At 59.2% G+C, this 57,671-nt stretch carries 48 protein-coding genes and 1 riboswitch (2 of these 49 running past the window's edge); of the genes, 13 read left to right on the top strand and 35 right to left on the bottom strand.

Translation table 11 applies throughout. The features are described 5' to 3' along the window. Both QPJ95_RS11560 and QPJ95_RS11555 read right to left on the bottom strand, forming a co-directional pair. Positions 1–1,083 carry the 5' portion of an alpha/beta fold hydrolase gene (locus QPJ95_RS11560; RefSeq protein ID WP_286018269.1) on the bottom strand. The gene continues 369 nt to the left of window position 1, outside the view, so 1,083 of the gene's 1,452 nt are visible here — the first part of the coding sequence; the start codon lies at positions 1,081–1,083; the stop codon falls past the left edge of the window. A gap of 558 nt (positions 1,084–1,641) precedes the next feature. Further along, positions 1,642–2,073, bottom strand: coding sequence for an HIT family protein (locus tag QPJ95_RS11555; RefSeq protein WP_270919488.1), 432 nt, complete (start codon positions 2,071–2,073; stop codon positions 1,642–1,644). A 299-nt stretch (positions 2,074–2,372) separates the two neighbouring features. Here QPJ95_RS11555 and ctaD point away from each other — a divergent pair, with 299 nt between their 5' ends. Beyond that, positions 2,373–4,046 (top strand): cytochrome c oxidase subunit I, encoded by a 1,674-nt coding sequence (gene ctaD, locus QPJ95_RS11550; RefSeq protein ID WP_270919487.1) that lies wholly within the window; start codon positions 2,373–2,375, stop codon positions 4,044–4,046. Positions 4,047–4,148: 102 nt separating this feature from the next. On the opposite strand, the gene QPJ95_RS11545 is transcribed toward ctaD, so the two are convergent. The 7 genes from QPJ95_RS11545 to QPJ95_RS11515 all read right to left on the bottom strand — a co-directional run bounded on the left by QPJ95_RS11545 (position 4,149) and on the right by QPJ95_RS11515 (position 12,741). After that, positions 4,149–5,813 carry a transcriptional regulator gene (locus tag QPJ95_RS11545; protein ID WP_270919486.1) on the bottom strand — a complete coding sequence of 555 codons (1,665 nt, stop codon included), beginning with the start codon at positions 5,811–5,813 and terminating at the stop codon, positions 4,149–4,151. A gap of 317 nt (positions 5,814–6,130) precedes the next feature. After that, positions 6,131–7,291 carry an ABC transporter substrate-binding protein gene (locus QPJ95_RS11540; RefSeq protein WP_270919485.1) on the bottom strand — a complete coding sequence of 387 codons (1,161 nt, stop codon included), beginning with the start codon at positions 7,289–7,291 and terminating at the stop codon, positions 6,131–6,133. A gap of 46 nt (positions 7,292–7,337) precedes the next feature. Continuing rightward, positions 7,338–9,224: an AMP-dependent synthetase/ligase gene (locus tag QPJ95_RS11535; RefSeq protein WP_270919484.1), complete on the bottom strand. Its 1,887-nt coding sequence runs from the start codon at positions 9,222–9,224 to the stop codon at positions 7,338–7,340. 14 nt (positions 9,225–9,238) lie between these two features. Beyond that, positions 9,239–10,012 carry an ABC transporter ATP-binding protein gene (locus QPJ95_RS11530; RefSeq protein WP_270919483.1) on the bottom strand — a complete coding sequence of 258 codons (774 nt, stop codon included), beginning with the start codon at positions 10,010–10,012 and terminating at the stop codon, positions 9,239–9,241. After that, positions 10,012–10,779 carry an ABC transporter ATP-binding protein gene (locus QPJ95_RS11525; protein ID WP_270919482.1) on the bottom strand — a complete coding sequence of 256 codons (768 nt, stop codon included), beginning with the start codon at positions 10,777–10,779 and terminating at the stop codon, positions 10,012–10,014. The genes QPJ95_RS11530 and QPJ95_RS11525 overlap by 1 nt, the downstream gene beginning before the upstream one ends. Further along, positions 10,776–11,861, bottom strand: a complete 1,086-nt coding sequence (locus QPJ95_RS11520) for a branched-chain amino acid ABC transporter permease (protein WP_270919481.1) — start codon at positions 11,859–11,861, stop codon at positions 10,776–10,778. Before QPJ95_RS11520 ends, QPJ95_RS11525 begins: the two co-directional genes overlap by 4 nt. A 4-nt stretch (positions 11,862–11,865) precedes the next feature. After that, on the bottom strand, positions 11,866–12,741 hold the full coding sequence (locus QPJ95_RS11515) for a branched-chain amino acid ABC transporter permease (protein ID WP_270919480.1): 876 nt from the start codon (positions 12,739–12,741) through the stop codon (positions 11,866–11,868). 461 nt (positions 12,742–13,202) lie between these two features. On the opposite strand from QPJ95_RS11515, the gene QPJ95_RS11510 reads away from it, so the two are divergent. Next, on the top strand, positions 13,203–14,033 hold the full coding sequence (locus tag QPJ95_RS11510) for a BKACE family enzyme (RefSeq protein ID WP_270919479.1): 831 nt from the start codon (positions 13,203–13,205) through the stop codon (positions 14,031–14,033). A 117-nt stretch (positions 14,034–14,150) separates the two neighbouring features. On the opposite strand, the gene cueR is transcribed toward QPJ95_RS11510, so the two are convergent. Together cueR and QPJ95_RS11500 are read right to left on the bottom strand one after the other, a co-directional pair. After that, entirely contained in the window at positions 14,151–14,552 is a 402-nt protein-coding gene (gene cueR, locus QPJ95_RS11505; RefSeq protein ID WP_270919478.1) for a Cu(I)-responsive transcriptional regulator, read from the bottom strand. Positions 14,553–14,561: 9 nt separating this feature from the next. Further along, entirely contained in the window at positions 14,562–17,063 is a 2,502-nt protein-coding gene (locus QPJ95_RS11500; protein WP_270919496.1) for a heavy metal translocating P-type ATPase, read from the bottom strand. Positions 17,064–17,445: 382 nt separating this feature from the next. Here QPJ95_RS11500 and QPJ95_RS11495 point away from each other — a divergent pair, with 382 nt between their 5' ends. From QPJ95_RS11495 to QPJ95_RS11480, 4 genes are all read left to right on the top strand, one after another. Beyond that, complete coding sequence (locus tag QPJ95_RS11495) at positions 17,446–18,558, top strand: S-(hydroxymethyl)glutathione dehydrogenase/class III alcohol dehydrogenase (RefSeq protein ID WP_270919495.1); 1,113 nt, start codon at positions 17,446–17,448, stop codon at positions 18,556–18,558. 105 nt (positions 18,559–18,663) lie between these two features. Beyond that, on the top strand, positions 18,664–19,035 hold the full coding sequence (locus QPJ95_RS11490) for an ArsR/SmtB family transcription factor (protein ID WP_270919477.1): 372 nt from the start codon (positions 18,664–18,666) through the stop codon (positions 19,033–19,035). Further along, the gene (locus QPJ95_RS11485) at positions 19,028–19,522 is read left to right on the top strand and encodes an SRPBCC family protein (protein WP_270919476.1); all 495 of its coding nucleotides are present in this window, start codon (positions 19,028–19,030) and stop codon (positions 19,520–19,522) included. Before QPJ95_RS11490 ends, QPJ95_RS11485 begins: the two co-directional genes overlap by 8 nt. Before the next feature lie 133 nt (positions 19,523–19,655). Further along, positions 19,656–20,318 carry a GntR family transcriptional regulator gene (locus QPJ95_RS11480; RefSeq protein WP_270919475.1) on the top strand — a complete coding sequence of 221 codons (663 nt, stop codon included), beginning with the start codon at positions 19,656–19,658 and terminating at the stop codon, positions 20,316–20,318. 13 nt (positions 20,319–20,331) lie between these two features. On the opposite strand, the gene QPJ95_RS11475 is transcribed toward QPJ95_RS11480, so the two are convergent. The 6 genes from QPJ95_RS11475 to QPJ95_RS11450 all read right to left on the bottom strand — a co-directional run bounded on the left by QPJ95_RS11475 (position 20,332) and on the right by QPJ95_RS11450 (position 26,917). Beyond that, a complete protein-coding gene (locus QPJ95_RS11475; protein WP_270919474.1) occupies positions 20,332–21,285 on the bottom strand; it encodes a dipeptide ABC transporter ATP-binding protein in 954 nt (317 codons plus the stop codon). Beyond that, a complete protein-coding gene (locus QPJ95_RS11470; RefSeq protein WP_270919473.1) occupies positions 21,282–22,259 on the bottom strand; it encodes an ABC transporter ATP-binding protein in 978 nt (325 codons plus the stop codon). The genes QPJ95_RS11475 and QPJ95_RS11470 overlap by 4 nt, the downstream gene beginning before the upstream one ends. A 4-nt stretch (positions 22,260–22,263) precedes the next feature. Beyond that, entirely contained in the window at positions 22,264–23,160 is an 897-nt protein-coding gene (locus tag QPJ95_RS11465) for an ABC transporter permease subunit (protein WP_270919472.1), read from the bottom strand. Further along, positions 23,160–24,167, bottom strand: coding sequence for an ABC transporter permease subunit (locus QPJ95_RS11460; RefSeq protein ID WP_270919471.1), 1,008 nt, complete (start codon positions 24,165–24,167; stop codon positions 23,160–23,162). The genes QPJ95_RS11465 and QPJ95_RS11460 overlap by 1 nt, the downstream gene beginning before the upstream one ends. After that, positions 24,167–25,261 (bottom strand): M24 family metallopeptidase, encoded by a 1,095-nt coding sequence (locus tag QPJ95_RS11455; RefSeq protein WP_270919470.1) that lies wholly within the window; start codon positions 25,259–25,261, stop codon positions 24,167–24,169. The genes QPJ95_RS11460 and QPJ95_RS11455 overlap by 1 nt, the downstream gene beginning before the upstream one ends. A 72-nt stretch (positions 25,262–25,333) precedes the next feature. Then, entirely contained in the window at positions 25,334–26,917 is a 1,584-nt protein-coding gene (locus QPJ95_RS11450) for an ABC transporter substrate-binding protein (RefSeq protein ID WP_270919469.1), read from the bottom strand. Between the two features lie 390 nt (positions 26,918–27,307). Here QPJ95_RS11450 and QPJ95_RS11445 point away from each other — a divergent pair, with 390 nt between their 5' ends. After that, complete coding sequence (locus QPJ95_RS11445; protein ID WP_270919468.1) at positions 27,308–27,574, top strand: metal-sensing transcriptional repressor; 267 nt, start codon at positions 27,308–27,310, stop codon at positions 27,572–27,574. A 3-nt stretch (positions 27,575–27,577) separates the two neighbouring features. Beyond that, positions 27,578–28,816, top strand: a complete 1,239-nt coding sequence (locus tag QPJ95_RS11440; protein ID WP_270919467.1) for an MFS transporter — start codon at positions 27,578–27,580, stop codon at positions 28,814–28,816. 143 nt (positions 28,817–28,959) lie between these two features. Here QPJ95_RS11440 and QPJ95_RS11435 read toward each other — a convergent pair whose 3' ends face one another. Genes QPJ95_RS11435 through QPJ95_RS11425 form a run of 3 tightly spaced genes read right to left on the bottom strand, consistent with a single transcriptional unit; the run spans position 28,960 to position 33,748 of the window. Beyond that, positions 28,960–30,468 (bottom strand): SpoVR family protein, encoded by a 1,509-nt coding sequence (locus QPJ95_RS11435; RefSeq protein ID WP_270919466.1) that lies wholly within the window; start codon positions 30,466–30,468, stop codon positions 28,960–28,962. Further along, complete coding sequence (locus tag QPJ95_RS11430; RefSeq protein ID WP_270919465.1) at positions 30,455–31,792, bottom strand: YeaH/YhbH family protein; 1,338 nt, start codon at positions 31,790–31,792, stop codon at positions 30,455–30,457. The genes QPJ95_RS11435 and QPJ95_RS11430 overlap by 14 nt, the downstream gene beginning before the upstream one ends. 21 nt (positions 31,793–31,813) lie before the next feature. Beyond that, complete coding sequence (locus QPJ95_RS11425; RefSeq protein ID WP_270919464.1) at positions 31,814–33,748, bottom strand: PrkA family serine protein kinase; 1,935 nt, start codon at positions 33,746–33,748, stop codon at positions 31,814–31,816. A gap of 734 nt (positions 33,749–34,482) precedes the next feature. Between QPJ95_RS11425 and QPJ95_RS11420 the strand changes: the two genes are divergently transcribed. From QPJ95_RS11420 to QPJ95_RS11405, 4 genes are all read left to right on the top strand, one after another. After that, positions 34,483–36,741 carry an Ig-like domain-containing protein gene (locus tag QPJ95_RS11420; RefSeq protein ID WP_270919463.1) on the top strand — a complete coding sequence of 753 codons (2,259 nt, stop codon included), beginning with the start codon at positions 34,483–34,485 and terminating at the stop codon, positions 36,739–36,741. 83 nt (positions 36,742–36,824) lie between these two features. Further along, on the top strand, positions 36,825–38,129 hold the full coding sequence (locus tag QPJ95_RS11415; RefSeq protein ID WP_270919462.1) for a TolC family protein: 1,305 nt from the start codon (positions 36,825–36,827) through the stop codon (positions 38,127–38,129). A gap of 128 nt (positions 38,130–38,257) precedes the next feature. Further along, entirely contained in the window at positions 38,258–40,453 is a 2,196-nt protein-coding gene (locus tag QPJ95_RS11410; protein WP_270919494.1) for an ATP-binding cassette domain-containing protein, read from the top strand. Next, positions 40,450–41,619, top strand: coding sequence for an HlyD family type I secretion periplasmic adaptor subunit (locus QPJ95_RS11405; RefSeq protein ID WP_270919461.1), 1,170 nt, complete (start codon positions 40,450–40,452; stop codon positions 41,617–41,619). The genes QPJ95_RS11410 and QPJ95_RS11405 overlap by 4 nt, the downstream gene beginning before the upstream one ends. 113 nt (positions 41,620–41,732) lie before the next feature. Here QPJ95_RS11405 and QPJ95_RS11400 read toward each other — a convergent pair whose 3' ends face one another. Then, complete coding sequence (locus tag QPJ95_RS11400; RefSeq protein ID WP_270919460.1) at positions 41,733–42,446, bottom strand: trypsin-like serine peptidase; 714 nt, start codon at positions 42,444–42,446, stop codon at positions 41,733–41,735. Between the two features lie 651 nt (positions 42,447–43,097). Here QPJ95_RS11400 and QPJ95_RS11395 point away from each other — a divergent pair. Next, entirely contained in the window at positions 43,098–44,846 is a 1,749-nt protein-coding gene (locus tag QPJ95_RS11395) for an adenylate/guanylate cyclase domain-containing protein (RefSeq protein ID WP_270919459.1), read from the top strand. Positions 44,847–44,962: 116 nt separating this feature from the next. On the opposite strand, the gene trpB is transcribed toward QPJ95_RS11395, so the two are convergent. The 14 genes from trpB to lnt form a co-directional block, all read right to left on the bottom strand. Continuing rightward, the gene (gene trpB / locus QPJ95_RS11390) at positions 44,963–46,216 is read right to left on the bottom strand and encodes a tryptophan synthase subunit beta (protein ID WP_270919458.1); all 1,254 of its coding nucleotides are present in this window, start codon (positions 46,214–46,216) and stop codon (positions 44,963–44,965) included. A 284-nt stretch (positions 46,217–46,500) separates the two neighbouring features. Further along, the gene (locus tag QPJ95_RS11385) at positions 46,501–47,088 is read right to left on the bottom strand and encodes a hypothetical protein (RefSeq protein ID WP_270919457.1); all 588 of its coding nucleotides are present in this window, start codon (positions 47,086–47,088) and stop codon (positions 46,501–46,503) included. Positions 47,089–47,203: 115 nt separating this feature from the next. Next, entirely contained in the window at positions 47,204–47,851 is a 648-nt protein-coding gene (locus QPJ95_RS11380; RefSeq protein ID WP_270919456.1) for a phosphoribosylanthranilate isomerase, read from the bottom strand. Positions 47,852–47,862: 11 nt separating this feature from the next. Further along, positions 47,863–48,213, bottom strand: a complete 351-nt coding sequence (locus tag QPJ95_RS11375; protein ID WP_270919455.1) for a LapA family protein — start codon at positions 48,211–48,213, stop codon at positions 47,863–47,865. A gap of 4 nt (positions 48,214–48,217) precedes the next feature. Then, positions 48,218–48,499 carry an integration host factor subunit beta gene (gene ihfB / locus QPJ95_RS11370; RefSeq protein WP_270919454.1) on the bottom strand — a complete coding sequence of 94 codons (282 nt, stop codon included), beginning with the start codon at positions 48,497–48,499 and terminating at the stop codon, positions 48,218–48,220. A 346-nt stretch (positions 48,500–48,845) separates the two neighbouring features. Beyond that, positions 48,846–50,525 carry a 30S ribosomal protein S1 gene (gene rpsA, locus QPJ95_RS11365; protein WP_270919453.1) on the bottom strand — a complete coding sequence of 560 codons (1,680 nt, stop codon included), beginning with the start codon at positions 50,523–50,525 and terminating at the stop codon, positions 48,846–48,848. A gap of 257 nt (positions 50,526–50,782) precedes the next feature. Further along, positions 50,783–51,394 carry a (d)CMP kinase gene (locus tag QPJ95_RS11360; protein WP_270919452.1) on the bottom strand — a complete coding sequence of 204 codons (612 nt, stop codon included), beginning with the start codon at positions 51,392–51,394 and terminating at the stop codon, positions 50,783–50,785. Then, positions 51,391–51,912 carry a hypothetical protein gene (locus tag QPJ95_RS11355; protein ID WP_270919451.1) on the bottom strand — a complete coding sequence of 174 codons (522 nt, stop codon included), beginning with the start codon at positions 51,910–51,912 and terminating at the stop codon, positions 51,391–51,393. Before QPJ95_RS11355 ends, QPJ95_RS11360 begins: the two co-directional genes overlap by 4 nt. After that, a complete protein-coding gene (aroA, locus tag QPJ95_RS11350) occupies positions 51,912–53,258 on the bottom strand; it encodes a 3-phosphoshikimate 1-carboxyvinyltransferase (RefSeq protein ID WP_270919450.1) in 1,347 nt (448 codons plus the stop codon). Before aroA ends, QPJ95_RS11355 begins: the two co-directional genes overlap by 1 nt. Before the next feature lie 43 nt (positions 53,259–53,301). Further along, on the bottom strand, positions 53,302–54,393 hold the full coding sequence (locus tag QPJ95_RS11345; RefSeq protein WP_270919449.1) for an amidohydrolase family protein: 1,092 nt from the start codon (positions 54,391–54,393) through the stop codon (positions 53,302–53,304). A gap of 49 nt (positions 54,394–54,442) precedes the next feature. Next, complete coding sequence (trmB, locus tag QPJ95_RS11340) at positions 54,443–55,222, bottom strand: tRNA (guanine(46)-N(7))-methyltransferase TrmB (protein WP_390923725.1); 780 nt, start codon at positions 55,220–55,222, stop codon at positions 54,443–54,445. A gap of 87 nt (positions 55,223–55,309) precedes the next feature. After that, on the bottom strand, positions 55,310–55,960 hold the full coding sequence (locus QPJ95_RS11335; protein ID WP_270919448.1) for a COG3904 family protein: 651 nt from the start codon (positions 55,958–55,960) through the stop codon (positions 55,310–55,312). A gap of 152 nt (positions 55,961–56,112) precedes the next feature. Continuing rightward, on the bottom strand, positions 56,113–57,294 hold the full coding sequence (gene metK, locus QPJ95_RS11330) for a methionine adenosyltransferase (protein ID WP_270919447.1): 1,182 nt from the start codon (positions 57,292–57,294) through the stop codon (positions 56,113–56,115). 5 nt (positions 57,295–57,299) lie between these two features. Beyond that, positions 57,300–57,348: riboswitch (SAM-SAH riboswitch) on the bottom strand. Positions 57,349–57,412: 64 nt separating this feature from the next. After that, positions 57,413–57,671, bottom strand: the 3' portion of a protein-coding gene (gene lnt / locus QPJ95_RS11325; RefSeq protein WP_270919446.1) for an apolipoprotein N-acyltransferase. Its footprint extends 1,241 nt past the window's final position; only the last 259 of its 1,500 coding nucleotides appear in the window; its start codon lies beyond the right edge, outside the window; it ends in the stop codon at positions 57,413–57,415.

The raw sequence follows: 57,671 nt of genomic DNA, 5'->3' as shown, positions 1-57,671 counted from the left end.
ATTCCGGCGAACGGATCGCGCCCAGAGCTTGACCGCCAACGGCATCAGTCCCGGGCCATAAGCCGCAGCCGACACAATCATCCTAGAATACCCTGGCAGCGCCGATAATTCTCTCATTTTCCGCACCGGGGTTACCCCCGAGACGATGACAGCCCCGGCCACCCTGTCACGCAGGCGGCGGGCGGCGATATGGGTAAATGCAGCCCCCCCCCGATGCCCCAACAGGATAGGCCGTCGCAGGTTCTCGCGCTCGATCAGGGATTCCAGCTGATCAATGAACACATCAATTCCGCATTCAACCGGCGGCACCGGGCCAGATTGACCGTATCCACATCGCAGCGGTGCATAGACCCGGAACCCACCGGTTCTAAACTGAGACTGAAGCCGCTGCACCCCGGCGATCCCATCCACCAGCCCATGCAGGAAAATGACCGGCTGCCCGGTTTCCGCGCCCAGTTTGAAAAACTGCATGTTGTTGTCAGAAATTTCAATCTCGCCCTCGGCGGGGGCGACCTCGCCCCTGGCGATCCTCACGTCCGAGGAGACTTCGGCGATCAAAAAACAGAACAGCCGAAACATTTCAGCAAGGCCTGGTGCCCCGGACTTGGCCACGATGGTCTGCAATTGCGCATTGAGACTGGCAATTCCGCCAGGGGTCGGGCTGGCCATATCACTCAGAGCTTTACCACCCAGAAGCCCCGCCAGCAGCTGAATTTCCTGCCGGTGCAGAGCAAAGGTCGCCGACAGCATTTCCTCCGCGCGGCTGGACCAGCAAAAATCAAGAGCTTCAATCATCAAACCATAGGTGGCCTGCAAGCCGACGCCGCACTGCACGGTCCGGCACATCAATTTGCGCGACAAATCCGCGGTCGGCAAGATTTCCGGGACCATCTCCCGGTTTTGCTGCTGCCTGAGTTGGGTCAGACTTTGCGCGATCCGGGCCTGCGCCGGGCCATTTAGACCAAGACCCGCCAGCCCGCTAGCGTCCAGCCCGCCATCCTCCGGGCCGCAATTTTCGCTGCCACGCCAGGTGGCTCGCGCCGCCCGACTGGCCCGGCACAGGTTGCCAGAGGCAGTTAACAATACCCAATAATTGTCACTACCCTCAAAAAATTGAACAGGCTCTGGTCGGCCAGACCTGACCCAGAGCTGCTCCAGGATTTCGGCCGCGCGCACAAAATGCGGCTTCAAATCCGGATCGGTTAGACTCGGCGACAGCTGAGACGCTGCCGCAAAAAAAGAAGAAGATCCAACCAGTTCATTGACTGAAGGCCGGGTGAAACGATCACATAACTCAGCTCGAATCACCGTTTCATAGATGGCAGCGATCGTCTGTTCCTGAGACAAAGCCCATATCTGCCGCGCAATGGTCACATCGTTCCCCAATATAGATAAAATCGGCCTCACTGTATAAACCAAACGCGCGCCAAACTTTTCTACGGCAACAACATCTTACAAAAACAACATCGACCAAAACCATAACCGCTCGCAGCCAGTAATCAAACATTTATTGCCATTCGGCAAATTACTCTTCCATTACTTACAGGCTTTCCTAACGTCACCCAAAAAAGGGGAATTGGTATTTAAATTGCACATCCTCTCCACGGACTTACTCAGCCACAGAGGGTGCCCTCACATGCATCACACGTCACCTTGGACCGCCGACAACGCGGCTCGGATTTTTTCTGCGTTTTGCTGGATTTCGACCTGGTCACCCAGCTGTCCCGGCGCCCCAAGGCGGCTGCCCTGGTGACGGGCGAGCAGGTGAAAATGCAGATGGAAAACCTCCTGGCCGCCGGCGGCCTCATTGAACTGCTGCAGGGTAATCCCATCCGCGTCAAAGGCCACCATCAGCGCCCGCGACAGGAGCTGAACCGTCTTCATCACCGCGGCGATCTGCTCGGCGGTCGCATCCAGCATGTTGCGGCAGGGGGTTTTGGGAATGACCAGCACATGGCCTTCGGCGCGCGGCATGATATCCATAAAGGCCAGGGTGTCGTCATCCTCATAGACCCGTGTTGCAGGAATCTCATCGCGCAAAATCTTGCCAAAAATATTGTCCGGATCATACATCTGGTCGTTCCTTACATGGCTGGGGCCCGAGGGCGGCCCCGTTCGGCATTTCAGTATCACACTCTGCCGCCATGCAAACGGCTTCAAGGCGGCGACAGGCGCTAAAAGTGCTTTTCCGGCATACCATTGGCGTCTCAAAGTGCTTTTTCAAGCGACCCTTAGGGGGGGCGCGTCAATTTTTCTTGATCCAGATCAAACTCCACCATTGAAGGCGCCGCTCTGCCACTCTAAAAACCCTATGAATCAAGGTGCCCGGAGTCCGCTCACGGGGCCATTAGCCATACAACAGGAGGCACCAAATGGCAGACGCAGCCATTCATGGTAACGATCATGCTGACGAGCGGGGATTTTTCACCCGCTGGTTCATGAGTACGAACCATAAAGATATCGGCATTCTCTACCTGGTCGTTTCGGCGCTTGTCGGTCTGATCTCTGTCGCGTTCACCGTCTACATGCGGCTTGAACTGATGGAACCCGGCGTTCAGTACATGTGTCTTGAAGGCGCACGTATGTTCGCCGACTCGACCCTGGAATGCACCCCGAACGGGCACCTCTGGAACGTGTTGATCACCTATCACGGCGTTCTGATGATGTTCTTTGTGGTCATTCCCGCCCTGTTTGGTGGTTTTGGCAACTATTTCATGCCGCTGCAAATCGGCGCGCCTGACATGGCCTTTCCACGGCTGAACAACCTCAGCTTCTGGCTTTATGTGGCCGGGACATCGCTGGGTGTGGCCTCGCTGCTCAGCCCTGGCGGCAACGACCAGCTCGGCTCGGGCGTTGGTTGGGTTCTGTACCCACCGCTGTCCACCAACGAAGGCGGATTTTCTCTCGATCTGGCGATCTTCGCCGTGCACGTCTCGGGGGCCTCGTCGATCCTGGGCGCGATCAACATGATCACCACCTTCCTGAACATGCGTGCCCCCGGCATGACCCTGTTCAAGGTGCCACTGTTCAGCTGGTCGATCTTCATCACCGCCTGGTTGATCCTGCTGTCGCTGCCAGTGCTGGCCGGTGCCATCACCATGCTGCTGATGGATCGCAATTTCGGCTTCACCTTCTTTGATGCCGCCGGTGGCGGTGATCCGATCCTGTATCAGCACATCCTGTGGTTCTTTGGTCACCCCGAAGTCTACATCGTGATCCTGCCTGGCTTTGGTATCATCAGCCACGTCATCGCGACCTTCTCTCGCAAGCCGGTGTTTGGCTACCTGCCAATGGTTTGGGCGTTGATCGCAATTGGTGTTCTGGGCTTCGTGGTTTGGGCGCACCATATGTACACTGTCGGTATGTCGCTGAACCAACAGGCCTATTTCATGCTGGCCACCATGGTCATCGCGGTGCCAACCGGCGTCAAGGTGTTCAGTTGGATCGCCACCATGTGGGGCGGCTCGATCGAGTTCAAAGCGCCTATGATGTTCGCCTTTGGCTTCCTGTTCCTGTTCACCGTTGGTGGTGTGACCGGTGTGGTTCTGTCGCAGGCTGCAGTGGATCGTGCTTATCATGATACGTATTATGTCGTAGCGCACTTTCACTATGTGATGTCCCTAGGTGCAGTGTTCGCCATCTTTGCCGGGGTTTACTACTACTTCGGCAAGATGACCGGTCGTCAGTACTCCGAGAAATTCGCGCATCTGCACTTCTGGATGTTCTTCGTCGGCGCCAACGTGACCTTCTTCCCACAGCATTTCCTGGGTCGTCAGGGCATGCCGCGTCGTTACATCGACTATCCTGAGGCCTTTGCCTACTGGAACTATGTATCGTCGTTGGGTGCGTTCCTGTCGTTTGCCTCGTTCCTGCTGTTCTTTGGTATCGTGATCTACGCTCTGCTGCGTGGCGCCCGGATTACCCAGAACAACTACTGGAACGAATACGCCGACACCCTGGAGTGGACCCTGTCGTCGCCTCCACCAGAGCACACCTTTGAAATCCTGCCAAAGCAGGAAGACTGGGACAAAGCTCCGGCGCACTAAAGCGCGGTCGCAGAAAACCAATAGGCCCCGGAGCAGCAGCTTCGGGGCCTTTTTTTTGCCTGCCTGCCTGCCTGCCTGCCTGCCGTGCCGGGTGAGATCAGATCACTCTGGCACCCCTGCCGCCCGCAGGGCGCGGGTCCAGCCACGTCCGCGCAAGGTGATGGCCGCCGGGTGCTCGCTGAGGTAGCGGCTTAGGGTGAAATCCGGTGACACCAGCAGCAGGTCCTGCACCACCTGTCGGGCTTCCTCGCCGCGCCCCGATAGCTCCAGCGCAATTGCCTTGGTTCGCAATGTGGAAGGATAGGCCCGGTTTGCCATCAGCGACCGGTCGGCCAGCGCCAGCGCCCGTGCAAAGTGACCGGCGGACAGCTGTGCGGTTGCCGATACAGAATCGAAGAAATAGCGCTGCGGCCCCAGTGGTGCCAGCCGCCGGGCCGCATCGGTGAATTCCACCGCTTCATCCGGCGCATTCTGAAACGCCCGCATGGCGCCCATCAGCAGCAGCGCCAGGGCTTCGTTCGGGTTGTCCTTTAGCGCCAGATCGTAAGAGGTTTGGGCCAGATCAAAGCGGAACAGAAGATGGCTCGAGATCATCCCTTTCAATGTATGTGCCAGCGAAAATGACGGATCGACATTCAATGCGCTGGCGGCCAGATGGGTTGCCAGCTGAGTGTCCATCTGGCGGTCGTGCGACAGGCCCTTTTGCACCCGCATCACATGCCAGAACCCCATCCAGGTCAGCGCCAACGGATGACCGGGTTCCCGTTGCAGCAGCACCCCCAGCAAATCCTGGGCGGCGTTGAACTGATCCGGCCGCATATCCTGAATCAGCGAAATCGCCGCCATCAGCAACGTATGACTATCCAGGTTTGCCAGCGGTTTGAACTTCACCTGGCGACTAGCTTCGCCAACCGCCGTTTGACTAATCTGCTGCGACACATCCTGCAGGGCATCGCAGTCTCCGACCATCAGCTCTGCCAACGAACCGCTGTATTCACGCGACCACAGGACACGCTCGCGGCGGGCATCCTGCAAATCCACTTTGAGACGGAATTCCTGCCCCGTCACATAGACCAGTCCCGAAACCAGATAGGTGATGCCAGCAATCGAGGCGACCTCGGTCGGGCGAACCGACAGCGGATCAAACTGACGCGAAGCAAGGTAAGAGGTCACCGAAAACGCCTGGCTCCGGGACAGATGCCGCACCAGTTCTTCCGACAACATGGAGCCCAGTGGCGTGGTGCCATGGCTGGGGGCGCGGTAGACAAAGGGCAGCACGGCAATGCGGGGCAGCAGATCGTCCAGCACCGCCCGTCGATAGTCTCGGCCGCCACCAATTTGCGCCCGCCGACGCGGCATGTCAAAGCTGTTGCCCTGCCGCTCCTGCATCAGCCATTCGCGAAACAGCACCTCATGTGGGAGCTCAAAGCCCTCCATGAATTCACCGTTCTCTTGGCCGCCCAGTATTTCGACCCGGTCCAGATCCAACACCACACGTTCCCGGTTGGCAGTCAGCAATTGCGAGGCCTCGCGGCCTAAATGGCGCCGCAGGGTGCTGAGCGCCGTCCGCAGGCTGGCTTTTGCCTGCTCAGGTTGAGCTAGGTTCCACAAGGTGTTTTCCAAAAAAGCCCGGGTTCGAATGCCCCCGTCGGCTTTTGACAACAGGGCCATCAGGGCCTGGTGTTTGGCGCCTAGAGGTATATTCCCCCCACTGGCGACATAGACGCCAAAGGCGCCAAAATGGCTAACTTTCAGTAGCGTAGTCATTAAAACACTCCCCAAACAACGGGATACAAAGAAAAAGTAGGTAAAAAGATGTATTATTTATTAGTAAATAAGAAACTCATAAAAAAATCAATACGTATAACGCACACAAAGCGGCTCCCCATTCTCCTTTGACGTGTGTTGTCGTCAAATTTCAACGCCTTAGCTTATATGGTCACGTTGGAAAAAAAACATGTGGATTTTATGTGCGACACAACCATAGGGATGCCTTGCCATTCATTCTATAGTAGGTTTCAGGCAATGCGCGAGCAAAGGTCGGGCCGCCAGACCCGATCTTTGCAATGGACCGCAACAGGCCGCTATTGGCGGCTCAACTCTCTCCAGCCGCCATTCTCAACAACCGAAATCACGATGTCATCGGCACCGCGGTGATCGTCTGCCGCATAGGTAATCTGAGTGTCGGTGAGCGCATCAAAATAGCTCAGGCTTTCCATGCCACCAAGAAAGGCATCATGGGTCAGATCCGGGCCCGCCGCATCAAGGGCCCGGACCAATGTGTCGGCGGCGGTATAGCCAAGCATGGCAAAGCCACTGGCTGGCTTGCCAAATTCAGCGGCGTAGTCGGCGATGAACTTAGCCGCCACCGCGTCGTCGGCGCGGGCCGCCAGATCCACCCAGCCCGCCGAGGCATAAAGCCCTTCGGTCACACCTCCCGGCACCGCAGCAACCACCCCCAGAAACCCTGCCGAACTGTTTAGGAACTTGACATCGCTCCAGCCCAGCTTCTTTGCGGTCCCGGCCACGGTAATGCCCTGACGCACGCCCAATGCCAGCGTGACAACATCACAGCCCGCCGCCTTGAGCTTGGTCAGTGAGCCAACAAAATCCAGCTCGTCCGGTTTATGGGTTGTCTCAGCCGCAAAGCTCAACCCCAGGGTGGCGCTGATGTCCTTGGTGCTGTCGGAGATCTCCTTGCCAAAATCCGACGGGATATACATCGAGCAGATCTCTTTTGCATCAAACTCGGCGGCCAGATACCGGACCCCGGCCTGCACCTGATCCCAATAGCTTGAGAATCCGGTGAATTTATTGCTGATGGGTTCTTGCAGCATCTGCACCGAGGCCGAAAGCGGGCTGATATTGGGGATCCCCTTTGGGTCCAGCAGTTTAAAGCCGGCGGTATTCATCGGGGTGCCCAGCGACAGCAGCATGGCAAAGACCTTGTCGCGGTTCAGCAGTTTGTTATAGCCCTGCATCGCACGGGGGATCTGATAGCCGTTGTCTTCGACCACAAAGCGGATCTGGCGGCCATGCACGCCGCCTGCGGCGTTGACCTGGGCAAACCGCAGATTGGCGCCATTGACGGCCGGCACGCCGACGGCAGCAAAAACCCCGCTCAGATCGTTGACCGAGCCGATCACCACCTCGGTGTCACTGACCCCCTGGGTCTGGGCCTGGGCCGCCAGGCCGCCGCCAACAGCCAATGCTGCTGCGGCCAATATGGATGTCATTTTAGTCATTCAAAACCCTCCCGGTGATATCGTCGTCATGCGAATGATCCGCATCTCAATACATCTGGTCTATCAATGCCTTATGCTTTTTCACCATCAGGTCGCGCTTTAGCTTCATGGTGGCGGTCAACTCGTCGTCCTCGGCTGTCAGCAGCAGGTTTATCAGGCGGAATTGCTTGATCTGCTCGACCCGGGCACATGCGCTGTTCACCACCGCCACCTCAGCCCCGATCAGGTCCACCACCTGTGCAGCCGCGCAGAGCGAGGCAAAGTCGCTAAACGGTATCTTATGATCCTGGGCGAATTTTTCCACATTTTCCTGATCAATCATAATCAGGCATGTCAGGTATTTGCGCCGATCGCCAATCACCACCGCGTCCGAGATATAGGGGCTGAACTTCAGCCTGCTCTCGATTTCCACCGGAGTGATATTCTTGCCGCCTGCGGTGATGATGATGTCCTTGATCCGGCCGGTGATGGTCAGATAACCGTCGTCGTCCAGCTGCCCGACATCGCCGGTGCGCAGCCAGCCATCGCGGGTTATGGTCTCGGCGGTTTTGTCAGGGTTGCGCCAGTAGCCCTGAAAATTATTCAGCCCATGGGTCTGGATTTCGCCGTCGTCTGCGATCCGCACTGTGACACCGGGCACCGGCAGGCCAACGGTGCCAACCCGGTTAGCCTCGACTAAATTGGCCGCGGTGAGGCCGGCGTTTTCGGTCATGCCGTAGCCCTCCAGCAGTCGCAGCCCAATCGACCAGTACCATTTCAGCAATTCCGGCGAGATCGGCGCCGCACCCGTGCCGCCCCGCCGCATTCGGTCCATCCCCAGCATCCGCCGCAGATTGCGCAGCACCGCGACATCCCACAGCGCGTAACGCAGCGCCACCAGGGCGGGAACCGGTCGCTGCTGCATCAGGTAATCGCTGCGCGCCGCCCCCGCACCTAATGCCCGCGCAAAGGCCCAGCGCCCCAGCGGCGTGGCCTCTTGGGCCATCACCAGCACCTTGGAATAGATCTTCTCCCAAACCCGCGGCACCGCAAAGAACGTCGATGGGGACACCTCGCGCATATTGTCGAACACGGTTTCCGGGCTTTCGGAAAAATTCACCGTGCTGCGCGCCGCCAGTGGCAGATAGACCGACACATTGCGTTCCAGAACATGGCACAGCGGCAAAAAGCACAGCTGTTCGTCGTCGGCCGTCGTTGCCAGAGCCCGGGCACCGGATTCCATCGTGCCCAGAATATTTTCATGGCTCAGCATCGCGCCCTTGGGCTGGCCTGTGGTGCCCGAGGTATAGATCAACAGCGCGGTGTCACCCGGTTTGGATTTCAGGATCTCATCTTCAAAACTCTGCGGATTTTCCGCCTCATATTTGCGACCGGCCTCATAGAGCTCATCCAGGAACATGCAGCGCGCATGCTGCAGATCGTGCAGCCCGTCCCGCTCAAGGATCACCACGGTTTCCAAGGTCGGCACCTGATGCTGAATTTCCAGATACTTGTCCAGTTGCTCGTCATCTTCGACAATCAGGAACCGGCTGCCGCTGTTGTTCAGCAGATAGGCCAGTTGCGCGGCGGAATCAGTGGTATAGACCCCCGAGGCAATGCCGCCGACGCCCTGTATCCCCATATCCGCATAGAGCCATTCCTTGCGGTCCTCGCTGAGGATAGACACCACTTCGCCGCGCTGCAAGCCCAGCGCCCGCAGCCCCAGCCCCAGCCATTTTGCATGCGCCCAATAGGCGGCCCAGGAATAGGCCTTCCAGATGCCCATATCCTTTTCCCGGTGCGCCACCCTTGTGCCCAGTTCGGCGCAGCGCGCGGCAAACAGTTTGACGATGGTGTCACAGCCATCCACCCGCACCGGCCGCAGACCCGGCGTGGCGTTGTAAGAGACACCATTCAAGGTGACCTGCGGATGCTCAACCGTTTGCATGTTCATCGCCCTTGCCCTCCCTATCGCCAGGTCTTCTTGCGTTTCCAGCGCCGCTCGCCCCGTTGGCCCGCCTGTTGCTGGCCCAGATAGAACGCCTTGATGTCCTCGCTTTCCATCAACCGGTCAGCACTGCCGTCCATCACAATGCGGCCGATCTCCATCACATAGCCAACATCCGCCAACTCCAGTGCAATGCGGGCGTTCTGCTCCACCAGCATCATCGTCACCTGTTCGTCCGCGTTCAGCCGCCGCAGGATGGCAAAGATCTCTTGCACCAATAGCGGCGACAGCCCCAGTGACGGCTCGTCCAGCAACATGATCACGGGCCGCAGCATCAGCCCGCGGCCAATCGCCAGCATCTGCTGCTGCCCCCCCGACAGGGTGCCCGCCTCCTGGCCGCGCCGCGCCGCCAACATGGGGAAATACTCAAACACCATCTCGCGGTCGCGCTGTATCCCGGCCCGGTCATGGCGGGTATAGGCCCCCAGCGTCAGGTTCTCGTCCACCGTCAGCAGCGGAAACACCTCGCGGCCCTCGGGCACATGCACGATGCCCTGTTGCACAATCTTATGGGGTTCTTGCCCCTGAATTTCACTGCCCTTGAACAGCACCTGGCCCTTTTCCGGCTCCATAATGCCCGAAATGGTCTTTAACAGGGTCGATTTCCCGGCCCCATTGGCGCCCAGCACGGTGACGATCTGGCCCGTTTCAACCTTCAGCGACACGCCGCGGATCGCCATGATCGGCCCGTAAAAGCTCTCCAGGTTCCGGATCTCCAGCAGCGCCTGTCCCATCACACTGCCCCCGCGCCCAGGTAAGCCTCGATCACCGCCGGATCGGCCTGCACCTGCGCCGGAGTGCCCTCGGCCAGCTTAGCCCCATCGGCCAGCGCCAGCACCCGGTCACAGACAGAGGACACCAGCCCCATGTCATGTTCCACCATCAGCACGGTAATGCCCATCTGCTTGCGGATGTCGTCAATCCACCAGCGCATGTCCTGGGTTTCCTCGACCGACAGCCCCGAGGCCGGTTCATCCAGCAGCAACATTCGCGGTCCTGACGCCAGCGCACGCCCCAGTTCCACCACCTTGCGTATGCCATAAGGTAGCCCGGCAATCATTTTGTCGCGGTAGGGCTGCAGGTCGAGAAAATCGATCACCTCTTCCACCGCCTCACGGTGGGCGATCTCTTCACGCCGCACTCGGGAGGTGAAAAATAGCTCCTCAACCAGGGAGGTCTTGCGGTGCCGGTGCCGCCCTACCAGCAGGTTCTGCAACACGGTGGCATGCTCAAACAGCTCAATATTCTGAAAGGTTCGGGCGATGCCTAGGTCCGCCACCTGATCCGCCTTGCGCTGCAGCAGATCCTGACCGTCAAAGGTGAAGCTGCCGGAATGCGGCTGGTAGAACCGCGAGATCAGGTTGAAGACAGTGGATTTACCGGCGCCGTTTGGGCCGACGATGGCATAGACCTCGCCCTCGTTGACCGAGAAGCTGAGATCGTTCACCGCCACCACGCCGCCAAATTTCAGCGTCGCATCTTTGATCTGCAGCAGGCTCATCGCAGGCGCTCCGTTTTCAGATAAGATTTCTGGCGGCGGAACATGTCTTTGCGCGCGAACGGGAACAGCTCAAACCAGATGCGGATTTTCAGCCAGCGGCCATAGAGACCCATCGGCTCAAACAGGATGAACAGGATCAGGATCATCCCGAACACCCCGGTCTCCAGCCCCGGAATGGCAACCCCGCCGCCCAGCACCGCGCCCCTCAGGATCGACAGCACCTGCGGCAGAAACGCCACCACCACCGCGCCAAAGAAGGCGCCGTGGATCGACCCCAGCCCACCAATCACGATCATCATCAGCAGGGTGATCGAAATCACCAGCGAAAACGTCTCGTTGTTGAAGGCGCCGGCGTAATAGCCCATCAAAGCCCCGGCCCAGCCGGTGATCATGCAGGACAGCCCAAAGGCCTTGCATTTGGTGCGCAGGATATGCACCCCCATCGCGGTCGCGGAAACCTCGCTGTCGCGCACCGCCGCAAAGGCCCGGCCCAGCGGAGAGCGCAGCAGGTTGCGGTAGAACAGGGTGCAGATGACCGTCACCGCCAGCACCAGATAGTAGAACCGCACCGGCATCGTCCAGCGCTCAACCTGCAGCCCGAATATAGTGATCATTTCGGGGAATTTGCCAGACACGCCACCGGTCCAGGGATCCAGCAGCACGATGATATCATCGGCCAGCACCGACAGCGCAATGGTGGCAATCGCCAGATAGATCCCATGCAGCCGCAGCGCCGGGATGGCGATGATTGCACCGACAATGCCGGTAATCACCCCGGCCAGCGGAAAGGCCAGGATAAACGGCAGCCCCATCTCGATCAGGATGGTGTTGCTGTAACAGCCGATCGCCAGAAAGGCCGCATGGCCCAAACTGACCTGGCCGGTCTGGCCGGTCAGCAACATCAGCCCCAGGCCGGCAATGGCCCAGATCAGCACATTGGTGACCTCACCTATATAGAACTCGTCCAGCAGCAGCGGCAGTGCAAACGCCAGCGCCAGCAGCGCGCCGTAGACCAGCAGCACCCAGCGATCCGGGAACAGGCGGATGTCATCGTTGTAAGAGGTTTTGAACAGGATGCGCATGGGATCAGACCTTCTTGATCCGCACCTGGGCGAACAGCCCGTGTGGCCGCACCACCAGGACAATCAGCAACAGGGCATAGGGTGCGATCTGTGAATACCCCGCCGCGAAATAGCGCGAGGCAAAGGGTTCGATCACCCCGACGATCAGCCCGCCAACCAGCGCACCGGGCAGAGAGCCAAAGCCGCCGATCACCGCCGCCGCAAAGGCCTTGATGCCCAACAGCCCCACATTAGGGTCTATGGCGCCCTTGGAGGCGAACAGAATGCCCGCCACCGCCGCAGTGGCACCGGACAAACCCCAGACCAGCCCCTGCACCCGTTTCACCGGGATGCCCATGTAATAGGCCGCCATCTGGTTCTGACTGGCCGCCTGCATGGCCAGACCCAGCTTAGTGCGCTGAAAGAACTGGTACAGCAACAGCGTCATCAGCACCGTCACCACAATCACCGCCACATCAGCCAGACCCAGCACCACTCCGCCCAGCCGGAGGTCTCCAATCGCCAGCGGGCTTGCCAGTGTCTGTGGTTCATGGCCCCAGATCACCCCGGCGACAAAACGGATTACAAAGCCCAGCGCGATGGTCAGGATCACCACTGCGGTCTGGCTCTGGCCAAACAGATGTCGCAGCACGAAGAAATGCAGCAGATAGCCCAGCACTGCCATGATCATGATCGCCAGCGGCGCCGCCAGCCAGAACGGCAGATGCATGTATTCGGCATTGGTCAGGCCCAGGGTGATAAAGGCCCCCAGCATCATGAAATCACCCTGGGCGAAATTCACCGCCTCGGTTGCCTTGTAGATCAGCACAAATCCAAGCGCGATCAACCCGTAAACACAACCATTTGCCAGGCCGCTCACCAGCAGTTGCAAAACGTCCAAATTGTCCCCCCCGCCCCAAAGAGCGCTGTGTTGTCCGGACGTTGCCGGACGGGTCGCGCCCTATTGGTTTTGGGTCGGGTCTGCCCTGCAAGCACCAACCCAAGGGGCGTCAAAATCAGAGTAGCGAGTCATTTTTTTACCTGTCAACAAAAACGGCTAAACAAAAATACGGTAAAAACGTCGTTGTGCCGCACAAGCATCGGTTGAATCCCCCAATGCGCAAAGCACTATTTCCCCAGCCATCAAGCAAGATCCTTTGCTCTGGCAATGCAAGCTGCGGCCAGCAGATCAGCCGATGCAGGGCCCTGTTGATCCTGATTTCAATCGGGACGAATGGCAGCAGCATTGCAAAAACAGTGATTGCACAGCCTGTGGAACCTCATGCTACAACGGTTTAACGTTTCGATATCCGCCGTCATGGCGGACACGACATTGTGGTTACTGACATCTAGGATCAACTCATGAGTACCCCCTGTATCATCTGCGTCGCCATCACCGGTTCGGTCCCGCGCAAGGAAAACAATCCTGCAGTGCCGGTGACCATTTCCGAACAGATCGAAAGCACCCATGCATCGTTTGAGGCCGGTGCCTCGATCGCCCATTGTCATGTGCGCAATGACGACGAGACCCCGACCTCGGATCCAGAGAAATTTGGCCGCCTGATGGAAGGTCTGCACAAGCATTGTCCCGGCATGATCGTGCAGCTGTCCACCGGCGGCAGATCCGGCGCCGGTAAGGACCGCGGTGGCATGTTGCCGCTGCGCCCCGACATGGCGTCGCTGTCGGTGGGGTCGAACAATTTCCCCACCCGGGTCTATGAAAACGCGCCGGATCTGGTGGATTGGCTGGCCTCGGAGATGCGCACATATGAGGTCAAACCCGAGATCGAGGCTTTTGATCTGTCGCATATCCATCAGGCGGTGAAGATGAGCCGCGACGGGCGCATTGCCGGCCCGCTGTATGTGCAGTTTGTGATGGGGGTGAAAAACGCCATGCCAGTGGACAAGGATGTGTTTGATTACTACGTCAAAACCATGCAGCGACTGGCGCCCGAGGCCCAGTGGTGCGGCGCCGGTGTTGGCGCCGGACAGATCCTGGTCAATGAATGGGCGATTGCCGCCGGCGGTCACACCCGCACCGGGCTGGAAGACAATATGCGTCTGAACCGCGACACGCTGGCACCCTCCAATGCGGCGCTGGTCACCCGGGCGGCTGAGCTATGTGAGAAATATGAGCGCCCGGTCGCCAGCTGGAGCCAGGCGCGCCAGATTCTAGGGCTGCGCCCTGACTGATCCGAACCGCCGCCAGTGATGCATTGGTGGCGACGGTTGGATTGAGTATTTTTAGCAAAAAGAAGCCTGGGCCCACATGGGTTTTAGGGTTGGGCTTCGGGGCTGGGCTTCGGGGCTTTAGCCGATTGCCGCGCTGAGGCCGGACAGGTCGCTCAGGATGGGGCAATCGGGGCGGTTATCGCCGGCGCAGCTTTGCACCAGTTCGCTCAGGGTTGCGTGCATCATCTGCAAATCGCGGATCTTGGCTTCGATCTTGCCCAGGTGATCCTTGGCAAGATCTTTGACATCGGCGCTGGCGCGGCTTTCGTCGTGGTAGAGCGCCATCAGGGTGCGGCAGTCGTCAATGCTAAAGCCCAGCGCCCGGGCCCGGCCCAGAAAGGCCAGCCGGTGCACATCTGAGGCGACAAAGCTGCGATAGCCATTGGTGGAGCGCAGCGGTTTGATCAAGCCGATCTCCTCGTAGTAGCGAATGGTCTTGGCGGGCAGCCCCAAGCGGGCAGAGACGTCTCCGATGTTCATGGCTGGCTCCTATGCTGCGGGATTTGCCACCAGCACCGCATCGGGGGCTGAGGCTGTTTCGGTCAGTGCCGGGCGCAAGCGGCGCAGGCGCAGCGCGTTGCTGAGCACAAAGACGCTGGACAGGGCCATGGCCCCGGCGGCCAGTGCCGGTGAGAGAAGTGGCCCGCCCAGCGGGTACAGAACACCCGCCGCAACCGGTATCAGCAGCACGTTATAGCCAAAGGCCCAGAGCAGGTTCTGGCGGATGTTGCGCATGGTGGCGCGGCTGACCATCAGCGCATTGACCACGCCGCGCAGGTCGCCGGACATCAGCACCACATCGGCCGCCTCGATGGCGACGTCAGTGCCGGTGCCGATGGCAATCCCCACCCCGGCGGTGGCCAGGGCCGGCGCATCATTGATGCCGTCGCCGACAAAAGCCACCGCCCCATGTTCGGATTGCAACTGCTTTAGCACCTCGACCTTTTGCGCCGGGAGGCATTCGGATCTGACCAGGTCGAGCCCCAGATCGGCGGCAATCACAGCTGCGGTCGCGGCATTGTCACCGGTGATCATTGCCACCTTGAGTCCCTGCTGGTGAAAGGCCTGGATTGCGGCGCGTGTCCCCTGTTTGATCGGGTCGGCCACGGCGATCACCGCGGCGATCCGGCCCTCTATTGCCGCATAAAGAGGCGTCTCGCCGCGTTTGGCCAAAGCCGCCCCGACCTCTGCAAGGTCGCCGATCTCGATGCCTTCGCGCCGCATCAGCCGGTCGGCTCCGATCAACAGGCTCTGACCGTCAACCTCAGCCCGCAGCCCATATCCGGGGATCGCCTCGACATTGCTGGCCGCTGCAAGATCCGGGCCAGCCGCCGCCACCAAGGCCCGGGCAATCGGGTGCTCGGACTGGCTCTCGGCTGCTGCCACCAGCGGCAACACAGTGTCGCGGCTGTATCCTTCGGCGCAGGTGAATGTGGTCAGGCTTGGCTGTCCCATGGTCAGTGTGCCGGTTTTGTCCAGTGCCACCAGCCTGATCTGTTGCAATTGCTGCAGCGCATCGCCCTTGCGAAACAGCACCCCCATTTCAGCGGCGCGCCCGGTGCCCACCATGATCGAGGTCGGCGTCGCCAGCCCCATGGCACAGGGGCAGGCAATGATCAGCACCGAGACCCCGGCCACCAGGGCAAAGGACAGCGCCGGATCGGGGCCAAACAGCAACCAGGCCACAATGGTCAGCGCCGCCGCCGCGATCACAGCGGGCACAAACCACAGGGTGATCCGGTCAACCAGACCCTGCACCGGCAGTTTGGCCCCCTGCGCCCGCTCGACCATTTGGATGATCTGCGCCAGCAGGGTATCGCGACCAACCCGGGTTGCCCTATATTCAATGCCACCATTGCCATTCACCGTGCCAGCAGTGACCGGATCGCCTGTAGATTTGGCAACCGGCACCGGCTCGCCCGTGATCATGCTCTCGTCCACGTAAGACTGCCCCGAGGTGATCTCGCCGTCCACTGCGATGCGCTCCCCCGGTAGGGTGCGGATCAGGTCCCCGACGGAAATCTGCTCAATCGCAGTCTCCACCGCTTTGCCGTCGACGATCACCAGCGCACTTTGGGCCTGCAGCCCGACCAGCTTGCGGATTGCCGCGCCGGTGCGCCCCTTGGCGCGCGCCTCGAGCCAGCGGCCCAGCAGGATCAGCACCACAATCACCGCGGCGGCCTCGTAATAGACATTGGCGGCGCCGGCGGGCAGCAGCCCTGGCGCAAATGTCGAGACCAGAGAAAAGCCGTAGGCCGCCGCCGTCCCTATCGCCACCAGCGAGTTCATATCCGGCGCCGCCCGCATGAGCGCCGCGAACCCTTTGACGTAGAACCCCCGCCCCGGCCCGACCAGAACAGCCGTGGTCAGGACAAATTGCAGCAGGTAACTGGTCTGCTGGCCAATCGTCGCCACAATCCAGTGATGCAGCGCCGGGATCATATGACCGCCCATTTCGATCGCGAACACCGGTAGCGTCAGCAATCCGGCAACCAACACCTGCCGCCCAAGCTGCTGAATTTCATCATCCCTGCGCTGATCACCCTGCGCCTGCTCATCTATCTCGTGCTGTCGCACATGCCCCGGATAGCCCGCAGCGGTGACCGCTCTGGCAAGGTCGCCACCGCTGGTGCTGCCGGACAGATAGCGCACTTCGGCGCTTTGGCTGGCCAGATTGACGCTGGCCTCAATCACTCCGGGGACCTCTTGCAAGGCGCGCTCGGCGCGGCCAACACAAGAGGCACAGCTGAGGTTATCAATCCGCAGCGAGACCTGGGCCTCGACAGCCGGATAGCCCGCATCCGCCAGCGCATCTGCCAGCGCATGTGGCGGCAGGTCTGCGGCGCCGGTGACCTGAGCGGTGGCATTGGCCAGATTGACCGAAACCTCCTTCACTCCGGCAACGGCAGACAGCGCGCGTTCGGCCCGAGTGACGCAGCTTGCACAGCTGAGACCGGATAATTTCAGTGTAATCTGAGTGCTGTCGGACATGGGAAACCCTTTGGCTATCATTCAATCCTCCTCCATATGAGGGTTCCAGTCACGGGAAGGTCAAGGGGGCGGTGCCAAGAATCTGCCCAATCCGGCGCAAAACTGTAGCGACCCCGATCTTGCGAGTGACCTGTCGCCGCAAAAAAACCGCTCGCGCCGGTCAAATGCCGCAGTATTCCAGCCAACTGTCGCCCTTGCGGCTCATGCCAGGGCCGGAAAATGTTATGTGCATGGGAGACGAACTTGCACTGACGGAGCCGCTTGGGTAGGTCGTAGAACAGCTATGAAAGGGCACAGCCAGCCGGCCGCCTTTTATTGACATCTTCAAACCGACACCCTGCGTTTCAGCTGGGTACCGCTAACAATAAGGGATATTGAAATGATGAGAACACGCGCCGCCGTTGCCGTTGCAGCGGGTCAGCCCCTGCAGGTCATGGAAGTAAACCTCGAAGGCCCCAAAGCCGGCGAAGTTCTGGTGGAGATCAAGGCCACTGGCCTGTGTCACACCGATGAATTCACCCGCTCGGGCGATGATCCCGAAGGTATCTTTCCCGCCATCCTGGGCCACGAGGGCGCCGGCATCGTGATCGAGATTGGCGAGGGCGTCACCAGCCTGGAAGTTGGCGATCACGTGATCCCGCTTTATACCCCCGAATGTCGCGAATGTGACTACTGCCTGAACCCCAAGACCAACCTGTGCCAGTCGATCCGCTCGACCCAGGGCGCCGGCCTGCTGCCGGATGGCTCCACCCGGTTCTCGATGCTGGATGGCACCCCGATCCATCACTACATGGGCTGTTCGACATTCGCCAACCACACCGTGGTGCCGGAAATCGCCCTGGCCAAGGTCCGCAAGGACGCACCATTTGACAAAATCTGCTACATCGGTTGCGGCGTCACCACCGGCATCGGCGCGGTGATCAACACTGCCAAGGTTGAAATCGGCTCCACCGCCATTGTGTTTGGACTGGGCGGCATTGGCCTGAACGTGGTTCAGGGATTGCGTCTGGCCGGCGCCGATCAGATTGTTGGCGTTGACCTGAACCCCGGCAAGGTTGAGATGGCGACCCATTTTGGCATGACCCATTATGTCAATCCGGCCGATGTCGAGGGCGATCTGGTGGCGCATCTGGTTGAGCTGACCGGCGGCGGTGCCGATTACACCTTTGATGCCACCGGCAACGTCAACGTGATGCGCACCGCACTTGAGGCGTCGCACAAAGGTTGGGGCGAAAGCATCATCATCGGCGTGGCTCCGGCGGGCGCCGAGATCTCGACCCGTCCGTTCCAGCTGGTCACCGGCCGGTCCTGGCGCGGGACTGCTTTTGGTGGCGCCTCCGGTCGCACCGATGTGCCGAAAATCGTTGATTGGTACATGGACGGCAAGATTGAGATCGACCCGATGATCACCCACAAGCTGACGCTGGACCAAATCAACGAGGGCTTTGAGCTGATGCACAAAGGCGAAAGCATCCGCGCCGTAGTGGAATTTTAAAACCACCATCTTCGTGAATTGAAATGTTGAAAACGCAGGCCGCTCTGGCCTGCGTTTTTTTGTGCCCTGTTGACTCACAACCTCCTTCTATATAACCATTTGGTTATGCAGCTATCAAACCCCGCCGTCCCAGTGCAGAACCTGGATGCCATTTTTGCCGCGCTGGCAGACCCCACCCGCCGTGCCATTCTGTCCAGGCTGGCGGCTGGGGACGCCGGAGTGAATGAGCTGGCTGAGCCATTTGAAATCAGCCAGCCTGCGATTTCAAAGCACCTGAAAGTGCTGGAGCGGGCCGGTCTGATCGAACGCGCCATTGATAAGCAGCGCCGGCCGGCCCGCCTAAAGGCCAAGCCGATGGCGGCGGCGGTCAGCTGGCTGGAGGATTTCAAGGAATTTTGGTCATCCAGCTTTAATCAGCTGGATGACCTGCTGGAGACATTGAAACAGGCGGACATAAAGGAGCCTCCAAATGAGTGATTTACCGACCTATATTTTGGAACGAGAATTTGACGCCCCCCGCGAACTGGTCTGGCGCACATGGACCGAAGCCAAACTGCTGTCGCAGTGGTATGGCCCCGGGGTGGAGACACACATTCACCAGCTGGATGTGACCCCCGGCGGGGTTTGGCTGAACGAAATGAAATGGGGCGGCAACTCTAACTACGAGCGGATGGAATACACCGAGGTTGATCCCCCGGCGCGTCTGGTCTGGCTGCACTCGGTGGCAAACGCCGACTGGGAGGCGGCGGAAAATCCGATGATGCCCGATTGGCCCCGGGTGTTGTTGGCCACTGTCACCTTCACCGAAAAAGGCGACAAGACCCTGCTCAAACTGACCTGGCAGCCCCATAATGCCAGCCCGGCCGAACTGGCCTGTTTTGCCGCCGCAATGGCCGGCATGGACAAGGGCTGGGCCTCGGGCATGGACATGTTGGCCAAGATTCTGGCCGAGATGCAGGCCTAGGCCTCATCTGCCTCCAGACACCGGGCCATTTGGCCAGATGCACAAGATTTCGACAGCGGGCGCAGTGTCATTGCATTGCGCCCCATCAAAGCTATAATTGCCGGAGAAAAACCTTCAGCACGGGTCAAATACCTTGAAATTTCAATCCGTTGATATCGGCAAGTCAGCCTCGGCGGCGACCATCATCTTTCGCTCGCTCCGCAAATCCATCATCGAGGGCGAGCTAAGTGACGGCGCGCCATTGCGCCAGGACGAAATCGCCCGCGCCTTCAACACCTCGCGGATCCCGGTGCGCGAAGCCATCACCATGCTGGAGCAGCAGGGTCTGGTCAAAGCGATCCGCTATAAGGGCGCTGTGGTGGCCTGCCTGTCGATGCAGGAAGCCGACGAGATTTTTGACTTTCGCTGCCTGCTGGAACCCGAGGTGATCCGCGCTGCGGTGCCCAAGATGACAGCCGAGATCCTGACCAATGCGCGCGGTTTTCTGGAACAATTCGCCGCCGCCCAGGACCCGATGGATTACGGCGACCTGAACCGCCGGTTCCACTCCGCACTCTATGGCGCCAGCGGCTTGCCCTATCATATTTCAGTCATCGAAAACTCGATGGACCGGATCGACCGTCACCTGCGGGCGCAGCTGGTGATGACCGATGGCATTGAACGCAGCAATCAGGAACATCTGGCCATTCTGAAGGCCTGCGAAAGTGGCGATGCCGAACAGGCAGCCAAGCTCACCTATGCGCATATCCATGATGCCAAAACCTCATTGCAGGAAAAACTGCGATCCGGCGGCTAAGGCGCATTTGACCCTACAGCGGATGGAAGCAGGCGACCTGATGGTCGTCGCCTTCCAGCTGCGGTCGCTGCGCCCGGCAGCCCTCGCGGGCCAGCCAGCAGCGCGGCGCAAAGGCGCAACCCGGCAGATCATCCAGCGGTGACGGCAGCTCCCCCTCCAGCTTGATCCGCTCGCGCTTTGCCTCCGGGTCGGCGCGCGGCGTGGTCGACAGCAGCGCCTTGGAATAGGGGTGGCGGGGATGAGCAAACAGCGCCGCCTTGTCGGCCCGCTCAACCGCGCGGCCCAGATACATCACGATCACATCGTCGGCGAAATGGCGCACCACCGACAGGTCATGGCTGATGAACAGATAGGCCAGCCCCAGCCGGTCCTGCAATTCCACCAGAAGGTTCAGGATCTGGCTCTGGATTGATACGTCCAGCGCCGAAACCGGTTCATCCAGCACCAGAATTTTAGGGCTCAGCATCAGCGCCCGCGCGATGGAGATCCGCTGCCGTTGGCCGCCCGAGAACATATGCGGGTAACGTTCATAATGCTCGGGCCGCAGCCCCACCAGCGCCAGCATCTCCCGCGCCTTGGCATCGCGTTCCGAGGCGGACATCTCGGGGCGGTTGATCACCAGCGGCTCTGTCAGGATGGCGCTGATCCTCTGGCGCGGATTGAGCGAGCCATAGGGGTCCTGAAACACAATCTGCACCGATTTGCGCAAGGACGCCCAGTCGCTGGGCTGTACCTCTTTGCCCTCAATCGTCAGGGTGCCGCCGCTGGGCTGTTCGATCATGGTGACCAGCCGCGCTAGGGTGGACTTGCCACAGCCGGATTCGCCGACGATGGCCAGAGTCTTGCCGGGGTGCAGGTCAAAATCAATGCCGGACAGCGCCCGCAGAATTTTGGGCTTGCTCAAAAAACCCTCTTTGACATCGTAGAACCGTTGCAGGCCACGGGCGGAAACGACGGGCAGGCTCATAGCGCCACCTCCTTGCTGGCGATGGCCGGGAAATGGCAGCGGGCCATGCCGGTCTCAATGCCGCCGGGAACCGGCGGAGTGCTGTGGCAGATGTCTTGGGCAAAGGCACAACGGGGCGCAAACAAGCAGCCCAAAGGTCGGTCGAACTGCCCCGGAACCACCCCCGGAATGGTCGGCAAAAACCGCTCTGTCGCCCGCTCCGGCAGCGCCGCCAGCAGCGCCGCCGTATAGGGGTGAAACGGTGTGCGGAACAGATCCCGAACCATCTGCTCCTCGGCCTTTTGGCCGGCATATTGCACCGAGACCCGCTCAGCCGTTTCCGCCACCACACCCATATCATGGGTGATCAACACCAACCCCATGCCAGTTTCCGCCCGCAGCGACATCAGCAGATCGAGGATCTGCGCCTGAATGGTCACATCCAGCGCCGTTGTCGGCTCGTCCGCGATCAGCAGCTTGGGTTTGCAGGCAATCGCCATGGCGATCATCACCCGCTGGTTCATCCCCCCCGACATCTGGTGCGGAAAGGCCCGCAGCCGGGTTTCCGCCGCCGGGATGCCAACCAGTTCGAACAGCTCGATCGCCCGCTGATGGCGGGTCTTGCGGTCCAGCCCCAGATGCAGTCGCAGCGCCTCTTTGATCTGGAAACCAACGGTGAAACAGGGGTTCAGCGACGACATCGGTTCCTGAAAGATCATCGCCATTTCCTTGCCGATGATATCACGACGTTGCCGGGGCGAGACATGGCGCAGGTCGATGCCCTCAAACATCAGCTCATCCGCGGTGATTTTGGCGTTCCAGGGCAGCAGCCCCATCAGCGCCAGCATCGACACCGATTTGCCCGAGCCGGATTCGCCGACAATGGCAACGATCTCGCCCTTGTCGACACTCAGATCCACCCCGTCCACCGCCCGAAACGCGCCCGAGGCGGTGGCGAAGTCGACTGTCAGATTTCGGATATTCAGCAGGCTCATAAGCTCAGCTCCGCTTTAGTTTCGGATCGAGCGCGTCGCGCAGACCGTCGCCCATCAGGTTAATCGCCAATACGGTCACCAGGATCACCAGACCGGGCAGCGTCACCACCCACCAGGCGCGTAGAATAAACTCGCGCGATTCCGCCAGCATGGTGCCCCATTCCGGGGTGGGCGGCTGCGCCCCCATGCCCAGAAAGCCCAGCGCGGCGGCGTCCAGAATGGCGGTTGAGAACGACAAGGCCCCCTGCACGATGATCGGTGCCAGACAATTGGGCAACACGGTGACAAACATCAACCGCCGCAGCCCAGCCCCGGCAACGCGGGCTGAGGTGACATAGTCCTTTTGCCGCTCGGCCAGCACCGAGGCCCGGGTCAGGCGGACAAAATGCGGCTGGAACACGATGGCAATGGCGATCATCGCATTGGTCAGCGATGGTCCCAGAATGGCCACCAGCACCAGTGCCAGCAGCAGCGACGGAAAGGCCAGGATGATATCCATCACCCGCATGATGATCGAATCCAGCCAGCGCGGTGCAAATCCGGACAGCAGCCCAAGGATAATGCCGCTTGAGGCGGAAATACTGACCACCACGATGCCGACAAAGAACGAATAGCGCGAGCCGCTGATCAATCGTGACAGCATATCCCGGCCCAGTGGGTCAGTGCCCAGAGGGAACGCCCAAGAGCCGCCCTCTTGCCAAACCGGCGGTTGCAGAATGAAGGCGCGAAATTGTTCGGTTGGGTCATAGGGCGACAGCCAGGGCGCAAAGGCCGCGCAAAAGACAAAGCCAACGAAGTACCAAAAGCCAAACACCGCACCCCGGTTTTCGCGAAAGTAGTACCAGAATTCGCGCAACGGGCCAGGTCGTGTTACACCGTTAGAGGAGGTTTGATCCGTCATCATCGCTTCCTGATTTTGGGGTTGATGACGCCGTAGAGCATATCAACCGATAGGTTCACGATCATCACGATCACCGCAATCATCAAAAGTCCGCCCTGCACCACCGGGTAATCCCGGCGGAAAATACTATCGACCATCCACTTGCCAATGCCCGGCCAGCTGAAAATGGTCTCGGTCAGGATGGCACCGGCCAGCAGCGTGCCCACTGACAGGCCAATCACCGTCACCACCGGGATCAGCGCATTGCGCAGCGCGTGCAGCCCGTTGATGCGGACCGGCGACAGGCCTTTGGCCTTGGCGGTGCGAATATAATCCTCGCCCAGCACCTCGAGCATGGCAGAGCGGGTCTGCCGGGCGATCACCGCCAGCGGAATGGTGCCCAGCACGATTGTAGGCAGGATCAGGTGGCGCACCGCCGATTTGAAAGCCCCCTCTTGCCCCGACAGCAGGCTGTCGATCAGCATAAAGCCGGTGACATCGTCAAAGTAATACAGCAGGTCAATGCGCCCAGATACCGGGGTCCAGCCCAGATTGCCCGAGAACACGATGATCAGCAGCAAGGCCCACCAGAAGATCGGCATCGAATAGCCAATCAGCGCCGAGGACATCAGCGCCCGGTCAAAGAACTTGCCCCGGTTGACGGCGGCGATCACCCCGGCAGGCAGGCCCAGCGCAATGGCAAAGGTCATGGCACAGGCCGACAGCTCCAGCGTCGCCGGGAACAGCTTGAAGAATTCGTCCCAGACCGGTTGCTTGGTGACAAAGCTCTCGCCCAGATCGCCCTGCAGCACGCCGGTCAGATAGTCCCAGTATTGCTGCAGCACCGGTTTATCAAAACCCAGCTTTACCACCATCTCCTGATAGCGTTCCTCGGTCATGCCGCGTTCCCCCGCCATGACGATGATGGGATCTCCGGGCAGCACCCGGATGAAGGCAAACGAGATCAGCGTCACGCCAAGGAAGGTCGGCAGAAACGTCAGCAGACGGGAGAGTACATAGCGCAGCATCAGCGGCCTACAATCATCAGATCTTTGGGGAATTGGGTCAGCGACCGGCATCCGGTTTCAGTAATCAACACATCATCCTCGATGCGCACGCCAAAATTTCCGACCTCATAGAGGCCGGGTTCATTGGTATAGACGGTGCCCGCAGGCAGGACCTGATGGTTGCCGCGCATGATATAGGGGGCCTCGTGCACATCGCGGCCCAGCCCGTGACCGGTCTTGGTGCGGATCCGGTCGCCGTAAGGCGACGCCTCCAGCACAGCGGTGACAACATCGTCGATCTCATGCGCGGTCACCCCGGCGCGAGTGACGTCAAAGCCTGCCAGATTGGCGGCCAGCACGGTGTCATAGACCGCACGCGCCTCGTCGCTGGGTTCACCGACAAAAACGGTGCGGGTGATATCAGCGGCAAACCCATCTTTGCGACCGCCAAAATCAAACAGCAGCGCGTCGCCCTGCTGGATTTTGTAACCGCCCGCATGGGCATGTGGCATCGCAGAATTGGCGCCGGCAGCAACTATGGGCGAGAACGCCATGCCCTCGGCGCCCTCGGCAAACAAAGCCCGGATCAGCGCGGCTTCGATTTCTTTTTCAGTCTGACCGATTTGCACACTGTCCAGCACATGCTGCAAGGCGCGCTCAGACAGCGCGATGGCCGCCTCCAACGCGGCAATATCCGCCTCGGTCTTGATCATCCGCAACCCGGAAATCTCTGTCTCGGCATCGGTGATCTCCAGCGCGGGCAGCGCCTGTTTCAACGCATGATGCACAAAGACCCGCATCACCTGACCCTCAACCGCCAGCCGTTTCATCGGCATCTGCTGTGCCAGCGCCGCAAAGGCATCCGAATAGCCATCCTGATCGCGCCAGTCGAACACCAACCCGTCAAAGCCAACCAGATCCCAAGAGCTCAGCTCAAGATTGGGAACAATAGCGGCGGAAGGGCCGTCTGCAGCGATGATCAGTACAAAAGGGCGTTCGTGGCTCATGAAACTGTGGCCCAGGGCGCGTGTGAAGTTCGGGCCTGGAACCAGCGCCAGTGCATCTACAGCCAAGGATTTGGCCAACTGGCGGTATTCGGCCAGAGAATGTGTCATCGTTTGTCTCCGGAAAGTACTTTTGTGAACCGGGGCCCACCACGGGGCCCCGGTTCGGATTGTCAGACCGTGTTACTCGACGGAAACACCGTAGAAGATATGGCCGCCCAGTGGGTGAACCTTAAAGCCGCTGACCTTTGTGCTCATCGGCATATAGACCATCGAGTGGGCAATCGTCGCCCAGGGCGCCTGCTCTTTGAACACTTGCTGCGCTTCTTCATACAGGGCAGTCCGCTCACCGGCGTCGGTGACGATCTTGGCCTTCTGGATCAGATCCTCGAATGGCTGATGGCACCACTGCGCCCGGTTTGACGCCTCGCGGCCATCACAGCCCAGCAACACCGCCAGGAAGTTGTCCGGGTCACCATTGTCACCAGTCCAACCCAGCAGCACCGCGCCATCCCGATCCATTGCCTTGGACCGCGACAGATACTCACCCCACTCGTAAGTGACGATTTCCACCGTCACCCCAACCTTGGCAAAATCGGCCTGCAGCAGTTCAGCCATGCGGCGGGCATTGGGGTTATAGGGGCGCTGAACCGGCATCGCCCAGATCTTCATCGACAGATCGGTGACACCTTCAGCTTCCAGCGCCGCCTTGGCCGCAGCGGGATCATAGTTGTCGTCCTCAACAGCCGAGTTATAGCCCCACATGGTTGGCGGGATCGGGTTTTTGGCGATCTGCCCGGAGCCCTGGAACACCACGTCGATGATCGACTGCTTGTCGATTGCCATGTTCAGCGCCCGGCGCACATTCGGATTGTCAAACGGCGCCATGGTGGTGTTATAGGCCAGATAGCCGACGTTCAGACCTTCCTGCTCCATCATATTGATCGAGGGATCTTCCTGCATCGCAGCAATGTCAGCCGGATTGGGATAGGGCATCACGTGACATTCACCCGCCCGCAGCTTTTGATAGCGCACCGAGGCATCGGGGGTGATGGCAAAGATCAGATTGTCGATCTCGGCCTTGTCCTTCCAATAGGCATCATGGGCCTGATAGCGGATCACTGCGTCTTTTTGGTAAGCCACAAACGAGAACGGACCAGTGCCGACCGGCGCAGTATTCAGCGCCTCAGGCGTGCCCGCTGCCAACATCGCTTCGCCATATTCCGCCGACAGGATCGAGGCAAAATCCATCGCCATATTGGCGACAAACGGCGCCTCAGGACGGGTCAGGGTGAATTTGACGGTGTAATCATCGACCTTTTCGATTGAATCAATCAGATCCGGCATCGACATCCCCGAGAAATATTCCCAGGTACCGCCCGAAACCTTGTTATAGGGGTGATCCTCCAATCGCTGCCGCTCAAACGAGAAGATCACGTCGTCGGCGTTGAAATCCCGGCTTGGCGAGAAGGCATCGTTGGAGTGAAACTTTACCCCCTGACGCAGCGCGAATGTATAGACCAACCCATCGTCGCTGGCCTCGACACTTTCGGCCAGACCGGGGATCACATTGGTGGTGCCGATCTCAAATTCCAGCAGCCGGTTATAGATCGGATGCGACGAGGCATCAAAGGTGGTGCCTGCGGTGAACAGCGCCGGGTCAAATCCCTCGGGCGAGCCTTCGGAACAATAGACCAATGTGCTGGCAAAGGCGGTGCTGGTGCTTAGCGCCAAGGCGCCAGCTGCCATCAAAAACCTAGCTTTCATTTTCAACTCCCTATTTTTGTTTCTGGCCGCCACAGCCCAGAGAGTCGGGGACATAGCGCCCCCAAAGCCAAGCAATCACCCACAACGGTATACCCAGCGACTGCGCCTATTTCCCGCACCCGGTTCTGAATTCGGCCACTGCATATTGTATCCAATCTGCAATCCATCATGTCAATCCGCGCGCAAAACGAACATTTCACCCTGACTGACCATGACGTGAGCGCTAACAACATAGTATTTTCAACGGCTTACAGCGCTTTACCCCCTGTGATTGCAAAGCAACGGCGATGGTTTTTCTTAAATTATTTCTGCCATCACTGGGGTTTATGACCGATACCGCCCTGTCAAGTTCGAGCTTGACCACATCCCCCCAGGGGGGATACATGAGCTATGTCAGAAACTACAAAACACAGTTCACACCCCCGCATTTCAACCCGGCTGAAACGGGCCAACGGTCACCTTGCCGCCGTTATCGACATGATCGCCGAGGGCCGTCCCTGCAGCGAAATCGCCCAACAACTTCATGCGGTCGAAAAGGCGGTGACCAATGCCAAGCGGGCGCTGATTCACGACCACATCGACCATTGCCTTGAGCCCGGCCCCAACGGCGAGATCGTTGACAGCAAGAGCTTCAAGGACATCACCAGGTATCTTTGACCCATGCTGAGCATTCTGAAAAACCGCACCTACCGCCATTTATTTGCCGCCCAGCTGATCGCGGTGATGGGAACGGGATTGGCGACCATTGCGCTTGCCCTTCTGGCCTATGATCTGGCCGGGGACCGGGCCGGACTGGTGCTAGGGACCGCGCTGACCATCAAAATGCTCAGCTATGTCACCATTGCGCCGATTGCCTCGGCCCTGGCCGAGGGGCTGCCGCGTCGGGCCTGGCTGGTCAGCCTGGATGTGATCCGCGCCGCGGTGGCACTGGCGCTGCCCTTTGTCGATCAGATCTGGCAGATCTACGTGTTGATTTTCCTGCTGCAGGCCTCGTCGGCGGCCTTTACCCCGGCGTTTCAGGCCTCGATCCCCGATGTGCTGCCCGACGAAGAGGACTATACCAACGCCCTGTCACTGTCGCGGCTGGCCTATGATCTGGAAAGCCTGCTGTCCCCCGCTTTGGCAGCAGCCCTGCTGACGGTGATGGCCTTTGGCACCATGTTCTTTGGCACCGCGCTGGGGTTCATCGCCTCGGCCCTGCTGGTGCTTTCGATCACCCTGCCGTCCCCCAAACCGACACGCCGGCGCGGCATCTATGACCGCACCACCCGCGGAGTGCGCCTGTATCTTAAGACCCCACGCCTGCGCGGACTGCTTGGGCTTAGCATGGTGGCCTCTGCCACCGGTGCCATGGTGATCGTCAATACCGTGGTGCTGGTTCGTGGCGAACTGGGGCTCAACGAGAACATGGTGGCCTGGGCACTGGCAAGCTTTGGCGCCGGTTCCATGCTGGCGGCCCTGACCCTTCCCCGGGTGCTGTCGCTGGCATCAGACCGGCGGATCATGTCCGCAGGCGCGTTGATCTCGCTGGCGGCCCTGGCGCTGCTTGCGGTGCAGGTGCAGCTTGCGGGTCTGTCACTGGCTGGCTTGCTGGTGGCATGGCTGGGGATTGGCATTGGCTATTCGACGATCCTCACCCCCTCGGGACGGTTGCTGCGCCGGTCAGCCCAGGCCGAAGACCGGCCGGCCATCTTTGCCGCCCAGTTCACCCTGTCGCATGGCTGCTGGCTGGTCACTTACCCGCTTTCGGGCTGGTTGCTGAGCCAGTATGGCACTGGCCCCGCCCTGTGGGGGTTAACCGCATTGGGCCTGGCCGGGTTGCTCTATGCCCTGCGACAATGGCCCGCCCAAGAGCCATCCACTGACCCGGGAGATCCCTCTGCCGCGTCCCGTAACTGACTGGCCCGAACTGACTGGCGGAACTGACTGGCGGAACTGACTGGCGGAACCGGACGCGGCCCGGAGACCATCGACACCTCAGCCGGATTTAGACCGCCAGGGGTCAGCGCGCCGCCGGGGATTGCGGTTGTTATCAAACGGACTCAGCTCTCCGTTTTGACGGAGATGACAACATTGTAGCCCCATAGCCTGCGGGCATGTTTCAGCACTTCATCCCGGTTGCCCGGCTCCAGCTGAATACCGTTTCGCGCAAAATGAGTGAGCTTCAGCTCCCGATCACCACGCAGATCGACATCCGTCACCTGAATATCCGGCTCCAGATAGGCCAGATCATAAGACCGGGCCAGTTCACGGCGGATGTCACGATAGCCGGCCCGATTGTGGATATGGCTGACCTCCAGATTGGGCCGGTCCGCATCATTGGACAGAGTGAACAGCTTGAATTTGCGGATCAGATGTGGGGATAGGAATTGCTGGATGAAACTCTCGTCCCGGTAATTCGCCCAAGCGTCTTTCAGCACCCCGCGCCAGTTTGGATCGCCGGCAATATCGGGAAACCATTCGCGGTCTTCATCGGTCGGGGCTTCGCAGATGCGGCGAATATCCGTCATCATCGCAAAGCCCAGCGCATAGGGGTTGATCCCGCCAAAGCGCCCATCGTCATAATCGGGCTGCAGCACCACATTGGTATGGCTGTGCATCATTTCCATAAAGGCACCCTGGGTCAGCCGCCCATGCTGATACAATTGGTTGATGATGTAGTAATGCACAAAGGTGGCACAGCCTTCGTTCATCACCTTGGTCTGCTTCTGCGGATACAGATACTGCGCCAGACTGCGGACAATACGCAGCATCTCTCGCTGCCAAGGTTTTAGGATCGGGCTGTTTTTCTCAAGAAAATACAGGACGTTCTCTTGTGGCAGGTTCAGTTCCCGCTGGCGGGCGCTGATCGCCGGATCCTCGTCGCCGTCGTCGCTGGTTTCGCGGCGCATGGTGGCGTCGGTCCAAAGATCCAGCAGGCTCTGGCTGCTTTCATAGCCGTCCCGCACCCGCTGCATCGCCTTTTTCTCAGCAACCGTCGGCTGCGGTGGCCGCCCGTAACGAAACACCGCCTGCGCCTGCAGCGCATGGGCCGCATCCAGGATCTCTTCGACGGCCTCCAACCCATAGCGTTCTTCGCAGGCGGCGATATAGTTTTTGGCAAAGGCCAGGTAATCGTGGATCCCCGCCGCATCTGTCCACTGCAGGAACAGGTAGTTGTTCTTGAAGAAATGGTTATGGCCAAAGGCCGCATGCGCCATCACCAGTGTCTGCATCGCCATGGTGTTTTCTTCCATGTTGTAGCTGATGCAGGGGTTCGAGTTGATGACAATCTCATAGGCCAGCCCCTGCCGCCCGGTGCGATACAGGGTCTCGTCGCGGACAAAATGCTTGCCAAAAGACCAGTGCTGATACATCAGCGGCAGCCCAGCGCAGGAATAGGCGTCCAGCATCTGCTCGGACGAGATAATCTCGATCTGGTTGGGATAAACATCCAGCCCCAGATCCTGCAACGCGATGTCCTCAATAACATCGCGGGCCTTTTCCAGCAGTTCAAAGGTCCATTCCGGACCGTCAAACAGCACATCCGAGGAGGTCTTAACCGCCTGCATTCTGCGCCCCTTTTATCTTGGGAAGAAAGAACTCCCGGAATATTGGGTAAATATGGGAGGGCAGCGACACCCGCTGCATTTCAAAGTGCTGAACCTTGTCCTTGACCTGTCGGTAGGCCTGCCAAAGATCCTCGCCCGCATCCGCGTTGCTGAGCAGCATATCGGCGTCTTCATCGACAATCTCGACATAGGCATAAAACTGACAAAGCGGCAGAAGATCTTCGAGCAGCAGCGCCTTGCATCGCAGCGAGTCATTGCCAAAATTCTCACCGTCTGACGCCTGCGCCCCGTAGATATTCCACTCCTCGGTCGGATAGCGGTCGGCAATGATCTCCTTCATCTGTTCCAGCGCCGTCGAGACAATGGTGCCGCCGGTTTCACGGGCATAAAAAAAGGTCTCCTCGTCCACCTCCTGAGCGTGATGTGTATGGCGGATGAACACAATCTCGGTCTGTTCATAACCGCGGGACAGGAACAGATGCAGCAGCAGAAAAAACCGCTTTGCCAGATCCTTCTCCCGCTCTTGCATCGACCCCGAGACATCCATCAGGCAGAACACCACCGCCTTGGAATTGCGTATTTTTTCGGGCACAAACGTATCATAGCGCAGATCCAGAGGGTCAATGTATCCAACCACCCTGCGCTTGCGTTTCAAGATCTCAAGACGGGCCTGCAAGTCGCCCAGCAGCTGCATCTGCACCGCAGTCAGCGGCTCTTTCGCCGCCAGCATGGCAATCTGTTCCTCAACCTCTCGCAGGGCCGCCAGACTTGGCCGTTGCAGGGCAATTCGGCGACCCAGCGAATTGCGCATGGTGCGCACCAGGTTCAGATTATTTGGCGACCCCGCCGTAGTCAGCCCGGCCCGGCGGGTGCCGACGGTGATTGTTTCAAAGGTATTTTTCTCAACCAGGTCAGGCAATTCCAGCCCGTCAAACAGGATTTCCAGATATTCATCCTGCGACAGGGTAAAGGAAAACTCGTCTTCTCCCTCGCCGCCCTCGGATGCTTTGCGCCCGCCCTGCCCGGTACCGCCCTGTGGGCGCGCAATGGTGTCGCCGACCACATAGTCCTTGTTTCCCGGCAACACATGATGCCGCAGCCCGCCAGTGGCCGAGTGGGCCAGTCGGGGTTCCTTTAACCCCCTGGCGGGAATGGTTACTTTTTCACCGTCCTGTGGATCGCCCCCGGCTGGATGCAATGCTTTTCCGCGCACCGACTGATCAACACGCTCTTTGATGTTGTCGCGGGCCCGGCGCAAGAACCGCTGCCGGTTTCCCAAGCTCTTGCCCTTTGGGTTGCGGCGTCTGTCAATAAAGTGATGCATCTGATCACCGACCTTTCGCTGTTACCCCGCCTTGTTGACCCGCATGTACCATTCGACCAGACGGCGCACCTGTCGGTCGGTATAGCCGTGGCCCCGCATCCGATCGACAAACTCCAGATGTTTGCCTTCGGTCTTGCTGTCCTTCTTGCTGCCAAAACTGATCACCGGCAGCAGCTCCTCAACCTGGCTGAACATGTGCCGTTCGATCACATCGCGTAGCTTTTCATAGGAATTCCACGCCGGGTTGTGTCCGGTATTGGCACGGTGGCGCAGCGCAAATTTGACGACCTCATTACGGAAGTCCTTGGGGTTGGCGATCCCCACCGGTTTTTCGATCTTGCTAAGCTCGTTGTCCAGCACATCGCGGTCATAGAGCTGGCCAGTGTCGGGATCCTTGAAATCCTGTTCTTCGATCCAGGCATCGGCGTATGAAATATAGCGGTCAAACACGTTCTGACCGTATTCCGAGTAGCTCTCGAGATAGGCTTTCTGGATTTCATTGCCGATGAATTCCTCATAGCGGGGAGCCAGTTCGGTCTTGATGAATTCAAGATACAGCACTTCAGTTTCCTGCGGGAACTGCTCGCGCTTGACCATTTGCTCCAGGACAAACATCAGATGCACTGGATCAGCCGCCAGTTCCTCGGTGTCGAAGTTGAACACCGAACTGAGCACCTTGAAGGCAAACCGTGTCGACACCCCGGTCATCCCCTCGTCGACGCCAGCCCGGTCCTGATACTCCTGCACCGTCTTGGCCTTGGGGTCGGTGTCTTTCAGGCTTTCGCCGTCATAGACCCGCATCTTGGAATAGAGGTTGGAGTTCTCATGCGGCTTGAGCCGCGACAGGACCGAGAACCGGCTGAGGATCTTGAGCGTCTCAGGCGCACAGGGCGCGGTCTTTAGCTCGCTGTTGTGCAACAGCTTTTCATAGATCATCGCCTCTTCGCTGACGCGCAGACAATAGGGCACTTTGATAATGCTGACGCGGTCGATAAAGGCCTCGTTGTTCTTGTTGTTCTTGAAGTTCTGCCATTCGGACTCGTTTGAGTGGGCCAGCACCAGGCCGTTGAACGGGATGGCACCAAAGCTTTCGGTGCCCATATAATTGCCTTCCTGGGTGGCGGTCAGCAGCGGGTGCAACATCTTGATCGGCGCCTTGAACATCTCGACGAATTCCATGACGCCCTGAGTTGACCGGTTCAGCCCGCCTGAGAAACTATAGGCGTCCGGGTTATCCTGGCTGAAATGTTCCAACATGCGGATATCAACCTTACCCACCAGAGTGGAAATATCCTGATTGTTCTCATCGCCGGGCTCGACCTTGGCAACGCAGATCCGGCGCAGTCGCGATGGATAGAGCTTCACAACCGAGAACTTATTGATATCGCCCTCGAATTCATCCAGCCGCAGCACCGCCCAAGGGGACATCAGCCCGGGTAGGCGATGCCGTGCAATGCCATATTCCTGCTCCAATATCTTGCCCATGCGCACCGGATCAAACAGTCCCAGGGGTGATTCAAAAATCGGCGATATTTTGTCTCCGGCCTTGAGCACATAGATCGGTTCATCCTCGGCCAGGCGCTTTAGCCGTTCCGCCAGCGACGACTTGCCGCCGCCAACCGGGCCAAGCAGGTAAAGGATCTGTTTGCGTTCTTCCAGACCCTGAGCGGCATAGCGAAAGAAGCCAACGATGCGTTCGATGGTGTCATCCATGCCGTAGAAATCTTTGAAGGCGGCGTATCGCTTGATGGTGCGGTTCTGAAAAATCGGCCCCAGCCGGATGTCCTTGGAGGTATCGACCAATTCTTCCTGACCAATGGCCTTCAGCATCCGCTCTGCAATATTGGCGTAAAGGCTGGTATCGTCGCGGCACCCGTTCAGGTAGTCCTGCAACGACATTTCCTGTTCGCGCGTTTCGCCGTACTGCTCGGCAAAAAGTTCGGCAAGGTCTTTCATTTGATACTGGCCTCCTAGATTGCGACTGCCCTACGTGGGGAAAGCCATGCACGGACAGACTGCGCCCGACCTGAGGGCCATGCCGCGTCCGCATCATTCTTTCATCTAAATCTGCTCGGTGCCGCGGTCGGCGATCGACATGCTGAAGAGAGTGCCATCCAGCAGTGATCTGCGTGCTGAAATGGGTCTTTAGCGTCGCGTTCTGGGCCAAAACATAACACCCTATAACGCAGACCTTATTATCTAAAGTTGGTGTAGTTTTCCTTAATTTCCATAAAGTTTTAATAGAACGTTTGTTCACAATTCAGCGACACAAGCCCGGGCAGCCCCAAAGACAGAGAGCATTGGCGGGTTTGCCAAGCCCTCCGGCCAGGCCCTGCAGCCAGCTCCTGCGGCCAGGCGATCAAACCCGCGTTGGGCGGAATTAGCCAAGTGATCTGGCCCATTTGGGACGGTGACAGTTTTCAAGTCGCCACGGCCTAAAAATTAACCTTTTGGTAACTGGTGAAGCAAAATCGCTACACTTCCCCTAAAGGTCAACCAAAACGCGACATAGAAACCACGACGCGGCCTGCGTTGGGTTAAGAAGGCCCATCCAAACTATAGACAATTGACCGAAAATTGTCTCATACTAGACAAAAATGGGCCGCAAAGACGGCTGTTGAGCAAAAAATTAACCAGGCACCTAAACTGCATTGCTGCGGATATTAGGTATATTAGCGAGCGGTAATACAATGAGCACTGTCGGATACATCGTCCGTGACATGACGGGCACCAAGCAGCACGGCAATTTCGCCGAGGGCACCCCTTCTATTCTTGATACAACCTACACAAAAGATGTATCGCTGAATCTCAGCCCTTCGGATGTGGAAAGCTATGCCCGCCGGGGCTCCGATCTACACATCACGCTGGCCAATGGCGAAGTGCTGGTGCTGGACAGCTATTACAACACCTCCGCAACCGGTGGCAAAAACCTGTTCCTGAGCGAAGAAGGCAACTTCATTGAAGTCGTGCTGGAAGACCGCGCCCAGGGGATGCTGTTTGCCTCGTACGAGCCGTTGGACCTGGCCGGCAAGTGGAGCGCCTATGACGAGATGGTGTTCCTTGACATCGACCGCATTGAACCGGTGATTGCCCCGCTGGTGGCGGCGCCGCTGTTCGGTGGCCTTGGCGCCGGTGCCGCAGGCGCGGCCGTGGTCGGCGGTGCAGCCGTTATCGGCGGCAGTGGCGGCGGCGGTGGTGGTGGCGGTGGCGGCTCTGACACAACCCCTCCGACGGTGGATATCACTGCGGGCACCCTATCCACGGGTGATCTTGTCAATGCGACGGTGCACAGCAACAACCCCGTCATCTCGGGCACCGGTGAAGCCGGCGCCACGGTATCGCTTGAGATCAATGGCACCACCCGGACCACCACTGTGGCTGGTGATGGCAGCTGGTCGATTGCCTTTGACAGCAGCGAGATTTTGACCGGCGAATACAATACCACAATCACAATTGTGACCACCGATGCGTCCGGCAACAGCACCACCACCACCGATACTCTGGTGGTGGACACAATTGCCCCCGCTATCGGTTTTGACACCGTTGAAGGCGATGACGTCATCAATGCATTCGAAGCCTCGGACGGCGTAATGCTGACGGGCACCGGTGAGGCCGATGCGTCAATCCAGGTGACCTTTCAGGGCCAGACCCAAACCACCACTGTGGCCAGCAACGGCACCTGGTCAGTTGGCTACGCCGCCGCCTCCATCAGTTCGGGAACCTATGGCAGCACGGTTTCAGTCACCAGCACGGATGCCGCCGGCAACAGCTCGACCTCAACACATTCGGTGCAGATTGACACCGAAACCTCGGTCAGCATCAGCGCCACGCAAGCTGGCGACAATATCATCAACGGCGTCGAGCAAAGCGCTGGCGTTACCGTGACCGGAACCGCCGAGGCCGGTGCCACTGTGGTTGTCGCCCTGGGCACCGCCAGCCATACGGTGACGGCAGACGCGAGTGGCAACTGGTCCTCGTTGTTCACATCTGCCGAGATTCCTTCTGGAACGTATAACGCGACTATTTCCGCAGATGCGACTGATCTGGCGGGCAACACAGCCAGAACCTCAAGCACAGTCGCGATCGACACCAGCACTTATGCCAGTATCGACGGAGGCCGTGCGGGTGGCGACAATATCGTCAATCAGGCTGAATCCCAAGCCGGAGTAACCCTGACCGGCAATGCCGAGCCCGGCGCCAGTGTGGTGGTAACGGTGAATGGGGTCAGCCGCAGCGCAACGGTCGATTCATCGGGCAACTGGTCGGCCCTGTTCGAATCCGGAGCTATTGCTTCGGGGGAGTATGGCACCACGGTCAGCGTGACGGCCACCGATGCGGCAGGCAACACCTACACCACAACGGCGCCGCTGGCGGTTGATACATTGGCCGATCCGACTTTGAAAAACGTGACCTTTAACGATGACAATGTCGACGCCATCAAAATTCTGGGCGACATTGACACCTATACAGTGAACACACTGGACGGCAGCGGCACCATCGGCTCCCCGCCTGCAACACAAAGTATCGAAGGTTCGGACACCAGGTTCCTCTTTGGGACCGCCATTCCCGATGGCACTCACCTTGTGGTGACCGGCAGTGATGCCGCCGGCAATAGCGCCAGCACCCTATTGATCCTCGAAAATGGCGCCAGCAATGGGACCACCATCGCTAATTCCGGCCTGTCGCAGTTCGATATCGAAGCTCTGGATCTTGGCTATTCAACAGATGTCACGTTGACCCTGAACGAAGCGGATGTCAAAGCTCTGTCCAGCAATTCGGACACCCTGACGATTCACGGCGGCGACACTGATACCGATACAGTCACCCTGGTGAATGGTGTTGATACCGGTGTCGACCAGACCATTGATGGTGATATTTACAGTGTCTACACCATCGGCAGCGATGGCGTGACGCTGATGATCGAAGACGACATCACCGTGGTCATCTGATCATCTGATTATCTGGTCTGACGGCGCGTATTGTGCGGTCAGGCCCAACACTACGCCTATGGGCATACAGGCAAGAGGGCGGAATGCATTTGCGACGACATATCAGCGCGATAGCCCTGTTATGCAGCCTGTCAGCCTGCGCGGAAACCTTCCCGTTCTTGAATGAGACTGGCTCTGAAACAGAGACGGCCACCGCGCCATCCAGCAGCTTCACCCAGGCCGATGGGGAACAGGGGTCAGAGGTGATTGCCGCGCTTCTGGACCGGCGTTCATTTCTGGAGCAGGGCAGTTCTTACGGCACTGTAGGACTGGCGGCCATCACTGCGTCATCGCGGTCATCCGAAGCCGAGTTGACCAGTGCAAAACTGCGCGCCGAGGCAAAATCAAAGAACTGGCTACCCACTATCGGCCCATCGGTCAGCCTGACAAGCTTGGGCGATCTGGTGGCCGGCATTCTGATAGAGCAAGTGTTGTTTGACAATGGCCGCCGCAAAGCAGAACGCGAATTTGCCGCCGCAGATGTCGAAGTCGCTGCGGTCAATCTGTCAATTGACATGAACAATCGGGTTGAGACCGCAGTTGCGCTCTATGTCTCGGCGCTGAAGGGCGACGAGAAAGCGGCGCTTGGCAGTCGTGCGTTGCAACAGATGATGGAGTTTGAGCGGATCGTCACTGGCCGGGTCGAGGGCGGCGTCTCGGACCGTGCCGATCTGCGGGTGGTGCAAAGCAAAATTGGCGGTATGCGCTCGGCCCGCGCCACAGCACATGAGGCCGCCGCCACCTCACGCGCAGAGCTAAAGGCCCTGACCGGTCAGGAGTTCGCAACAGCGCCGAGCAGACTGTCCCTGGGAACCCCGCCAGACAGCACCCGTTTCCTGACCGTCCTGAAGGCCAGTGCCGAAGCAAATCGCTCGGTGGCGCAGACCAAGGTCGAGCGGGCCGGGCTACTGCCGCAGGTCTCGGCGGCGGGATCCGCCACCACCGAAGGCTCCGGTGCCGGGCTGACGCTGGATCTGGCGACGCCTTTGGGACTGGGGACCCCTGCCCTGCTGAAAGCCATTGAATCGGCCCGCGAGACCGCGGAACGGCAAGTTGCCGAAGCCGAAGAAGATGCGCGGCGGAATTATAGCCGCCAAACCCGACGGCTGGCCTCGTATCGCCGTCAACAGGGCGAAGCGGCGGCGCTGGCCCGCAGCAGCTATGAGACCTATCGTCTGTTTCAGGCACAGTTTGATGCCGGGCAGCGATCGGTGCTGGATGTGGTGGCGATCTACGAAGAATGGATCCAGCGCGAACAGGCCCATATCGACTCGAAGTACCAAGTTTTGCTAATCCAGCTGGAACTGGGCCGTGATCTAGGGGTGCTGGCCGATGGAGACATGTTTTGACCAAGCCCCACGATCAAAAATCAACCGCGATTGGTAAAATTGCAGTCGGCAGCGCCGGCGTTGTCAAACAGGCCAAGGCGGCCAGCCTGGCGATCGGTCGGGTCGGCTCTGCCCCCTCGGATCAATCTGTGGCAAATGCACCGCTTCGACAGGTTGAGCAGGCCCCAGCGGCCGCCGCCAATGAGGCCGAGGCGCAAGAGGTCAATACCCTGATCGAGGGCACAGCGGCCCGCATAGAACATCGCGCCACGCTGATCTCGACATTTGCCGCCCTCAAGGGCACCGAGGTCCCGATCAGCGACCTGAGCGAATACCTGTGGGTCAACAGCCCCGGCGAGGTCTCTCTGGAGCTGCTAGCCAAGGCGCTGGAAACAACCGGCATTCAGCCCAGGATCAGCCACAATGTCCGGGTTACCCCCGAGGCCTGGCCGGCGCTGACGATGATGAGCGGCGGCCAATGTGTGTTGGTGCTGGCGCAGCATGATGACGTCTTGACCATTTTTGACACCACCTGCGCGGGCAACCGGGCCGAGGTGTCGGTCAGCGATTTCACCCCGGTGTTCAGCGGCACCACCCTGACCGGGCGCGCCTCGCTAAAGCAGATCGCAGCCCGTCACAGCCCCAAACTGTCCAATGATCATTGGTTTTGGGGCGAATTCCCCAAATACCGCCGTCAGGTGGGGGAAATCATGCTGGGCTCGCTGGTCTCCAACCTGTTGGCCGTCTCGGTGGCGCTGTTCTCGCTGCAGGTCTATGACCGGGTGATCCCGCACCAGTCGCAGGCGACCCTGTGGGTTCTGGCCATCGGCGCCGTTCTCGCCATTGGCCTGGAGGCCAGCCTGAAGCTGGCCCGCGCCCGTCTCACCGATGCGGCGGGCCGCCAGATCGAACTCTCCGTTCAGCGCAACCTGATGCAGCGCCTGATCGGGATGCGGTCCGACAAGAAACCGATGCCGCCCTCGGGGCTGTTTGCCGCGATGCGCGACTTTGGCTCGGTGCGCGAGTTCTTTACCTCTTCGACCATCGCCACCCTGGCGGATGTGCCGTTTATCACCGTGTTCCTGCTGCTGGTGGCCTCGATCGCCGGGCCAATTGTCTGGGTTCTCATCCTGGGCGGCATCCTGATGCTGCTGCCCGCCTATTTCCTGCAAAAGCGGATGATTGCCCTGACCCGGCAAACACAGGGTGCCAATGCCAAGGCCGGGCGCTTGCTGCACGAGGTGGTGAGCGAGCTCGACACCGTGAAGACCCAGCGCGGCGAAGACCGTATGCTGCGGCTCTGGGACGAGCTGAACGCGCTGTCGTCGCAGTCCTCGACCGAGCAACGCCGCCTGTCCAGCGCCCTGACCTACTGGTCGCAGGGGGTGCAGCAGATCACCTATATCGCGGCGGTGGTACTGGGCACCTACATGGTGTTTGCCGGTGAATTCACCGTGGGGACGATTATTGCCACCGGCATCCTGACCAGCCGGACCTTGGCACCCCTGACCCAGTTTGCCGGCACCATGGCCCGCTGGAGCAACGTCAAGGCGGCGCTGGAGGCGCTGGATGCCATTGCCCTGGCACCGCAGGAGAAAGACACCAATCGCACCTATCTGCGACGCCAATCTCTGCAGGGAAAGTTTGAGCTGCGCGACGTTGAATACCGCTATGACGAAGACGGCGCGCCCATTTTGGATGTGCAAGGGATTGCCATTATTCCGGGTCAGCGCATTGCCATTCTTGGCGCCAATGGATCGGGGAAATCCACCCTGCTCAAGATGCTGTCGGGCCTCTATAGCCCCGACCGCGGCCGGGTGATGATCGATGGCACCGACATGTCGCAGATTGACCCGCGCGACCTGCGACGCAATATCGGCTATTTGAGCCAGGATGTGCGGTTGTTCAGCGGCAGCCTGCGCAGCAACCTGAACCTGAACCAGCTGGAACGCGACGACGAGCGGCTGATGGCGGCGCTGGATTTTGCCGGCCTTGGAGCCTATGTGCGCAGCCATCCCAAGGGGCTGGACCTGCAAATCGGCGATGGCGGCGGCGGCTTGTCGATTGGCCAGCGTCAGTCGGTTGGCTGGGCCCAGCTCTGGCTGCAAAGCCCGCCCATCGTTTTGCTGGATGAACCAACTGCGGCACTGGACCAGACACTGGAGCGCACTCTGGTCAGCCGGCTGGAGATCTGGCTGCAAGGGCGCACCGCCATCATTGCCACCCACCGGATGCCAATCCTGTCGCTGACCAACCGCACCCTGATCCTGCAGGCAGGCCGCATGGTGGTGGACGGGCCCCGTGATCAGGTACTGGCGCATCTCGCGGCCGGGGATAAAAAATGAGCCAGGTCGAGGACGACCTAGCCGCATCAAGCCGGGGCGCCAGTCGGATCATCTATCTTGTGGCGCTGGCGCTGGTGGTGTTTCTGGTCTGGGCCGCAGTGGCCTGGGTCGATGAGATCGTGCGCGCCGATGGCGAAGTCGTCTCCTCATCGCGCTCCCAGATCGTGCAGAACCTTGAAGGTGGCATTCTGGCCGAACTGTCTGTTCGTCAAGGCGACACGGTGTCTGCCGGCCAGGTTCTGGCCCGCCTGCAAGACACCAAATTCCGCGCCGCAAAAGACGATTTGCAAGATCAGATCGACGCACTAGAGATCAGGCGACACCGGCTGGAGGCCGAGCTGCAAGGCGCCTATGATTTTACTGTGCCCGAAGCCCTGCTGCAACGATCCCCCGACATTCTCGCCTCGGAAAAAGCCCTGCTGAATGCGCGGCAGACCGATTTTGTTGGCCGCCGCGATGGCGCCCGCGAAATCCTCGACCAGTTGCTCGACGAGTTCGGCAATATGCAGCAGCTTTACAAAAAGAAGATTGTCGCCCTGATCGAGGTCAACCGGTCCAAACAGGCGGTCAGTGACGCGCGGCTGAAATTCAACCAGATCGGCACTCAGGCAGAGCTGGATCTGGCCGAAGAGTACTCGCTGACCCTGCAGGAGCTGACCTCGCGCAGGCAGGACCTGCGACTGGCGCAGGATCAGCTGAACCGCACGGTGATCACCTCGCCGATGGCGGGGATCGTCAACAGTCTGGCGGTCACCACCATCGGTGGCGTCATTCGCCCCGGCGAAGAGATTCTGGAAATCATTCCAATGGGCGAGGAACTGTTTATCGAGGCCCGGGTGAAGCCCGAGAACATCGCCAGTGTGGTGCCCGGTCAGGCGGCAACGATCAAACTGTCTGCCTATGATTACACCATCTATGGCACGCTCAAAGGCACTGTCGATTTCATTTCGGCTGATACCTTTGAAGATGAGCGCAACCCGCGCGCTCCGCCCTATTACCGGGTCACCGTCAAGGTCGACAGGTCAGATCTGACCGAACGCCAGCAGGATATCGAAATCCGGCCAGGGATGCGCGCCACCGCCGAGTTGCAGACCGGCTCCAAGACCATCCTGCAATACCTGCTGAAACCGCTCTATAAGTCCCGCGAGGCGTTTCGCGAACCATAGGCCCGGCAAAATGCGACAGGGCGCCTATGGGCTGACATGGAAAACGGCCCGCATCCCAATAGATGCAGGCCGTTTTTTGGTGTTGAGCAGGCGCGGCGACTAATGATGGCCCGCTAGCCAGCCCTACGTATCAGCATCTCCACCGATCGGTCCAAAGTGGTGCCAATGGACACCCGTTTGTTGCCCATCGCGGCCTTGGCAGAGACCACCGAAACAACGCGGGGGGCCTGACCGGGATTGACCGCAAGCACCGGTGCCCCAGAGGCGCCAAATTCAACCCGGCAGGTCATCACCAGAGTTTCGGCCTGCTTCGCCAACACATGGCAGGGCTGTTCCAACATTGGCCGGTTGTTCTGAACGTAAGTATAGGACAGAACCCCAACAGCATCGCCACGCTGCGGCGCCGAAGCCATCGCGAAGGGCATGATCTCGCTGCTACTGATCGGGCGATCCAGACGCAAAACAGCGATATCATAGCCAATCTGGGCCTGTCCCTGAGGCCGGAACTGATAGTCGGGATGCAAAACCACCCGCGACACCATTCTGGAGGCCTTGACCCGGCGCCCATTCAGCCCGGCTTCAAATTTGACCGAGCTGGGATTGACCGCCCGCCCGGTTTTCTGGTCGAACAGGCAGTGCGCCGCAGTCAACACCAGATTTGGTGCAATCAATGCACCGGTACACATGTTCCGACCGCCGATGTTCAACCGGCCAACGGCTTCCCATCCAGGTACCGATTGTAAATTTCTCGACGGATCAGCCGCCGTTGCGCCATCGGCCCCTGCCAGAATAAGGCAAGCAGCGAGCGCTCCAATTAGAAGTCTCATCATCCACTCCAATTTCCCACATCGACATGGTCATTCAGGCGTGGGGCTGGAATGAGGCCCAATGTTGCAAAGGATGGACTAAATTATGGACAGATTGTGACAGTATTAACAATTTACTAACCCCCCGGTTATTGTTTCCCAATATGCCAGTAAAACAGGGGTGTTGGCGAAAAAAGCACACAGTTCGTTAACCTTTTTCTAAAATACCAATAAAATATGACCGAATTCCTTAACGTGCCACGCCCTGTTATTAGGGCTTCTGCCAGATTTGGGTAACGAATCGGTGGCTATGCGGCGCCTTGCCGCCAGAGAATCAGGCCGCCCGGCCCAAGGTGCGGCAAAATCCTGGCTCGCCCCGGGCTGTGAGACCATTAACGGGGGTTGCATTTCATTAACGCAAACGCCGCCGGATCGACGCCTGAGGATGCCTTTGGCCGCAGCCAGTGCCAGACCCGCTCCGGTTTGCAGCGCCACCACTCGGTTCCATGCACACCGTCCAAAAGCCATGCAACGGCAGCGGCCTGCGCCGAGCATCTGGCAAGGGTGAAATCCAGCCCCATGTTATAACTGCAACCGCAGCGACCAGACAGGGGGCCCGGAACATGGAAAAGCAGGCCGTTTTCGGCTATACTGTGGATCAGGGAGAAGCGCATGACACAAAGACTTGCTGCAGTTCTTGCTGCCGACATGGTCGGTTACAGCCGCCTTATGCAGGCTGATGAAGCCGGAACCATCGCCCGGCTTCGCACCCACAGACTGGAGCTTATAGATCCGGCCATCACCGAAAACCGGGGTCATATCATCAAGACCACAGGCGATGGCATGTTGGTGGAATTCGCCAGCGTTGCCGATGCCGTGATATGCGCGGTCAAAATCCAGACCAGCATGCAACGGCGAAATCAGGATGTGGCAAAGGATCAGCGCATTGAATTTCGCATCGGCCTCAATCTGGGCGACATCATTTTTGAGGACGGCGATATCTTTGGCGATGGGGTCAATGTTGCCGCCCGGCTGGAGCAGATCGCCGGGGTTGGGCAAATCTGTGTTTCAGCCGCAGTGCATGATCAGGTCTCCGGGCGTCTGGAACTGAGTTTTCAGAACCTCGGTGAGCAACATCTGAAAAACATGACCCGGCCGATCCTGGCCTATCAGATTGAGCTGGGAAGTGTTCAGAGCCCGGGGCAGCCGGACGAGCATCCCCAAAACCCAACACCCGGAACGGCCATAAAGCCTTCGATTGCGGTGCTGCCGTTCGACAATCTGAGTGGCGACCCGGAACAGGAGTTCTTTGTCGATGGGCTGACCGAGGACATCCTGACCGAGTTGAGCCGCCGACATGAACTGTTTGTAATCTCGCGCAACTCCACCTTTGTATACAAGGGACAGGCCGTCAACCTGCGCGAGGTCGGCGAGAAACTGGGGGCGCAGTATCTGGTCGAGGGCAGCGTGCGCAAATCGGGCCAGCGACTGCGGGTGACGGTGCAGTTGATCGACACCGCCAATGACGCGCATATCTGGGCCGAGAAATATGACCGGACGCTGGATGACATATTTGCCATTCAGGACGAGGTAACAGCTGCCATTGTTGCCACCCTGCCCGGCCGCATCGAGGCCCTGCAACAGGATCAGCTGGCCCGCAAAAAGCCCGGCAATATGGCCGCCTACGAGTGCCTGCTGGTTGCCAAGGTGCTGCACCACCGCAGCTCTCGCGAGGATAACGCCAAGGCACTGGGGCTGGTCAACCGCGCAATCGCACTGGATTCAGAATATGCCCATGCCCATGTCTGGCGCGGCTGCATCCTGGCGCAGGGCTGGGGCTATGGCTGGTGCGAGGACAAAGACGCGACATTTGCTCTGGTGCAAGAGGCCTGCGAACGGGCGGCTCAATTTGACGACAATGACGCCGACATTCACCGGGTACTGGCGGCCATTGATATCATGCACGACAAATTCACCCAGTCCCGCTATCATCAGGAACGCGCCCTGGCCTTGAACCCCAATTACGATCTGGTCGTGGTGCAGATGGGCGAGCTGTACACCTGGACCGGCGATGCCGCCGCCGGGGTTGACTGGATCACCAAAGCCATGCGCCTGAACCCGCATCATCCCTTGCGGTTCTGGAGCCATCTGGGCAAGGCTCATTTCACCAGCAAGAATTATCACGCCGCGCTGCAGGCCTTTGACCATCTGCCCTCGCTGGATGCCGCACAACACGCCTTTGCCAGCGCCTGTCACGGTTGGCTGGACGATCAACGGGCCGCCGAACAGCAGCTGCAGGCGCTGGAGGCGCTGGATCCCGAATTCTCGATGGACCAGTTACTGGCGACACTTCACTATCAACATGACGCCGACCTGCAGCACCTGTGCAGCGGGCTGGAGATGGCTGGCTGGCCGCGATAAGTCACCGCCAACCAAGGCCTGAGGCCGAAACAAAAACGGCGACACCCAAGTGCAGGGCGTCGCCGTTTTCCGATTTGCAGACGAAGAAAGCCTTTTGCCTCAGCGCCGGGCGCTGTTTAGTCGATATCACGGCCTTCGGTGTCAGACATATCAAAGCCAAGATGCCGCGCGACGGTAAAGACATCCTTGTCGCCGCGGCCACACATGTTCATCACGATGATGTGGTCCTTGGGCAGTTCGGGCGCGATTTTCATCACATGGGCCAGCGCGTGGCTAGGCTCCAGCGCCGGAATGATGCCTTCCAAGGCGCAGCTCAGCTGAAACGCCTCCAGGGCCTCGGCATCGGTGATCGACACATATTCCGCCCGTTTGCTGTCATGCAGCCAGGAATGCTCGGGGCCGATGCCCGGATAGTCGAGCCCGGCAGATATGGAAAAGCCTTCGAGAATTTGGCCGTCATCGTCCTGCAGCAGATAGGTGCGGTTGCCGTGCAGCACGCCGGGGCGACCGCCGCTCAGCGAGGCGCAGTGCTGCATCTTGTCATCGACACCCTTACCGCCGGCCTCAACACCGATGATGCGGACTGATTTATCGTCCAGGAAGGGGTGAAACAGGCCGATGGCGTTTGAACCGCCGCCGATGGCCGCAATCAAGGTGTCCGGCAGACGGCCTTCGCCCTCTTGCTCGGCCAGTTGCCAGCGGACTTCCTTGCCGATGATCGACTGAAAGTCGCGCACCATCGCCGGATAGGGATGCGGACCCGCCGAGGTGCCAATGCAATAATAGGTGTCATTGACGTTGGTCACCCAGTCGCGCAGGGCGTCATTCATCGCGTCCTTCAGGGTGCCGCGACCGGAGGTCACCGGGATCACCTCGGCCCCCAGCAGGCGCATACGGAAAACATTGGGCGCCTGACGCTGCACATCATGGGCGCCCATGTAAACGATACATTTCAGGCCGAACTTGGCGCAGACCGTGGCGGTGGCGACACCGTGCTGCCCGGCACCTGTCTCGGCGATGATTCGGGTCTTGCCCATGCGGCGCGCCAGAATGATCTGGCCCAGCACGTTGTTGATCTTATGGGCGCCGGTATGGTTCAGCTCGTCGCGTTTCAAATAGATCTTGGCACCGCCCAGATGCGCGGTCAGACGCTCGGCATGATACAGCGGGCTGGGACGGCCAACATAATGGGTCCACAGGTCCTTCATCTCACCCCAGAAGCTGTCGTCATCCTTGGCCCGATTGTATTCGTCCTCAAGGCTGAGGATCAGCGGCATCAGTGTTTCAGACACAAACCGGCCGCCGAAAATGCCAAAGCGGCCTTGCTCGTCGGGTCCGTTCATGAAGCTGTTGAATAGATCTTCGGCCATTGCTGTCTCCGTCATCAGTTGAGACGGTTCTAAAGCGCAAATTCGCCGAGAGGAACCAGTTTTTGCACCGGCGTCGCCCTCAGCCCCAAGCCCCCACCCTAAATTGACCGCGCCGCACCTGCCGGTAATGCCATTTCGCCTGGGGCTTTGCCCCAGGCGACCGGCGCCGCGCCCGAAGGGCGCGGCGCCGGGCCCAACTTGGAGATGGGATCCAAAGGATCACAAGCCGAGGCGGGAGCCGCATGTTCCGACCCATAAACAAATGTGGATCTCGGCCTGCCACGTTAGTCAGACATCATGCTGTTTCTGTCAGCCAATACTTGCGCCACTACGTCAAGTGCGGCGCGAACGGGGGCGTCGTGGCGTGCCTCGTGGTGACGAACCAGCCACTCCGCATGGGTCAGCGCCCCGATCACCGGGCCGACCTGTTGCAAGCTTTCAATATCCTGTTCTTCAAAATAGGGCAGCACCACCTTGCCCACCCCGGCAACAGCAAGATCCGCCAGCAACCTGGGCGCGCCCGCTGTCGATACAATCTCGCCCGCATGATGCTGGCGCAGCCAGATCGCTGAAGGGGTCTGCACTTCTGTCTGCGACAATGCAACAAAGCCACGAACTTCGGCTGAGATCGCAAAGGCAGCGTATTCAACCGTGCCAGTGCGGCGCGCTGCCAGCCAGTGCTGGTCAGGCCGCTTATTGCGAATACCAATATCCGTTCCACGGCGGGCAATATCGAGCTTTGCCGCTGCTTCGATGAAAACCGGGCGCCAGATGGACCTGTCCCTCCAGACCGGGCCCAATCTGCGCGCAACAAAGCAGGACGTCCAGCTCCCCGCCGTTATCCTTACATCCACTTCAGTTTGCCAAACCACACTGACCTATCTGGCCCCACGGAATGGCAGGAGGAAAGAGATACGGCACACCGACGCTTGATTTTGAGACAAAAAAGGCAACGCAAGCTTCGCTGCTTGCGTCTACGGCGCCGCATCAGCGGCTGGTTGCGGCCCCGACGAAGGCGCGGATAAGGTCCGCATCCTTTTGGCCCGGCGCCACCTCAACTCCTGAGGAGACATCAACCTGATTGGCACCGGTCATCCGCAGCGCCTCGGCCACGTTATCCGGTGTCAGACCGCCTGCCAGCATCCAGGGACGCTGCCAGTATTTGCGACCCGCCAACAGCCGCCAGTCGAACGCCAACCCGTTGCCTCCCGGCAATTCGGCATCCCTGGGCGGCTTGGCATCAATCAGCAGTTGGTCGGCAACCGCCGAATAGGCATCTATCTGCGGCAAGTCAGAGGCATCCGCAACGCCGATCGCCTTCATCACTGGCAACCCATAGCGTGCTTTGACCTCGGCGACCCGTTCGGGGCTCTCAACGCCATGCAATTGCAGCATGTCCAGCGGCACCTTTGCGGTGATGGCGTCCAACTCTGCATTGCTGGCGTTTACCGTCAGCGCCACTTTGCACAGGCCAACCGGCGCCAGAGCAGCCAGAGTGGCGGCTTGGTCGATCTGCACATAGCGTGGAGATTTGGGGAAGAAGACAAACCCCACATAGGCCGCTCCGGCCTGCGCCGCTGCGGTCACGTCATCACCACTGCGCAAACCACAGATTTTGACCCGAATGTCGTTCATCAATCTAGGCCTCAGTTGGCGTCGTCAAGAATGGCCAGAACTTCGTCCTTGCCGGCGTTCTTTTGGGTTTTCAGCTTGCTGACTTCCCGTGACAGTTTGCGCACTTCGCGGGCCTGGCCACCGGCAGCACGGCGGTGTTTGTGCTCGCGGATCCATTCCCAGATAAAGCCAATGATCAGCCCCGAGGCAATGCCGCCCAGCACCACAACAAACAGCGGCAGCGAGATGCTGGGGTTGAAGCCCAGCAATTCAGCCACTGCATCCGGCATCAGCTGCAAATCGACAATGGCACGATTGGCCAGACTGACAGAAATCAGCAGGATCCCGAGTGCACCCCAGAAGGCAAAGCGAACATAACGCATCAGTTTATTTTCCGTTCAAACGGTCCCGCAGCAACTTGCCGGTCTTAAAGAACGGGACGTGTTTTTCATCTACTTGAACCGTTTCACCGGTGCGAGGATTGCGTCCCACCCGCGAGTCACGCTTTTTCACCGAAAAGGCGCCAAACCCACGCAGTTCGACCCGGTCACCGCGCGACATGGCGCCAGTGACTTCCTCAAACACCGTATTAACGATCCGCTCAACGTCTCGCTGATACAGGTGCGGGTTTTCTTCTGCAATCTTCTGAATCAATTCTGAGCGGATCATATTCCAGGCCCTCCCAAGCCAACGGTAAAAGCTAAGTGATTTGAAACGACTATAAGACGAAAAATATGCGGGCGGGAACAGAAACCGCAGTGTCAGAGCGTCAAATCATGCTGTAATTGGCAAAATTTTGCTTACAGAAGAGCGATTTAGGCTCTGACAGTCTGCTGGCGCAGCGTTTCGGCAGATCCCTGCACAGCTGGGGTCAGAGGCTTTCAATTGATTCGGAGCCTGGTTTGGTACCGCCGGGCGCCTCGTTCGGATCCCGAACAACCGAATTTTTCCACAAAAAAGCCCCGCCATTAAGCGGGGCTTTTCTATCATTAACGTCTCTAAAAAGAGCTGAAGATCAGTCGCCCGACTTCAGAGCGGCACCCAGGATGTCGCCCAGCGAAGCGCCGGAGTCCGAGGAACCATACTGCTTGACGGCTTCTTTTTCTTCCGCAATTTCGCGCGCTTTGATCGACAGACCCAAACGGCGGGTTTTGGAGTCGACATTGGTGATCCGCACGTCGACTTTGTCGCCAACGTTGAAACGCTCAGGACGCTGCTCGGCACGGTCACGCGACAGATCGGAACGGCGGATGAAAGACTTCATGCTTTCATACACAACTTCGATGCCGCCTTCTTCGATCGCGGTGACTTCAACAGTCACGATCGTTCCGCGCTTCACGCCGCCAACGGCTTCTGCGAACTTGTCACCACCCAGGTTTTTGATCGAGAGAGAGATACGCTCTTTTTCGATATCAACCTCGGAGACAACCGCCTGAACCACGTCGTTCTTGTGGTAGCTCTGGATCGCATCTTCGCCGCGCTCGTCCCAGGACAGGTCGGAGAGGTGGACCATGCCGTCGATGTCGCCTTCGAGACCAATGAACAGACCGAATTCGGTGATGTTCTTGACTTCGCCTTCGACTTCGGTGCCTTCAGGGTTGGCTTCTGCGAAGACTTCCCATGGGTTGCGCTGTGTCTGCTTGAGACCCAGGGATACGCGACGCTTGGAGCTGTCGATATCCAGAACCATAACTTCCACTTCCTGGCTGGTCGAAACGATCTTGCCGGGGTGGATGTTTTTCTTGGTCCAGGACATCTCGGACACGTGAACCAGACCTTCGACGCCGGGCTCCAGCTCAACAAATGCACCGTAGTCGGTGATGTTGGTGACGCGACCAGTGTGCACAGTTTCCAGCGGGAACTTAGCAGCGACCAGATCCCAAGGATCGTCTTGCAGCTGCTTCATGCCGAGCGAGATACGGTGAGTCTCTTTGTTGATCTTGATAACCTGGACCTTAACGGTCTCGCCGATTGTCAGGATCTCGGACGGGTGGTTCACACGACGCCATGCCATGTCAGTGACGTGCAGCAATCCGTCAACGCCGCCAAGGTCAACAAACGCACCATATTCGGTGATGTTCTTGACCACACCATCAACAGCCTGACCTTCGGTCAGGTTGGCAATGACTTCGGCGCGCTGTTCGGCGCGGGATTCTTCGAGGATCGCACGACGCGAAACAACGATGTTGCCCCGACGACGGTCCATTTTCAGAACCTGGAACGGCTGCTTCAGACCCATCAGTGGGCCAGCGTCACGTACCGGACGGACGTCAACCTGCGAACCGGGCAAGAACGCAACTGCGCCGCCGAGGTCGACGGTAAAGCCACCTTTGACGCGACCAAAGATTGCGCCTTCGACGCGCTCTTCGTCTGCGTAGGCTTTTTCCAGACGATCCCAGGCTTCTTCACGGCGGGCCATCTCACGCGAGATAACAGCTTCGCCTTTGGCGTTTTCAGCAGACCGCAGGTAGACTTCTACCTCGTCGCCAACAGCCAGTTCAGCCTCTTCGCCTGGATTAGCGAATTCTTTCAGATCAACGCGGCCTTCCATTTTGTAGCCGACGTCGATGATGGCTTGTCCCGCTTCAATCGCGATGACTTTGCCTTTTACAACGGAACCCTCATCAGGGGTGTCCATTTCGAAGCTTTCATTCAGAAGGGCTTCGAAGTCCTCCATAGATACGTTTTGAGCCATGAGGTCTCATGTTTCCTTTTACATTTGTTTTCTGGCCGTGCGGTTGTCTCCGCCGGTCTTGGGGTTTGGTCAATATGGACGCCGCACACGCGGTCTGAGCAAACAAACACAAAGGGCCGGAGGATACCCCAGCCCTGCTCATAATGCCGTGTGTGCGTTAACCGCCTCTATACTGACAGCGCGTTTAATAAGCGGATTCTCTTGCTGGCGCAAGTCGCAATAAAGCCGATTGGACCTACTCAAATGAATTGGTGTGACTATTTCAGGGCTGATACTTCGGTCAGGGCAAGCTGCAATGCCTGCTCGATGCTCAGCTCACTGGTGTCGATCACCACCGCATCTGCTGCGGGCTTCAGCGGCGCCTCGGCGCGGTTCATGTCACGCTCATCGCGCGCCGCTACATCGGCCAGCACCACGGCGAGCGAGGTCACTTCGCCCTTGCCTGTCAGCTCCAGAAAACGACGTTTGGCCCGCACCTCGGCGCTGGCGGTGACATAAAGCTTCACTTCGGCGTTTGGGCAGATCACCGTGCCAATATCGCGCCCATCCAGTACCGCCCCACCGGCGCGGCGGGCAAAGGCGCGTTGAAAGTCCACTAGCGCAGCGCGCACCTCACCGATCACTGCCACTTTGGAGGCGGCTTGCGCCACCTCGGCACTGCGCAGATCGCCCCGCTCTAGGTCGTGAGCCTGCAGAGTTTGGGCGGCCTCAACGGGGTCTACGCCCGCCAGCACCCGCGCACCAACAGCGCGGTACAGCAAGCCGGTATCCAGATGGGCAAAGCCAAACCGGGCGGCAATCGCCTTGGAGATAGTGCCCTTGCCCGCCGCCGCCGGCCCGTCGATTGCGATGGTGAAGATGTCAGTCATTTGCGCCTCCAACCTCGCCATGTCGCGCCGATCAGGCCCGCCAGCACAGCAAGCATGGCAACTGAGGTCAGAACGGATTTCATCACAGTAGACCGAGACGCTGCGGCAATGGCCAGATCACTGGTATCGCCAGCCAGCAGCAATGCCACCCGCATGTTTTCCAAATAATCGGCCCCCATACCGGCCAGCGCGACAAAGACCAGTAAGGTCAGCAACCAGCCCTTGGCATAGAAATACCGCAGCGCGCCGATCAGCACAAAGCCCAGAAGCGCCGGATAGGCCATATCCAACAGCCGTTGTGGCCCGGTGTAAAGCGCGTGCCCTTCAGCCCCCAAGGCGGACAGAAAGGCCCGCGCTTCGTCAGCGGAATAGCCCATCGGCCGCAGATCAAAGGGCAGCAAACCGCCCGCAGATTGCGAGATGCCCGGCAGGGTCCAGACGATCATGGTGACGTAAACGCCCAAGGCGGCAGCAAAGGCGCCCCAATAAATCTGACGGTATTTTTGCCGGGCGCGCATCAGCCGTGGCTCAACTTGGCACCCAGAGCGCCCATCAGCGGTTCGAAAATCGGGAACGAGGTTGAAATCGGTCCGCCGTCATCCACCGTGACCGGGTTTTGCGCCGCCATGCCCAGCACCATAAAGGCCATCGCGATACGGTGGTCCAGCTGGCTGGCACAGGTGGCCCCACCCGGCACCCCTTCGGGGCCCAGACCGGTGACCTGCCACCAATCCTCGCCCTCATCGACACTCACACCGCAGGCGCGCAGCCCCTTGGCCATCGCGTCGATGCGGTCGCTTTCCTTGACCCGCAACTCCTTGACGCCGGCCATCATGGTCACGCCAGTGGCATGGGCCGCAACCACGGAGAGCACCGGGTATTCGTCGATCATCGAGGCCGCACGCGCTGGCGGCACCGCAATACCCTTCATATTGGGCGAATAGCGGGCGCGCAGATCGGCCACTGGTTCACCGCCCTCAGAGCGTTCGTTTTCATAGCTCAGATCAGCGCCCATGTCGCGCAGGGTGGTGAACAACCCGGCGCGGGTTGGGTTCAACCCGATGCCGGGCACCAGCACATCTGATCCCGGTGTGATGATTGCAGCGCAGACCGGAAAGGCGGCACTGGAGGGATCACGCGGCACCACAATCACCTGTGGTTTCAGTTCCGGACGGCCGGTCAGGGTGATCTCGCGGCCCTCATCGGTGTTTTCAACGGTGATCTCAGCGCCAAACCCCGCCAACATCCGTTCAGAATGATCGCGGGTGGCCTCTTTTTCGATCACCACGGTCTTGCCCGGTGCATTCAGCCCGGCCAGCAGCATCGCCGATTTCACCTGCGCCGAGGGCACCGGCACCACATAGCGCACCGGCACCGGATCAGCGGCGCCGACGATGGTCATCGGCAGACGGCCGCCCTTGCGGCCAACGGTCTGCGCCCCAAACAGCGCCAGCGGATCGGTGACGCGGGCCATTGGGCGGCCATTCAGGCTGGCATCACCGGTAAAGGTAGCGGTGATCGGCTGGGTCGCCATCGCGCCCATGATCAGCCGCACCCCGGTGCCCGAGTTGCCGCAGTCGATCACATTGCCCGGCTCGGCAAAGCCGCCAACACCAACGCCAAACACCGACCAACTGCCGCCACCGTGGTTCACCACCTCGGCGCCAAAGGCCTGCATCGCCTTGGCGGTGTCCAGCACATCCTCGCCTTCGAGCAGTCCGGTGATCTTGGTCTCGCCAATCGCCATGGCGCCCAAAATCAGCGAGCGGTGCGAAATCGACTTGTCGCCGGGAACTTCGGCCACCCCACTCAGCGGGCCGCAGCGGTGTGAGGTCATAGGGGTGGGCGTGCCGTGTCCAGACATACAAAAACTTTCCTTATGCGAGCGTTATCATTTTCCTACCCAATCACCCCTGCCCGGTCCAGAGCGTTTTATCCTCCGCACGTTCATCCAGCCAGACTTCAGGGTTGATTTGCGCGATCTGGCTGAACAGAGTTTCGCCCAAAGCGACACGCAAGCGGATGCTGACCGCCCGTTCGCTCAGCTCTTCCTGCCGGGTCATGTAGAAGTCTGATCCAAACAAAACCCGCCGACGCAGTCTTTGGCTGGCATCCTGTTCGCCGCTCAGCAGCAGCCGCAGGATCGGTGCGAAATCCTCAAATTGGAACAAGGTGTAGGAAATATCGGTCCATAGGTTGGCGTATTGGCCGCCGCCGATCATGTCACGGATCTGCTCCATCCAGTTTTCCCGACCACGGGTTTCGCCGGCATTGAGGTAGGCTGTCCAATCCGCCTGACCGCCAAAATGCGCCAGACACAGTCGCAGTTGCGGGAACTGATGCAAAACGGAGCGATAGGCATAGGGCCGGGTAAACCCATCTCCGGTGTAGTCACAGGTGTCTTTGCCCTGCACCCCGCCACGGGAACAATGGGTCATGACGGGCAGCCCCAATTCCGCCACCCGCGGATAGATCCGCTGCATCAGAGCCGGGTGATCCGGTGCGAATCCAAGCCGTGGGTAGATCTTCAATCCGCGAAATCCCAGCTCGTTTATGGCGCGCAGGCACTCCTGAACGCTGGCTTCGTCACGCGGATCAACGGTGGCAAAGGGCAAGATCGAGCCCGGAGGGTTGGCAGCATCCCGCAACCGGGCCAGTTCATCATGCTGGTCTTTCAGCCCCACCGGCACCGGGCCGCGACCGATCTGTTGCATATCCATCGGCAGCACCACAAACCGTGTATCATCGGGATAGTGACTGACCACATCCGACAGGATCTGCGCCTGGCTCGGCAATGCCCCCTGGATCATAAACTGATGCAATCTGCGCAGCTGATCCGACAGATGCTCCTGACCCAGCATCCGCAGCGCCCAGGCCAGTTTTTTGACCAACCCGGGATCCTTGCGCAAAAAACGGACCGCCGGGAACGGGAAATCGCGAGGAACATGCTGCGATGTGAACGTGTGGATGTGGCAATTGGTGATGCGAATATCTGACATGAAAAATCCCTTACAATATGGGATCAGCATGACATGCCAGGTTCGCAAATCAAAGGCGTTTGAAAGTCAGGTAATGCGGCATGCGCCCCTCGCGCAGGGCTTTTTTCTCGTAGCGTGTCGACAGCCAGTCGCTCCAGGGCTGGTGCCAGTCCTCGCCTTCAACAGTCAGCCGTTCAAACCCGGCTTTCGGAACTTCCTCAAGCGTTTGGCGCACATAGTCGGGAATATCAGTGGCAACCCGGAAGATGGCACCGGGCTTTAGCACCTGCGCCAGTGGCTCCAGATGTTCCTGGGTCACAAAACGGCGGCGGTGGTGGCGGGATTTGGGCCAGGGGTCGGGATACAACAAAAAGGCGCGCGCGATCGACGCCTTGGGCAGCACATCCATCAGATCACGGGCATCACCGGGGTGAACGGCGATATTGTCACACTCAGATTGGCGGATCTTGCCCAGCAATGTGGCGATGCCGTTAACGTAGGGCTCGGCTCCGATAATCCCCACATTGGGGTTATTGAGTGCCTGATGTACCAGGTGTTCGCCACCACCAAAGCCAACCTCAAGCCAGGTATCGCGGCCGCCAAACAGCGCCTGCAGATCGAGATTGGTGCGGTCAGGGTTTTCTTCCCAGGTGACAGCGCCAGGGCTGAGAGGGCCCAGATCCTCGTCCAGATAGACCTTCTGATTTGGCTTTAGCGTCTTGCCTTTGAAGCGGCCATAAAAATTGCGCCAGGGGGCGCCGCTTTGATGGCCAGTGCCGGCAGGCATATCACTGGATGTATCACTGGTCTCGTCACTGGATGTATCACTGGGGATCTGATCGTCGGACATCTGGCAGGTTTCCTGTTGGGCCGCAGCGGCAATACTGGCAGCCCCTGTGCCGCAACTGCCCAGCCGGGTCAAGTCACAGCGGTCGGCTCAGTGCGCCACCGGATCTTCGCGCAGCACGCCTGCGGCAATTAATTTCAATCGAGAAGGGTACCATTCCCCATCCGAATCAACCCGCAGCGTTTCGATTGCAAACCCGGCATCGACACCCCGGTCGACCAAATAGCTGAGATGTTGATAGATCTCGGTCTGGGTGTCCTCATAGATCCAACTGCCAAAATCAAACGGCGTCTTCCAGCCCTCATCATCGTTCCAACTTTCATAATAGTTCTTGACCGACCTGGGTGCCCAACGTCGCTGATGAAAGCCCATTTTCGACCCCAGGGTCATTCTGCGTCTGCTGCCTGCAAGGAACAGATCCACACAGGCGCTGACACATTGCCCTGAAACCGTGGTGTTGAGCCCGAAATCAATGACGATCCATGCCATTTCCTCACCTGCAAAAACGCTGCCGCCACTGCTGTTCAGTCGCAGTTCGGTCACATCAGGGTGCTTGTGCAACATGTCTTTCAAAGCCTCGATGTCATCGACGGTCATCTCCGCTTCTTTACCCAAACCCTGTGTTTCGGTGTCATAGATCAGCACCTGCCCTTCGAGAGAAAATTTCTCGGACTTAGGGCCTTTGGCTGCCAGCGGCAGTGCCATAACACAAAAAATTCCGACAAGAACAAAACGAAACATACAAGCTCCAGACCGCAAATGGCTCCTGAAGGAATGCTAGGCTCAGACCCTGACGCTGTCCAACACTCAAATATCGCGCATGAAATATCCGAACACTGAAAAACAAAAAGGCGGACACCCGGCCCGCCTTTTCAATCTTCAGGAAATTGAGATCAAACCGACTTTCTCAGAGCCTCGACCAGATCTGTCTTTTCCCAGCTAAAGCCACCATCGGCCTCAGGCTCGCGGCCAAAGTGACCGTAAGCTGCGGTGCGCTGGTAGATTGGCCTGTTCAGAGCCAGATGCTGGCGGATGCCGCGCGGCGTCAGGTCCATCACCTGGTCGATTGCCTTCTCTATGGCATCAGGCGCCACTTCGCCGGTGCCATGCATGTCAGCATAGATCGACAGAGGTCTGGAGACACCAATGGCATAAGACAGCTGAATGGTGCAGCGTTCGGCCAGACCGGCGGCAACCACGTTCTTTGCCAGATAGCGGGCAGCATAGGCCGCCGAGCGGTCAACCTTGGTCGGATCCTTGCCCGAGAAGGCACCGCCGCCATGTGGTGCAGCGCCGCCATAGGTATCCACGATGATCTTGCGCCCTGTCAGGCCAGCATCCCCATCGGGGCCGCCGATGACAAATTTGCCGGTTGGGTTGACGTGCCACTGGGTGGCCTCGGTCAGCCAGCCTTCGGGCAGCACCTCGGTGATATAGGGCAACACCAGCGCCCGGATATCGTTTGAGGTCAGGGTTTCGTCCAGATGCTGAGTTGACAGCACGACCGAGCTGACGCCAACCGGTTTGCCGTCTTCATAGATCACCGACAGCTGCGATTTGGCATCAGGGCCAAGCGTCGGCTCGCTGCCATCCTTGCGCACTTCGGCCAGACGCCGCAGGATCGCATGGGCATACTGGATCGGGGCGGGCATCAGTTCCGGGGTTTCCCTGGTGGCATAGCCAAACATGATGCCCTGATCGCCGGCCCCTTCGTCTTTGTCGCCAGCGGCATCGACACCCTGGGCAATATGGGCCGATTGCTCGTGCAGCAGGTTGGTTATTTCCACCGTTTCGTGGTGGAACTTTTCCTGTTCATATCCAATGTCTTTGATACAGGCGCGGGTGATGTCTTCGATGCGGCCCATGTAATCGTGCAGTTTGTCCTGGTCGGAGAGGCCGACCTCTCCCCCAATGATCACACGGTTGGTGGTTGCAAAGGTCTCAGCCGCGACGCGGGCTTCGGGTTCTTCGGCCAGAAAGGCATCCAGAACAGCATCCGAGATGCGGTCGCAGACCTTGTCCGGATGGCCTTCGGAAACGGATTCCGAAGTGAAGATATAATTCTTACGGGTCATGAAAGTGCTCCAGTGGGGTTCGCCTACCACGTCAGGAAGCCGTTGTGGTGGGTATCGGGTTGAAATACGCGCCCTTTGAGCGGTGGTCAATCACTATCCGGCAAAGGTTAAGCGGCCGTTAGAATGGCCGATGACGCCTGTTTCTTGCCACCACAAAGCCAGCCAGCAGCAGCAACAGCACAAAGACAGGCAGGTCGCCGGTGCGGCTATACAGGGTCGGCGCCAGCGGCTGCGGCAACCTCGCATCGACAAAACCCGCCTCGCCCTGAGCGAGGCTCTCGCGGATGCGGCCATAGCCGTCGATCATCGCCGAGACCCCGGTATTGGCCACCCGGATCATCGGCAAGCCCTGTTCGGCCGCCCGCATCCGGGCCTGC

The organism is Parasedimentitalea psychrophila, assembly GCF_030285785.1.
In the GTDB taxonomy this organism is placed as follows: Bacteria; Pseudomonadota; Alphaproteobacteria; order Rhodobacterales; family Rhodobacteraceae; genus Parasedimentitalea; species Parasedimentitalea psychrophila.
The sequence above is the reverse complement of the archived record's forward strand: the minus strand, read 5'-3'. Positions and strand labels throughout refer to the sequence as shown.

Coding starts and splice junctions, on each gene's coding strand:
- QPJ95_RS11555 (WP_270919488.1), bottom strand. CDS start 2,073: ATGTATGATCCGGACAATATTTTTGGCAAGATTTTGCGCGATGAGATT.
- ctaD (WP_270919487.1), top strand. CDS start 2,373: ATGGCAGACGCAGCCATTCATGGTAACGATCATGCTGACGAGCGGGGA.
- QPJ95_RS11545 (WP_270919486.1), bottom strand. CDS start 5,813: ATGACTACGCTACTGAAAGTTAGCCATTTTGGCGCCTTTGGCGTCTAT.
- QPJ95_RS11540 (WP_270919485.1), bottom strand. CDS start 7,291: ATGACTAAAATGACATCCATATTGGCCGCAGCAGCATTGGCTGTTGGC.
- QPJ95_RS11535 (WP_270919484.1), bottom strand. CDS start 9,224: ATGAACATGCAAACGGTTGAGCATCCGCAGGTCACCTTGAATGGTGTC.
- QPJ95_RS11530 (WP_270919483.1), bottom strand. CDS start 10,012: ATGGGACAGGCGCTGCTGGAGATCCGGAACCTGGAGAGCTTTTACGGG.
- QPJ95_RS11525 (WP_270919482.1), bottom strand. CDS start 10,779: ATGAGCCTGCTGCAGATCAAAGATGCGACGCTGAAATTTGGCGGCGTG.
- QPJ95_RS11520 (WP_270919481.1), bottom strand. CDS start 11,861: ATGCGCATCCTGTTCAAAACCTCTTACAACGATGACATCCGCCTGTTC.
- QPJ95_RS11510 (WP_270919479.1), top strand. CDS start 13,203: ATGAGTACCCCCTGTATCATCTGCGTCGCCATCACCGGTTCGGTCCCG.
- cueR (WP_270919478.1), bottom strand. CDS start 14,552: ATGAACATCGGAGACGTCTCTGCCCGCTTGGGGCTGCCCGCCAAGACC.
- QPJ95_RS11500 (WP_270919496.1), bottom strand. CDS start 17,063: ATGTCCGACAGCACTCAGATTACACTGAAATTATCCGGTCTCAGCTGT.
- QPJ95_RS11495 (WP_270919495.1), top strand. CDS start 17,446: ATGAGAACACGCGCCGCCGTTGCCGTTGCAGCGGGTCAGCCCCTGCAG.
- QPJ95_RS11490 (WP_270919477.1), top strand. CDS start 18,664: ATGCAGCTATCAAACCCCGCCGTCCCAGTGCAGAACCTGGATGCCATT.
- QPJ95_RS11485 (WP_270919476.1), top strand. CDS start 19,028: ATGAGTGATTTACCGACCTATATTTTGGAACGAGAATTTGACGCCCCC.
- QPJ95_RS11475 (WP_270919474.1), bottom strand. CDS start 21,285: ATGAGCCTGCCCGTCGTTTCCGCCCGTGGCCTGCAACGGTTCTACGAT.
- QPJ95_RS11470 (WP_270919473.1), bottom strand. CDS start 22,259: ATGAGCCTGCTGAATATCCGAAATCTGACAGTCGACTTCGCCACCGCC.
- QPJ95_RS11465 (WP_270919472.1), bottom strand. CDS start 23,160: ATGACGGATCAAACCTCCTCTAACGGTGTAACACGACCTGGCCCGTTG.
- QPJ95_RS11460 (WP_270919471.1), bottom strand. CDS start 24,167: ATGCTGCGCTATGTACTCTCCCGTCTGCTGACGTTTCTGCCGACCTTC.
- QPJ95_RS11455 (WP_270919470.1), bottom strand. CDS start 25,261: ATGACACATTCTCTGGCCGAATACCGCCAGTTGGCCAAATCCTTGGCT.
- QPJ95_RS11450 (WP_270919469.1), bottom strand. CDS start 26,917: ATGAAAGCTAGGTTTTTGATGGCAGCTGGCGCCTTGGCGCTAAGCACC.
- QPJ95_RS11445 (WP_270919468.1), top strand. CDS start 27,308: ATGTCAGAAACTACAAAACACAGTTCACACCCCCGCATTTCAACCCGG.
- QPJ95_RS11440 (WP_270919467.1), top strand. CDS start 27,578: ATGCTGAGCATTCTGAAAAACCGCACCTACCGCCATTTATTTGCCGCC.
- QPJ95_RS11435 (WP_270919466.1), bottom strand. CDS start 30,468: ATGCAGGCGGTTAAGACCTCCTCGGATGTGCTGTTTGACGGTCCGGAA.
- QPJ95_RS11430 (WP_270919465.1), bottom strand. CDS start 31,792: ATGCATCACTTTATTGACAGACGCCGCAACCCAAAGGGCAAGAGCTTG.
- QPJ95_RS11425 (WP_270919464.1), bottom strand. CDS start 33,748: ATGAAAGACCTTGCCGAACTTTTTGCCGAGCAGTACGGCGAAACGCGC.
- QPJ95_RS11420 (WP_270919463.1), top strand. CDS start 34,483: ATGAGCACTGTCGGATACATCGTCCGTGACATGACGGGCACCAAGCAG.
- QPJ95_RS11415 (WP_270919462.1), top strand. CDS start 36,825: ATGCATTTGCGACGACATATCAGCGCGATAGCCCTGTTATGCAGCCTG.
- QPJ95_RS11405 (WP_270919461.1), top strand. CDS start 40,450: ATGAGCCAGGTCGAGGACGACCTAGCCGCATCAAGCCGGGGCGCCAGT.
- QPJ95_RS11400 (WP_270919460.1), bottom strand. CDS start 42,446: ATGAGACTTCTAATTGGAGCGCTCGCTGCTTGCCTTATTCTGGCAGGG.
- QPJ95_RS11395 (WP_270919459.1), top strand. CDS start 43,098: ATGACACAAAGACTTGCTGCAGTTCTTGCTGCCGACATGGTCGGTTAC.
- trpB (WP_270919458.1), bottom strand. CDS start 46,216: ATGGCCGAAGATCTATTCAACAGCTTCATGAACGGACCCGACGAGCAA.
- QPJ95_RS11380 (WP_270919456.1), bottom strand. CDS start 47,851: ATGAACGACATTCGGGTCAAAATCTGTGGTTTGCGCAGTGGTGATGAC.
- QPJ95_RS11375 (WP_270919455.1), bottom strand. CDS start 48,213: ATGCGTTATGTTCGCTTTGCCTTCTGGGGTGCACTCGGGATCCTGCTG.
- ihfB (WP_270919454.1), bottom strand. CDS start 48,499: ATGATCCGCTCAGAATTGATTCAGAAGATTGCAGAAGAAAACCCGCAC.
- rpsA (WP_270919453.1), bottom strand. CDS start 50,525: ATGGCTCAAAACGTATCTATGGAGGACTTCGAAGCCCTTCTGAATGAA.
- QPJ95_RS11360 (WP_270919452.1), bottom strand. CDS start 51,394: ATGACTGACATCTTCACCATCGCAATCGACGGGCCGGCGGCGGCGGGC.
- QPJ95_RS11355 (WP_270919451.1), bottom strand. CDS start 51,912: ATGCGCGCCCGGCAAAAATACCGTCAGATTTATTGGGGCGCCTTTGCT.
- aroA (WP_270919450.1), bottom strand. CDS start 53,258: ATGTCTGGACACGGCACGCCCACCCCTATGACCTCACACCGCTGCGGC.
- QPJ95_RS11345 (WP_270919449.1), bottom strand. CDS start 54,393: ATGTCAGATATTCGCATCACCAATTGCCACATCCACACGTTCACATCG.
- trmB (WP_390923725.1), bottom strand. CDS start 55,222: ATGTCCGACGATCAGATCCCCAGTGATACATCCAGTGACGAGACCAGT.
- QPJ95_RS11335 (WP_270919448.1), bottom strand. CDS start 55,960: ATGTTTCGTTTTGTTCTTGTCGGAATTTTTTGTGTTATGGCACTGCCG.
- metK (WP_270919447.1), bottom strand. CDS start 57,294: ATGACCCGTAAGAATTATATCTTCACTTCGGAATCCGTTTCCGAAGGC.